General features: G+C 35.9%; 52 protein-coding genes and 5 tRNA genes (1 of these 57 running past the window's edge). 26 read left to right on the top strand and 31 right to left on the bottom strand.

Annotated features, from left to right (window positions below):
- The 6 genes from H7U22_RS12730 to H7U22_RS12705 form a co-directional block, all read right to left on the bottom strand.
- Positions 1-775 carry the beginning of a CehA/McbA family metallohydrolase domain-containing protein gene (locus tag H7U22_RS12730; RefSeq protein WP_187071733.1) on the bottom strand. Its footprint begins 1,304 nt before the window's first position, so only the first 775 of its 2,079 coding nucleotides appear in the window; the start codon lies at positions 773-775; its stop codon lies beyond the left edge, outside the window.
- A 132-nt stretch (positions 776-907) separates the two neighbouring features.
- Entirely contained in the window at positions 908-1,549 is a 642-nt protein-coding gene (locus H7U22_RS12725) for a hypothetical protein (protein ID WP_187071732.1), read from the bottom strand.
- A gap of 136 nt (positions 1,550-1,685) precedes the next feature.
- A complete protein-coding gene (locus H7U22_RS12720; RefSeq protein WP_187071731.1) occupies positions 1,686-1,982 on the bottom strand; it encodes a GNAT family N-acetyltransferase in 297 nt (98 codons plus the stop codon).
- A 33-nt stretch (positions 1,983-2,015) separates the two neighbouring features.
- Positions 2,016-2,279, bottom strand: a complete 264-nt coding sequence (locus H7U22_RS12715) for a hypothetical protein (protein ID WP_187071730.1) — start codon at positions 2,277-2,279, stop codon at positions 2,016-2,018.
- Between the two features lie 96 nt (positions 2,280-2,375).
- Positions 2,376-3,176: a response regulator gene (locus tag H7U22_RS12710; protein ID WP_187071729.1), complete on the bottom strand. Its 801-nt coding sequence runs from the start codon at positions 3,174-3,176 to the stop codon at positions 2,376-2,378.
- A gap of 41 nt (positions 3,177-3,217) precedes the next feature.
- Positions 3,218-3,919 carry a LytR/AlgR family response regulator transcription factor gene (locus H7U22_RS12705; RefSeq protein ID WP_187071728.1) on the bottom strand — a complete coding sequence of 234 codons (702 nt, stop codon included), beginning with the start codon at positions 3,917-3,919 and terminating at the stop codon, positions 3,218-3,220.
- A gap of 239 nt (positions 3,920-4,158) precedes the next feature.
- Between H7U22_RS12705 and H7U22_RS12700 the strand changes: the two genes are divergently transcribed.
- The 6 genes from H7U22_RS12700 to H7U22_RS12675 all read left to right on the top strand — a co-directional run bounded on the left by H7U22_RS12700 (position 4,159) and on the right by H7U22_RS12675 (position 10,298).
- Positions 4,159-4,785: a peptidase M16 family protein gene (locus H7U22_RS12700; RefSeq protein WP_187071727.1), complete on the top strand. Its 627-nt coding sequence runs from the start codon at positions 4,159-4,161 to the stop codon at positions 4,783-4,785.
- A 140-nt stretch (positions 4,786-4,925) separates the two neighbouring features.
- Positions 4,926-6,275, top strand: coding sequence for a M28 family metallopeptidase (locus H7U22_RS12695; RefSeq protein WP_187071726.1), 1,350 nt, complete (start codon positions 4,926-4,928; stop codon positions 6,273-6,275).
- 44 nt (positions 6,276-6,319) lie between these two features.
- Positions 6,320-6,787: a TspO/MBR family protein gene (locus tag H7U22_RS12690; protein WP_187071725.1), complete on the top strand. Its 468-nt coding sequence runs from the start codon at positions 6,320-6,322 to the stop codon at positions 6,785-6,787.
- Positions 6,788-6,835: 48 nt separating this feature from the next.
- Positions 6,836-9,133, top strand: a complete 2,298-nt coding sequence (locus tag H7U22_RS12685) for a patatin-like phospholipase family protein (protein ID WP_222621858.1) — start codon at positions 6,836-6,838, stop codon at positions 9,131-9,133.
- Positions 9,130-9,660 (top strand): hypothetical protein, encoded by a 531-nt coding sequence (locus H7U22_RS12680; protein ID WP_187071724.1) that lies wholly within the window; start codon positions 9,130-9,132, stop codon positions 9,658-9,660. The genes H7U22_RS12685 and H7U22_RS12680 overlap by 4 nt, the downstream gene beginning before the upstream one ends.
- Before the next feature lie 62 nt (positions 9,661-9,722).
- Positions 9,723-10,298: a 2'-5' RNA ligase family protein gene (locus H7U22_RS12675; RefSeq protein WP_187071723.1), complete on the top strand. Its 576-nt coding sequence runs from the start codon at positions 9,723-9,725 to the stop codon at positions 10,296-10,298.
- 7 nt (positions 10,299-10,305) lie between these two features.
- On the opposite strand, the gene tamL is transcribed toward H7U22_RS12675, so the two are convergent.
- Positions 10,306-12,732, bottom strand: coding sequence for a translocation and assembly module lipoprotein TamL (gene tamL / locus H7U22_RS12670; protein ID WP_187071722.1), 2,427 nt, complete (start codon positions 12,730-12,732; stop codon positions 10,306-10,308).
- On the opposite strand from tamL, the gene H7U22_RS12665 reads away from it, so the two are divergent.
- From H7U22_RS12665 to H7U22_RS12645, 5 genes are all read left to right on the top strand, one after another.
- Entirely contained in the window at positions 12,723-13,469 is a 747-nt protein-coding gene (locus H7U22_RS12665) for a TrmH family RNA methyltransferase (RefSeq protein ID WP_187071721.1), read from the top strand. The genes tamL and H7U22_RS12665 overlap by 10 nt on opposite strands.
- Before the next feature lie 69 nt (positions 13,470-13,538).
- A tRNA-Cys gene (locus tag H7U22_RS12660) sits at positions 13,539-13,612 on the top strand.
- Between the two features lie 34 nt (positions 13,613-13,646).
- Positions 13,647-13,817, top strand: coding sequence for a spore protein (locus H7U22_RS12655; RefSeq protein WP_109927167.1), 171 nt, complete (start codon positions 13,647-13,649; stop codon positions 13,815-13,817).
- A 104-nt stretch (positions 13,818-13,921) separates the two neighbouring features.
- Positions 13,922-14,590 (top strand): DNA alkylation repair protein, encoded by a 669-nt coding sequence (locus H7U22_RS12650; RefSeq protein WP_187071720.1) that lies wholly within the window; start codon positions 13,922-13,924, stop codon positions 14,588-14,590.
- A 24-nt stretch (positions 14,591-14,614) separates the two neighbouring features.
- Positions 14,615-15,298: a 2'-5' RNA ligase family protein gene (locus H7U22_RS12645; protein WP_187071719.1), complete on the top strand. Its 684-nt coding sequence runs from the start codon at positions 14,615-14,617 to the stop codon at positions 15,296-15,298.
- 11 nt (positions 15,299-15,309) lie between these two features.
- On the opposite strand, the gene H7U22_RS12640 is transcribed toward H7U22_RS12645, so the two are convergent.
- From H7U22_RS12640 to nudK, 4 genes are all read right to left on the bottom strand, one after another.
- Positions 15,310-16,341 carry a quinone-dependent dihydroorotate dehydrogenase gene (locus H7U22_RS12640; protein ID WP_187071718.1) on the bottom strand — a complete coding sequence of 344 codons (1,032 nt, stop codon included), beginning with the start codon at positions 16,339-16,341 and terminating at the stop codon, positions 15,310-15,312.
- 110 nt (positions 16,342-16,451) lie between these two features.
- Positions 16,452-17,102, bottom strand: a complete 651-nt coding sequence (locus H7U22_RS12635; RefSeq protein WP_187071717.1) for an NAD(P)-dependent oxidoreductase — start codon at positions 17,100-17,102, stop codon at positions 16,452-16,454.
- Between the two features lie 102 nt (positions 17,103-17,204).
- Positions 17,205-17,615, bottom strand: coding sequence for an Rrf2 family transcriptional regulator (locus H7U22_RS12630; RefSeq protein ID WP_187071716.1), 411 nt, complete (start codon positions 17,613-17,615; stop codon positions 17,205-17,207).
- Positions 17,616-17,836: 221 nt separating this feature from the next.
- A complete protein-coding gene (gene nudK, locus H7U22_RS12625; protein WP_187071715.1) occupies positions 17,837-18,421 on the bottom strand; it encodes a GDP-mannose pyrophosphatase NudK in 585 nt (194 codons plus the stop codon).
- Between the two features lie 337 nt (positions 18,422-18,758).
- Between nudK and H7U22_RS12620 the strand changes: the two genes are divergently transcribed.
- From H7U22_RS12620 to H7U22_RS12595, 6 genes are all read left to right on the top strand, one after another.
- Positions 18,759-20,666 (top strand): ABC-F family ATP-binding cassette domain-containing protein, encoded by a 1,908-nt coding sequence (locus H7U22_RS12620; RefSeq protein ID WP_187071714.1) that lies wholly within the window; start codon positions 18,759-18,761, stop codon positions 20,664-20,666.
- Between the two features lie 392 nt (positions 20,667-21,058).
- Positions 21,059-22,336, top strand: a complete 1,278-nt coding sequence (locus H7U22_RS12615; RefSeq protein WP_187071713.1) for a type IX secretion system plug protein — start codon at positions 21,059-21,061, stop codon at positions 22,334-22,336.
- A gap of 146 nt (positions 22,337-22,482) precedes the next feature.
- Positions 22,483-23,442 (top strand): formylglycine-generating enzyme family protein, encoded by a 960-nt coding sequence (locus H7U22_RS12610; protein WP_187071712.1) that lies wholly within the window; start codon positions 22,483-22,485, stop codon positions 23,440-23,442.
- Positions 23,443-23,477: 35 nt separating this feature from the next.
- Complete coding sequence (locus tag H7U22_RS12605; protein ID WP_187071711.1) at positions 23,478-24,797, top strand: Gfo/Idh/MocA family protein; 1,320 nt, start codon at positions 23,478-23,480, stop codon at positions 24,795-24,797.
- A 14-nt stretch (positions 24,798-24,811) separates the two neighbouring features.
- Complete coding sequence (locus H7U22_RS12600) at positions 24,812-25,807, top strand: FAD:protein FMN transferase (protein WP_187071710.1); 996 nt, start codon at positions 24,812-24,814, stop codon at positions 25,805-25,807.
- 28 nt (positions 25,808-25,835) lie between these two features.
- The gene (locus H7U22_RS12595; RefSeq protein WP_187071709.1) at positions 25,836-26,762 is read left to right on the top strand and encodes a hydroxypyruvate isomerase family protein; all 927 of its coding nucleotides are present in this window, start codon (positions 25,836-25,838) and stop codon (positions 26,760-26,762) included.
- A 41-nt stretch (positions 26,763-26,803) separates the two neighbouring features.
- On the opposite strand, the gene H7U22_RS12590 is transcribed toward H7U22_RS12595, so the two are convergent.
- Together H7U22_RS12590 and gyrB are read right to left on the bottom strand one after the other, a co-directional pair.
- Complete coding sequence (locus tag H7U22_RS12590; RefSeq protein ID WP_187071708.1) at positions 26,804-28,294, bottom strand: alpha-amylase; 1,491 nt, start codon at positions 28,292-28,294, stop codon at positions 26,804-26,806.
- A gap of 199 nt (positions 28,295-28,493) precedes the next feature.
- On the bottom strand, positions 28,494-30,452 hold the full coding sequence (gene gyrB / locus H7U22_RS12585) for a DNA topoisomerase (ATP-hydrolyzing) subunit B (RefSeq protein ID WP_187071707.1): 1,959 nt from the start codon (positions 30,450-30,452) through the stop codon (positions 28,494-28,496).
- Positions 30,453-32,008: 1,556 nt separating this feature from the next.
- Here gyrB and H7U22_RS12580 point away from each other — a divergent pair.
- The 3 genes from H7U22_RS12580 (at position 32,009) to H7U22_RS12570 (ending at position 33,984) form a co-directional block, all read left to right on the top strand.
- Positions 32,009-32,605, top strand: a complete 597-nt coding sequence (locus H7U22_RS12580) for an OmpH family outer membrane protein (RefSeq protein ID WP_187071706.1) — start codon at positions 32,009-32,011, stop codon at positions 32,603-32,605.
- Between the two features lie 66 nt (positions 32,606-32,671).
- On the top strand, positions 32,672-33,154 hold the full coding sequence (locus tag H7U22_RS12575; protein ID WP_187071705.1) for a nucleoside deaminase: 483 nt from the start codon (positions 32,672-32,674) through the stop codon (positions 33,152-33,154).
- A gap of 59 nt (positions 33,155-33,213) precedes the next feature.
- Positions 33,214-33,984: an EcsC family protein gene (locus tag H7U22_RS12570; protein WP_187071704.1), complete on the top strand. Its 771-nt coding sequence runs from the start codon at positions 33,214-33,216 to the stop codon at positions 33,982-33,984.
- On the opposite strand, the gene H7U22_RS12565 is transcribed toward H7U22_RS12570, so the two are convergent.
- Positions 33,981-34,385, bottom strand: a complete 405-nt coding sequence (locus tag H7U22_RS12565; RefSeq protein WP_187071703.1) for an RNA-binding S4 domain-containing protein — start codon at positions 34,383-34,385, stop codon at positions 33,981-33,983. The two genes, H7U22_RS12570 and H7U22_RS12565, sit on opposite strands and share 4 nt — an antisense overlap.
- A gap of 193 nt (positions 34,386-34,578) precedes the next feature.
- Here H7U22_RS12565 and H7U22_RS12560 point away from each other — a divergent pair, with 193 nt between their 5' ends.
- Positions 34,579-35,397, top strand: a complete 819-nt coding sequence (locus H7U22_RS12560) for a 2,3,4,5-tetrahydropyridine-2,6-dicarboxylate N-succinyltransferase (RefSeq protein ID WP_187071702.1) — start codon at positions 34,579-34,581, stop codon at positions 35,395-35,397.
- A gap of 101 nt (positions 35,398-35,498) precedes the next feature.
- Positions 35,499-36,629, top strand: coding sequence for a glycosyltransferase family 4 protein (locus H7U22_RS12555; RefSeq protein WP_187071701.1), 1,131 nt, complete (start codon positions 35,499-35,501; stop codon positions 36,627-36,629).
- Here H7U22_RS12555 and H7U22_RS12550 read toward each other — a convergent pair.
- Positions 36,622-37,179: a DUF4136 domain-containing protein gene (locus H7U22_RS12550; protein WP_187071700.1), complete on the bottom strand. Its 558-nt coding sequence runs from the start codon at positions 37,177-37,179 to the stop codon at positions 36,622-36,624. The two genes, H7U22_RS12555 and H7U22_RS12550, sit on opposite strands and share 8 nt — an antisense overlap.
- Positions 37,180-37,372: 193 nt before the next feature.
- On the opposite strand from H7U22_RS12550, the gene H7U22_RS12545 reads away from it, so the two are divergent.
- From H7U22_RS12545 to miaA, 4 genes are all read left to right on the top strand, one after another.
- A complete protein-coding gene (locus H7U22_RS12545) occupies positions 37,373-37,939 on the top strand; it encodes an L-threonylcarbamoyladenylate synthase (RefSeq protein ID WP_187071699.1) in 567 nt (188 codons plus the stop codon).
- Positions 37,940-38,017: 78 nt separating this feature from the next.
- Positions 38,018-39,472 (top strand): CCA tRNA nucleotidyltransferase, encoded by a 1,455-nt coding sequence (locus tag H7U22_RS12540; RefSeq protein ID WP_187071698.1) that lies wholly within the window; start codon positions 38,018-38,020, stop codon positions 39,470-39,472.
- 107 nt (positions 39,473-39,579) lie between these two features.
- The gene (locus tag H7U22_RS12535) at positions 39,580-40,227 is read left to right on the top strand and encodes an IS1096 element passenger TnpR family protein (RefSeq protein ID WP_187071697.1); all 648 of its coding nucleotides are present in this window, start codon (positions 39,580-39,582) and stop codon (positions 40,225-40,227) included.
- A gap of 68 nt (positions 40,228-40,295) precedes the next feature.
- Complete coding sequence (miaA, locus tag H7U22_RS12530) at positions 40,296-41,222, top strand: tRNA (adenosine(37)-N6)-dimethylallyltransferase MiaA (protein ID WP_187071696.1); 927 nt, start codon at positions 40,296-40,298, stop codon at positions 41,220-41,222.
- A gap of 49 nt (positions 41,223-41,271) precedes the next feature.
- Here miaA and H7U22_RS12525 read toward each other — a convergent pair whose 3' ends face one another.
- The 16 genes from H7U22_RS12525 to H7U22_RS12450 form a co-directional block, all read right to left on the bottom strand.
- Entirely contained in the window at positions 41,272-42,555 is a 1,284-nt protein-coding gene (locus H7U22_RS12525) for an SGNH/GDSL hydrolase family protein (RefSeq protein ID WP_248284741.1), read from the bottom strand.
- Between the two features lie 11 nt (positions 42,556-42,566).
- Complete coding sequence (locus H7U22_RS12520; protein WP_187071694.1) at positions 42,567-43,790, bottom strand: OmpP1/FadL family transporter; 1,224 nt, start codon at positions 43,788-43,790, stop codon at positions 42,567-42,569.
- An 80-nt stretch (positions 43,791-43,870) separates the two neighbouring features.
- Positions 43,871-44,182: a DUF3467 domain-containing protein gene (locus H7U22_RS12515; protein WP_109930372.1), complete on the bottom strand. Its 312-nt coding sequence runs from the start codon at positions 44,180-44,182 to the stop codon at positions 43,871-43,873.
- A gap of 138 nt (positions 44,183-44,320) precedes the next feature.
- Positions 44,321-48,607 (bottom strand): DNA-directed RNA polymerase subunit beta', encoded by a 4,287-nt coding sequence (gene rpoC / locus H7U22_RS12510; RefSeq protein ID WP_187071693.1) that lies wholly within the window; start codon positions 48,605-48,607, stop codon positions 44,321-44,323.
- Positions 48,608-48,697: 90 nt separating this feature from the next.
- A complete protein-coding gene (gene rpoB, locus H7U22_RS12505; protein ID WP_187071692.1) occupies positions 48,698-52,501 on the bottom strand; it encodes a DNA-directed RNA polymerase subunit beta in 3,804 nt (1,267 codons plus the stop codon).
- A 157-nt stretch (positions 52,502-52,658) separates the two neighbouring features.
- A complete protein-coding gene (rplL, locus tag H7U22_RS12500; protein ID WP_109930378.1) occupies positions 52,659-53,036 on the bottom strand; it encodes a 50S ribosomal protein L7/L12 in 378 nt (125 codons plus the stop codon).
- A gap of 64 nt (positions 53,037-53,100) precedes the next feature.
- Positions 53,101-53,622, bottom strand: coding sequence for a 50S ribosomal protein L10 (gene rplJ / locus H7U22_RS12495; RefSeq protein WP_187071691.1), 522 nt, complete (start codon positions 53,620-53,622; stop codon positions 53,101-53,103).
- A 2-nt stretch (positions 53,623-53,624) separates the two neighbouring features.
- A complete protein-coding gene (gene rplA, locus H7U22_RS12490; protein ID WP_187071690.1) occupies positions 53,625-54,323 on the bottom strand; it encodes a 50S ribosomal protein L1 in 699 nt (232 codons plus the stop codon).
- 19 nt (positions 54,324-54,342) lie between these two features.
- Positions 54,343-54,786 carry a 50S ribosomal protein L11 gene (gene rplK, locus H7U22_RS12485; protein ID WP_010601094.1) on the bottom strand — a complete coding sequence of 148 codons (444 nt, stop codon included), beginning with the start codon at positions 54,784-54,786 and terminating at the stop codon, positions 54,343-54,345.
- Positions 54,787-54,933: 147 nt separating this feature from the next.
- A complete protein-coding gene (nusG, locus tag H7U22_RS12480; RefSeq protein ID WP_109927131.1) occupies positions 54,934-55,473 on the bottom strand; it encodes a transcription termination/antitermination protein NusG in 540 nt (179 codons plus the stop codon).
- 9 nt (positions 55,474-55,482) lie between these two features.
- Positions 55,483-55,680, bottom strand: a complete 198-nt coding sequence (gene secE / locus H7U22_RS12475) for a preprotein translocase subunit SecE (RefSeq protein ID WP_025143264.1) — start codon at positions 55,678-55,680, stop codon at positions 55,483-55,485.
- Positions 55,681-55,773: 93 nt separating this feature from the next.
- Positions 55,774-55,847, bottom strand: a tRNA-Trp gene (locus tag H7U22_RS12470).
- Positions 55,848-55,931: 84 nt separating this feature from the next.
- Positions 55,932-57,119 carry an elongation factor Tu gene (gene tuf / locus H7U22_RS12465; RefSeq protein WP_116250009.1) on the bottom strand — a complete coding sequence of 396 codons (1,188 nt, stop codon included), beginning with the start codon at positions 57,117-57,119 and terminating at the stop codon, positions 55,932-55,934.
- Positions 57,120-57,244: 125 nt separating this feature from the next.
- A tRNA-Thr gene (locus tag H7U22_RS12460) sits at positions 57,245-57,316 on the bottom strand.
- 86 nt (positions 57,317-57,402) lie between these two features.
- A tRNA-Gly gene (locus H7U22_RS12455) sits at positions 57,403-57,475 on the bottom strand.
- 82 nt (positions 57,476-57,557) lie between these two features.
- Positions 57,558-57,640 (bottom strand) — tRNA-Tyr (locus H7U22_RS12450).
- Between the last annotated feature and the right edge of the window lie 31 nt (positions 57,641-57,671).

Here is a 57,671-nt window from a genome sequence, read left to right as displayed (position 1 = left end):
CATACCAAGTAAATTTAAGGTTAAAGGCTTCATCTAAAGGATAAAAATATTGATGTGGTGCAGGAAAAAGCGCTAAACTTCCGGCTTTATTTTCGCCAATTACAGTACGGTATTTAACTTCTAAATTTTTGCTTTGATCGGTTAATGCTGGTTTAACAGATTGCATTTGTTTCTTTACATCAGACCATGCAATACTCCCCCAAACATCTGTTTTGCTGGTTAAGCCTGCATCGTACAAAATTGCGGTACTATCAACTTGGGTTGATAAGACCGCAGCAACATTAAACAAAGGACTTCCATTATAAAGCGTAATTTCTAAATCGCCACTAAAAGTGGTCGATTTTAATTGAGAAATTTTGATAATGGTTTGCGAGCCATTGGTTTGAACACTGGCCTTGCGTTTATCAAACTCGACCAAATTAGTGGTATATGGCCTCGTCGGAACTCGATCAAAAAACACATCCCAACCACCACTAGCCGGACTTAGCGTTCTTTTCCCTACTCTAAGAACGAAAGCAGGATCGAGATTTTTAGCAACTTCTTTAAATGTTCCATTTTTGCTTAAGAAAATCCTATTAAAAAGTGGCTTGTTCTGATCCAAATCTAAAACCATTTTTCCAGATGCTGATTTTCCTGTTGGCCAGCTAACCGTTATTACCTTTTTGCTGACGGATACTGTTGAACCATTTCTCTTGAAACGGCTTAAATCGACTGGAATTTGTGCTTTCAAGAAAAATGGAGAAACGAATAGGAACAATAGAACAAGTCTTTTCATTAGGAATGAGATTTGGTTAGATTAAAAATTCTATTGCAAGATAACACCGGTTAAACGTTTTACCTAATTTCATGTAGAAAAACATTTAAAGCGAAAATGCCTCACAGTTAAAATGAAGCATTTAAATTTTCTTTAATATACGCTGATAATTATTCGATCATCAGAACCTTGAACTGATTTTAACTGTCCCATTTTATCTTCAGAATCAAATCGATCATAATAGCTAAAAGTAATGCCGGCTAATGATTTGATGTTACCGATAAGCTCACTTTTGTCAAATCGATCGAAATAATCAGCGCTCATTCCATCTATTGATTTTACTTTGCCAGCTTTTTCATTAGAGACGAATCGATCATAATAACTAATGGAGGTACTGCCAAGCGATTTAATTTTTCCTGAAGCACTCGCATCTCCAAACCGATCGTAATATTCGATACTTAAACCATTAATTGATTTGATTTTACCCTGAATTTCGTTTGAGCTAAATCGATCGTAATAGTCAAAGGTTATATTATCTATAGATTTAAGCTTTCCATTTTTCTCCGCTCCATCAAAGTTTGTGTAGTATTCAAAACTTTTTCCTTCTAGATAAGGATCCAAAATTTCACCATCTAAACTAAGTGAAATGATATTATCATTTACAAAAATATTAACAGAATGGATACCAAGCGTATAGTTGGATCTGCATAGATTAACCGAAGAAAAGGTTTGTGCGCTCGCCATGAGCCCGATGCCCGTAAATAACACGAGCAAAAAATTGCGTTTAAATTTCATATTTAGATTTCATTTGTGTGTAGGATAAATATAATCATTACGAACACAAATTAATTTCTTCACTATATTTTTTACAAAAAAAGAATCCCCAACTTGGTTAAAATCGAGGATTTAAAATATTGTTATTTCAGTAAAACTAATTCTCCTTTTCCCAAAGATCTGCATATAAATCTGGGTGGCGAATAAATTGCGCATGAACATACGGGCACAGTGGAATTACTTTAAGTTTTTGCGCTCTTGCATAGGCAACCATTTCGGCAAGCAATTGGCCTGCATAACCATTGCCAGATTGATCTTCATCTACTTCAGTATGGTAAACTGTTAAATTGCCGTCTTTATTTTCAACAATCATTTCACCAATTTTTACTTCTTCGAGATAAAGATTAAAAGCGCTCGGCTCATTCGGTAAAGTCTCAAATTTAATTTCTGCCATCTTAAGTTTTGCTTTAAAAACTAAATTTAAGATTTAATAATTAATTTCGGTCAACAACAATCCTCTTTCGCCAGTTATAGTTTCTATAGTTTGTAATCCCTTTGCGGATTTGTGTGGTAACTCAATAGATTTAATGATTAAATGCTTGGTAGAAAACCTAAGATTATTCTGTACGCATAAAACATCCTCTTCGTTTACTTTTTGAAAATCATAATCGTAACCACTCTTTTGGAGGTTAATAATGCTATTGGTTAAGGATGGATTAAAAATTCTTAATCCTTTTTTTCTGCCATTCATAATCCATCAAATTTTATAAACTAAATCACCATAATAAATATAATAATAAGAAATTAAAAAACACAAATAACTGTAATTCAAATAATTAAACCTAAATCAACCTGCTGTTGCTAAAAACTGTCTCGCTTCTTCCCTAGCCCTTTTGCAAACCAAACTAATAATTCCAATCCGTGCTTTTAACTGCTCATAGTTTAACGTATTTCGTTCTATTGCATCTAAATGAGATTCTAGTTTTGAACGCAATCCCATTATAAAAATAGTAGAGTGCATTTGGTGTGCAACAAACTTAAGTTCGGCAACATCCTCTTTTATCAAACATTCATCTAGCATATTTAGGTTCTCCGAAATTTTTTCGCAGAACTGTTCTGTCAATCTTTTTTCGAAAACCTTATCGCCCATGCTGATCTGTTTCAGGTAGTCAAAATCAATTGTTTGATAATCTTTCACTTTCTCTATATCCGCTTTTCTTTTAATAGCGTTAGAAAAAATTTCTTGTGGCAGAAACTGTGTAAGCACGCCAACCAACTCTATTTTGCTTATTGGTTTCGAAAAACAGGCATTCATCCCGGTTTCAAAACACTGCTCCTTAACATCATCAATATCATGAGCTGTTATTGCCACAATAGGCGTATCTACATTTAAAACCTCTCTAATCTCTTTAGCTGTATTATATCCGTCCATTTTGGGGAGTTCAATATCCAATAAAATCAGCTTATACTTTTTTTTACGTAGGATATCTATGGCTTCAAAACCGTCATTAACGACATCAAAACTCACCTCATACTCATTAAAATAGTAAGAAAATAGTTTTTGATTGATGGAATTATCTTCTACAAGCAAAACATCAACCGAGTTATTTTGAGCATCGCCTTTTAATTTTTCTATTTCTCTGTCCATAATAACGTGCTTTAGTAGGTATAATTTTTTATAGGTTTTGTTTAAAGTATTTGCATTCTTTTATTTAGTGCGGAACGGTAAGCATCCGAAACGGGGACAAAATTTTTATTAATAATTAATGTGCTTCCCTCAATTGTATCTATCTTACCTAAGTTAACAATGAAAGATCTGTGCACCCTCGAAAAAGTATCTGCCGGCAATTTATCTTCAACCGATTTTAATGAAGAATGAATGGAATGAACTCTATCGCTTAAATAAATTTTAACATAATCTCCTTGCGCTTCTAGGTAACAAATATCATTTAGCTTAACTCTTCTAATGATATTAGAATCTCTAATAAAGATGAATTCATCCTTTTTAGACCCTAAAAAAAAAGCGTTATTTTTATGTTTATAAATGTCTTTTGCTTTAATAACCGACCTCAAAAATCGATCTGGAGCAACTGGTTTCGTAATAAAATCAACAACGTTTAAATCAAATGCTTCTGCAGCATAATCCCTTTTAGAACTGATAAAAATAATTAGTGGTTTGGAATGCCCCAATCCTTTAACCAACTCAATACCCGATATTCCAGGCATTTCTACATCCAAGAAGATCAAGTCTATTTTACTCGCTTCTAAATGTCGGTAAGCTTCATTGGCATCTTTACATTCTGCAACCAAATTCAATGATTCCTCGAACGTAACTAAATGTTTAATTACGATTCTGCAAATTATATCATCATCAACTATGAGGCAATTCATTTAGTACTTTATGGATATCTGATTAAATCTAATACAACCTATTGAAAAACTTTTGAATTAAATGCTAATGAACAAAATGAATAAATTTCGACTTTTTAGAAAACCATAAAATAATTCGACACGTATATTACCGCATTCGTCGAGGAATTTTGCCTTTTTACCTCGTTATCATTGGCTTAACAACTTAGCGGATATAATTTTGCAGAAATAAAAAGAAAACAAAAATTAAATAAAAGCTTATGAATAAGATCAAAACAACTTTATTAACTTCCCTAATCCTCCTCTCCTTCCTAAACAGTAATGCACAAAATGGTCTAAAAGAGCCGGTAACTTTCAAGCTCAAAAATGGTATGACAATCATTGTTTCAGAAAACAGTCGTTCGGAAAAAGCCTTTTCGAGTTTTACTTTGGATGCCAAAGCCTTTCAGAATAAAAAAGATGGTGTAGTAGAATTATTAAATGCGGTGCTTAATGAAGGTGTTCAAAAAAATGATCACATAAGCTTTAAAGATAACAGTGGAAAACTTGCCACAACTGCAGTAGATTTTGATGCTGAGTTAACTGCTTTTGCATCGAATATTGAGAATGCTCAAATTGATCAAAAAACTTTTAATATTGCCAAAGCAAAACTAATTGCAAGCTTAAAACTTCAAGATTATGATTATGATCAAACCGTAACGGAAAATTCTATAAACGCACTTTCTTTAGCTGATGTTCAAGATTTCTACAACGAAATTACCCCAGCTAAAACCTATTTAACCATTGCTGGCGATGTAAATGTTAACGATGCCAAAAATTCGGCAAAGAAAGCATTTGGAAACTGGAACAAAGGCGAAAACAATACCATTGCCTCTCTTTCAAAATAACACATTGTCTTCGCTATATATTATATGCCTCTCGATTAACATCGAGGGGCATTTTTATGTTTAAAATGTTACAGTAAATACCAAATTTCCTATTATACATTAGCCAATGATTCAATACATTAGCTTTCTTATTAAACAACATGAAAAAAATCTACTCCCTAGTATTTTTAATTGCTATAGCATCATCAGTTAAAGCTCAAACGTTAATCAATCGCCATGCAGATTTGGATAAAATGGTTAAGGCCGTTAATCAGGATTCTTTAAAATCATACATCTCTAAAATGGTCACCTTTGGCACAAGAAGTACCATAAGCGATATTAAAAGCAAAACAAAGGGAATTGGCGCAGCCAGAAATTGGGTGGTAAGCAAGTTTAATCAGTTTGCAAAACAAGGCGATGGCCGATTGACAGCTTTTTTAGATACAGTTACTTTACAAGCCGATGGAAAAAGAGTAGACAAAGCGATTCTTTTAGGAAATGCGGTTGCCATTTTGAAGGGAACGGATGCAAATGATAAACGAGTTTATGTTGTGAGTGGCCATTTAGATAGCCGGGTAACAGATGTAATGAACCGAACTAGTGATGCGCCTGGCGCAAACGATGATGGTAGTGGAGTTGCGGGGGTTATCGAGGCCGCAAGAATAATGAGCCAATACAAGTTTTCTGCAACGATAATTTTTGTTGCCGTAAGTGGCGAGGAACAATCTTTATTGGGATCGGGCTTTATGGCCGCAAAAGCCAAAAAAGAAGGCTGGAATATTGATGCCATGCTCAACAACGATATGATTGGGAGCAACAACAGCAGCGAAACCCAAATTATCGACAATACCAAGCTGCGTGTGTTTAGCGAAGGTTTACCCAGCTTCGAAATCGAAAAAAACGCCAAAAACATTCGTCAGTTTGGTTTAGAAAATGATGGAAAAAGCCGACAGTTAGCCCGTTATGTTAAAGAAATTGGCGAGCGTTATGTAGATCAATTAGAGATAAAGCTTATTTATAGAAACGATCGCTTTTTGCGAGGCGGAGATCATACGCCTTTTGTCGAGAACGGATTTACCGCAGTTCGCATTACAGAAATGAACGAAAATTTTGATCACCAGCACCAAGATTTAAGAACGGAAAATGGAATTAAATATGGCGATTTACAGGAATTTATGGATTTCGAATACCTGAGAAAAAACACAGCGGTAAATATTTCTGTTCTTGCAAATTTGGCAAAGGCGCCATCAGAGCCAACCGAAGTTAAAGTTGATGTTAAAAACCTAAGCAACTCTACTTTTTTATATTGGAAAGCGCCAGTAAATGGAGCTGTAAAAGGTTATTATGTTTTAATGCGTGAGACCAGTAGTCCAGTTTGGCAAAAGAAATTTTTTACCAACGCAACAGAACTTAGGTTGCCATATAGTAAAGACAATTATCTTTTTGCCGTTCAAAGTGTTGGAAACGAAGATAATGAGAGTCTACCCGTAGTTCCTGGCATTGGCCGTTAACAAAATATTTAGGTTTTATCGTTGTTTAAACTCAATTTAGCGGCATGAAATTTTTGGCTTTTATTTTAAATATAATTTTAACCCTAAGCGTTGGCGCATTGGCTGCATATGCAACGGCAGAATCTGTAAGAGTTTGGTATCCAACATTAAACAAGCCTTCTTTCAACCCACCAAATTGGCTATTTGCGCCAGTTTGGACAACCTTATATATTCTAATCGGAATTGCAGCCTATCTCGTTTGGATAAAAAGAGATAAGATTGTTCATTTTCCAAGAACGATTGCCATCTATCTAATTCAGCTAATTTTAAATTTAGCTTGGTCATTTATTTTTTTCTACCTCCATGAAATCGGTTTTGCCTTAGCAGAAATTATATTGTTGCTAATTTTCATTGTTATAAATGCACTAACTTTTTACAAGATTGATAAATGGGCAGGTTATTTATTTATTCCATATATACTTTGGGTAAGTTTTGCATCATTTTTAACATACAACATCTTCATATTAAACTAATTTTAAAAGAAAACCCTATTTTTAAGGGTGGTAATTTTTAAAAGATACTTGCTGATCCTCTTCGTTTTGTGCTGTACCCAATTGCGGGCGCAAAAAGTTGGCCTTGTTTTTAGTGGTGGTGGCGCTAAAGGTTTGGCGCATATTGGTACGCTAAAAGCATTAGAAGAAAACCATATCCCCATCGATTACATTACCGGAACATCAATGGGTGGCATAGTTGGCGCTATGTATGCCGCAGGTTATTCTCCGGCTCAGATAGAAAAAATTGCGCTCAGTAATGATTTTCAAAACTGGATTAATGGAAGATATACAAGTGATTACACCTACTATTTTCAAAAGAATGAGCCAAATGCATCTATGCTTACCGCAAAGGTTGCCATAGATACTGGTTTTCATTTCAGCTTCCGCTCTAATTTAATTAATGATATTCCATTAAATTTTGCCTTTTTAGAACTTTTTTCTCAAGCTTCTGCAGCCTCAAAAGATAATTTTGACAACCTCTTTGTTCCCTATCGTTGCATGGTTGCCGATGTACTTTCCCAAAAAAGTATCACCGTAAGTAAAGGAAGTTTAGCAGAGGCCGTTCGTGCAACGATGACGGTGCCCATTATTTACCGACCTATAAAATTGGACGGGAAATATGTTTTTGATGGTGGCCTTTACAACAACTTCCCTGCCGATGTTATGGAAAAGGAATTCAAACCCGATTACGTGATCGGCGCAAATGTTTCTTCAAAAACGTATAACGAGTACCCAAAAAATAACGATGACCGCTTGATGAACCGTTTTTTGGTTTTTATGTTTCTTTCTAAATCAGATTCGACTATGATTGGTAAAAATGGAGTTTACATTCAACCCGATTTAGCCGATTACAGCGTTACAAATTTTAGTCCGGTAGCAGAGCTGATAAAAAAAGGTTACGATGCAACAATCGCAGATATGCCTAGAATTAAGGCTTTAATTAGTAAAAGAATTAGCGACGAAGAACTAGCCAAGCGAAGAGAAAAATTTAACAAACAAAAACCCGATCTCGTTTTTAGCAACATCACCGTCAGTGGCGTAAATAATCAACAGAAAAAATATATCGAGCGCCTTTTTAAAAGTGATAAAGAAACTTTTAATCTACAGGATATTAAGCGTGGGTATTATAAATTAGTCGCCGATCAAACTTTCGAAACCGTTTATCCGAAAATATCCTATCAGGCGGCGACAGATAGTTATACTTTTGAAGTGGTGGCACAGCCCAAAAAAAGCTTCAAATTAGATTTGGGTGGCAATATTTCGACCAGACCAATAAGCAATGTATTTCTTGGCGCAGAATATAATTACCTAAATAGAAAGGCTTATACCTTTGGAACAAGCTTCTATTCTGGTCGTTTTTACGAATCTGTACAACTAAATGGCCGAGTAGATTACCCAACAAAGCTCCCGCTTTTTTTAGCTGCAGAACTTACTTACAACCATTGGAATTACTATAATACGAGCCAGATTTTTATTGAAAATCCGCATCCGATTTACATAGAGCAATCAGACCGGAAAATAGATTTGATGATTGGAATGCCGTTAAATTACAATACTAAAATTGTACTTCACTCTACATTTATAAACAATAGTGATCGGTATAGCCCAAACAATACCTTTGCAGTGGGCGATTTATTGGACGAAACAAATTTTAATGGATTTAGAGGCTCGTTAAAACTCCAGAAGAATTCACTTAACAGAAAACAATACGCCACCAACGGACAAAGTTTTTCGTTAAGCTTCAGTTACACAACAGGGCGAGAAAATTACGATCCTGGGAATATTTTCCGCAATACGCCAGGCTTTACCAAACTTCCAGAATCTAGTCATTTACACCATTGGGGCAGCATAAAACTCTCACAAGAAAACTACTTTTTTCACCTTAAAAAATATACTTTTGGATACTTAATAGAAGGTGTAATTTCAAACCAGCCCTTATTTAGCAATTATTATTCTACCCTTTTGGTTGCACCGGCATTTTATCCATTGCAAGATAGCCGTTCGCTATTTCTTGATCGATTTAGAGCCACAACTTATATAGCAGGTGGAATAAAAAACATTTATAATTTCAGAAAAAATTTAGATTTTAGATTAGAAGGTTATTTATTTTTACCTCATAAGGAGTTCGAATTAAATAATTTTCAAGATGTAGATTATGCAAAAGCGATAACTAAACTGCGTTATGCTGCCACCGCCGGACTTGTTTACCACACGCCATTAGGCCCTGTAAGCTTAAGTTATAATTTATATAATGATGCAGTTAAAAGAAATGGTGTATTATTGCATATTGGCTACTTAATTTATAACAAACGTTCTATCGAATGAAACGAGTATTTATATTATCCATCCTCTGTTTAATTGGCTTTTATTGTTCGGCACAAACCGCAGCCATTAACAATTTTCTGGTAAAAGAAAACCTGCTAAAAAACAGCAAACTGGCAATAATTGCTGCAGATTCTTTAAACAACCCGAACGAAAAAATTAATGGAATTTATACTTTTAGCGTAAGTGGATTTACTCAAAGTCTTAAATTTAATGATGGGATTGCCGTTTTACAACTGCCAATTGATAAATCTACTTTCATCTATATCAAACATCAAAACGATGCTGGCACGCACAGCAAGTTGGTTTATGTTTACAAAAAAGACACCGATTTAACACCTTATGCAATTAATAGTCTTTGGCTCTTTATCATTCCAATCATCTTAGTAATTATTGCCTTTGCCTTTAGGAAACTAATCATCTTCGTTGTAATTGCATTTTTAGTTTTCGTTTATTTTAATCACAGTAGTGGATTAAACTTGGCAACCTTCTTCGAAAGCATCTTTGATGGCTTAAAAAATCTCTTCTGATAAAGTAAAATAAATATTTTATTGCTTTTCATTTTTGCTAAAAATATTAGTAAATTTGAGTTATGGAAAATTTATTTTTAGTTTGTTTAGTTCCGCCTCTTTCAGTTGTGGAAGACATTGATGTGATTAGAAATGAAATTGCTGCTCAATTTAATGTGCATGAATCTTTAAAACGGCCTGCGCATATTACATTGTATAATCCTGTTAAATTATCATCAAAAGAGCAGGAAGAAGGATTTTTCAAGAAACTTGATGAAGCTGTGTTTGCTCCACCCTTTACCCAGGTATTAAAAAATTTCAATTCATTTCCGCCACATACTATTTTTATCGATGTAGATCATAACGAAGGAATTATGAATCTTCAAGCTGAGATAAAAAAGGCGCTGAAACCTATGGCTTTGTTGGAAAAGGCAGATCAACCTAAATTTAATCCGCACCTTACTATAGCATTTAAAGATGTAAAGCCAGCCGTTTATCCCCTAATTATGGATAAGTATAAGGAAAGGAAATTTCAGCGGACATTTGAAGTTAATGGGTTTTCTGTTTATAAACATATTGATAAAATATGGCAACCTTTTAAGGAATATACCTTCAAAAATCCACAAGAAAAACCTAGGCCCTTAAGCCTTTTCGGCTAAAAAAATTTTAGAAAGGCATTCCAATTCCAAAGTTATATTGAACAAATCGGTAAGTATCGGGACCGTGTGTTGCATTATAACTATCTTTAAAGTCACGAGACCCAGAAAAATACTTCCCAATTACCCATTGATCTGATCCTGAAAACTGAGGATCTTTCAATTTCAAACCAATATCAAACCTGAAAACAAAGTACTGAACATCATATCTTAATCCAAAACCAGTACCAATTGCAACTTGCTGAGCCAGTTTGCTTAGTTTAAACAGAGTAGCCTCATTTGTTGTTGTTGTACCATCGGTTGCGGTTGATGTTGTTTTATTTACATTCCAAACATTACCAGCATCGATAAAAGTAGCGCCCTTTAATGTAGCTCCAAAGAATTTTTTAGCAAGGGTAAATCGGTATTCAAAATTACTTTCTATTTTGAACTCACCAAGCTGATCTAATCCGAATAACGATTTCCTTAACAAATCATTCGGGAGCGTTTCTCTGTTGTAATTTCCAGGACCTATTGTTCTTGCTTGCCATGCCCGAATACCGCTAGATCCACCGGCAAAAAATAGCTTTTCGAATGGAATACCCGTAAGGATAGAATTTCCATAAGCATAAGCAATACCGGTGTTTAGACGAGCGATAAATTGTTTTTCGCCACCTAGAGATTTATACCACCTTAAATCAACCTCTGGACGAACATATTGATTAAAAGGTAATCCGAAAATTTTGGCAGGATCATTATTTGATGGATCACTTTTAGAACCTGTAAGTTTTGAAATACCTTGAAGCAGATTTCCAGCAATATCCATTCCAGCCCTTAAATAAACAAAGGTTCTAAATTGGCTCAACTTATCTGCATTCAAAGAATAGTTATACTTCATGCCAAGTGTTAAATCTTTTCTTCCCAAAAGGGTTGCGTAATACAAATTATTGAGCACAGTGGCCGCATCTACACCATCATACAAATTTCCAAATCGATATTCGAAATTTAATGGGGTAAAAGAGTGAAGTTTAGACTTGGTTTCAAACCAATCGTAAGTTACTGAATTAATAAAAATACGTCTTACTGAGACATCCTTTTGTAGTGCATAAATATAACTGGATGAAAATGTAGTATGAGGCATTCCATTTCCACCTAGGGTTGGTTTGTAAAACGGAATTAATAATCGAGGTACTGTAATACTTGCACTGATTGAAAAATCTCTTTGATAAATATCTTTAAATGGTGAAGTTCCATTTCCAATTCTAGATTGCAAACCTCCCTTTAACTGAAGCTCAAATCGCTCTGCGCCCCTGAATAAATTATTATTGGTGTAAGTATTACTTAAGTTAAAACCAACCGTACCACCATTAAAAGGAACTTCTCCCTCAATCCTATTACTCATTACCTTTTGAGGAATTAACTGAATTACAGGGTTTATTTTGTTGGATGTACTGTCTCTATTAAAATAATCAATCTTAACGTTTTTAAAAACATTTAGTTCGTATAATCGATCATATGTTAAGTTCTCATTTCGGATATCGTAAAGATCTCCTTGTTTCAAAAAGTCATAACGGGTTATAGGATTCCGTCTATAGCGCTTGGATAAATCGGTGAAAGATAAGCCATGAGTTGTATCTCTACTTACATAATTTCTCAGCGAATCTGGGAAACCATCAGGGCTTGGAGCTATAATAAGGTAGGTTGTACCAATATTGTATTGCTTGTGAGGACCTTTCTCTGGATTGGTTACATTTAATCTTAAATCAACTTTGTTCGTTTTTGAAGTTACTTCTGCGCCCACAACATCGAAATTAACATACGGACGCAGGAAATAGAAATAGCCATTTTCTTTCATCACATGATAAATCTGCTCACGCTCATAGCTTAACGAATCTTCATCATACTGCATTCCAGTATGCAGGTGTGTTAAACCTGGTTTATTAGATTCGTAAAGTTGCTTAATTTTCGAATTAGAGATAGAATCGGATAGTTTATCTACAAAATATGCTGGCCCTGGCTTTGCACTAAATTTCAATTCAGCTTTCTTATCCTTAACCTTAATATCCGAAGTTACCTGAGCCTGAAAATAACCTTTGCTTTTTAGAAATTTTTGAATCTGTGTACGCGATATTTCCACCAAAGTGCTATCTAAAATAGCGGGGGGCGTACCAAATGGTTTTATATTATTGGTTTTATAACGGCCATCTTTCGTGTTGAATAAATTGTAAAGTGGAACGTTGATACTAAATGCAGATGCAGGACGAATATCCTTTTGAACATAATTGTATGCTTGTTCCTCAAATTTTTTATCAACACTATCAATGGTAACTTTTTTTACGATAGATTGGTAGTCAGCGATGTATTTTGTTGATGAACAGGCCTGTATTAACACAATAATAAATAGTAATATTGCAGGGCTTTTCAGTTTATAATTTATTAAGTATTTGTATGCTTTCAAAATCTCAGATTAGTTTTGTAAAATCGTTACATCAAAAAAAATACCGTAAAGAGCATGGTTTATTTCTTGTTGAAGGTATAAAATCCTTTAAAGAATTTATAAAATCCAACTATAAAATTCATAGCCTATTCTATACAAGTGAACAATACAATTTGTTACCCAAATTGCCCGCAAATATAAACTTATTTGAAGTAAACAACGTTGAATTGAGCAAGATTAGTACTTTACAAACTCCACAAGGCCTAATTGCTTTAATTTATATTCCTCATAATCAAAAAATAAATCCCACAGATTTAAAAAATCAGTTTACTTTGGTGCTCGATGGCGTACAAGATCCAGGGAACATGGGTACAATTATTAGAACCGCAGATTGGTTTGGCTTTAAAAATATTATCTGTTCAGATGATTGCGTAGAAGCCTATAACCCTAAAACTGTGCAGGCCACCATGGGCTCATTGGCTCGTGTAAATGTACATTACGAAGATTTAAACTTGTTACTCGAAAGCAATCAAATACCGGTTTTTGGCGCACTTTTAAATGGCCAATCAATTTATAAAGCGAATTGGGGTACTGAGGGTTTAATTATTTTAGGGAATGAAGGAAAAGGGATTACGGATCAGGTAATTAAAAAGATTAATCAACCCATTACCATTCCAAGAATTGGCGAAGCAGAATCTTTAAATGTAGCCGTAAGCGCTGCCATTTTTTGCTCGGAAATTGTAAGAGTTAAAAATTAAAAAGATTTATTGTTCGTTTATATTTGCTAAGTAACTATTAATTGCTATTTTTGCAACCTTGAATTTCAAGGTCGAGTGGCCGAGTGGCTAGGCAGAGGTCTGCAAAACCTTCTACAGCGGTTCGAATCCGCTCTCGACCTCCATTTGTACAAATAAAAATAATAAAAGGTTATTACCATGGCAGTTACCAGATTAAAAAGAAAAGACAGAAGAAATAAAAACTTTGCTCAACAAGATGTAGATTTTTTAAAGAGAGCAACTAACATTGAGTTAGGAAGTCGCTCTGCACAACCTAAAAATGACCAATTAGCTAAAAACAACGCTGTTTTAGCTGCTTTGGCAAAATAGTTTTTAGAAACTTCTTTAAAGATTTAAAGCATCCTATTGATCACAGGATGCTTTTTTTATGCCCAAAATTTAAATAAATTTGGAATTATAAAACCAACTGAACCATGAATCTTCAAGATACCCTTTCTACCCTTGAATCACTCGCAGATGAAAAAGTTCGTAAGCAACATTTAAAAAGTGGAGCTCGCGAAAATCTTTTTGGCGCTAAAATGGGAGACATTAGAACGGTGGCAAAGAAGATTAAATCCGATCATCCATTGGCACTTGAACTTTGGAAAACCGAAAATATTGATGCTCGGATGCTGGCCATTTTAATTCTCAATCCAAAAGAGTTATCTCCAGAAGAAATTGAAAAGATGGTATCTTCAGAAACCTTTGCTTGGGCTGCAGATTGGTTTTACAATTATATAGTTAAAGAATATCCCACTAAAGAGCAATTCAGAGAAAAGTGGATAAATTCAAATGACAAAATGCTGGCTCGTGCTGGCTGGAGCTTAACCAGTGGTCGTATTGCTAGAGAACCTGAAGGAATAAACATTCCAGAAATACTTAATAGAATCGAATCTGAAATGCAAAATTTGCCAACAGAAATTCAATGGACGATGAATTCTGCCTTGGTACAGGTTGGCATTCATCATCCAAATTATAGAGAAAGGGCGTTAGCTATTGGAGAAAAACTTGGCATTTATCGTGATTATCCGGTTTCGAAAGGCTGTACTTCTCCCTTTGCGCCGATCTGGATAAATGCAATGGTGAGCAGACAGAAACAATAATTAATCATTGCATTTAATATTGAGATGAACTTAAAAGAACATTATTCAAATCTCTATCAAGAATCATTTAAAAAAATAGCAGATGGAAATTATGAAATTGACCCTCTTTTGGATTCACAAGACGATTATAGATATGGAATAACCTTAGTTGCACGACCAAGCCTTGTAGTTAAAAATAAGATTCAAAGTTTTCTTACCGAATTAAAAACGATTGATGGAGAGCAATACTACTATCAAAACTCTGATCTTCACATCACCGTAATGTCACTCATTTCTTGTTACACAGGCTTCAACTTAAATCAAATTTCTGTTCCAGAATATATCGAAACCGTTGAGAAAAGTTTAGCAGGCATAAAAAGTTTCAATGTTCATTTTAAAGGCCTTACACTTTCTCCTTCCTGTGTAATTGTTCAGGGATTTTTTGATGACGATACTTTAAAAGAAATAAGAAATAAATTACGAAGAGACTTCAGAAATTCTGGTTTAGAACAAAGTATAGACAAACGATATTCCATTCAAACCGCACATTCTACCATAGTTCGATTTAGAAAAGAATTAAAAGACAAAAATGGCTTTTTAGCCCTAATCGAAAAACATAAAAATTACGATTTCGGCACTTTTACAGTAGCTAATTTAGAACTTGTTTATAATGATTGGCATCAAAGACAAGGGCTAGTTAAGCATTTACATAACTTTAAACTTATTTAAAGCGTTGTTTATCACTTTACTAAGCTTTTGCAGATTTGCTTGATCAATCCAGGGCCTTCATAAATAAACCCAGTGTAAAGCTGAACTAAACATGCACCAGCATCTAATTTCTCTTGTGCATCTATCGCAGAATGGATTCCACCTACACCGATAATCGGAAAGGCTTTATTTGATTTTTCTGAAAGATATTTGATCACTTCTGTCGATCGTTCCTTAACTGGCTTACCACTCAAACCGCCCGTTTCTCCAGCCAATACTTTTGCAGTCGCTAAATTTTCTCTACTAATGGTTGTATTGGTTGCAATAATGCCTGCAATGCCTGTCTCAGCAACAATTTCAATAATATCATCTAGTTGCGCATCCGTTAAATCCGGGGCAATTTTCAGTAAAATCGGCCGAGAAATATCGTTCTTACGATTTCTTTGTTGAAGCGTATTTAAGATTTTTTTGAGCGGTTCTTTTTCTTGTAATTCACGCAATCCAGGTGTATTTGGGGAACTTACGTTAACCACAAAATAATCAACCACGTCAAACAGCCTATCGAAACATTTAATGTAATCGCTTACGGCATCTTCGTTTGATGTAGCTTTATTTTTGCCGATATTTCCGCCAACAACAATTTCTGGATGTTTATCTTTTAGCAAACGCAGACGCTCTGCCATTACATCAACGCCTTTGTTATTAAAACCCATCCGGTTAATTAGCGCTTCATCATTCGGTAAGCGAAACATTCGAGGCTTGTCATTTCCCGGCTGAGGCATTGGCGTAACCGTCCCTACTTCTATAAAACCAAAACCCAAATTACTAAGTGCTTCTACGTATTCGCCATTTTTATCGAAGCCCGCCGCCAAACCTACCGGATTTTTAAATTTTATTCCAAAAACCTCTCGTTCTAAGCCTTTAATGTGGACATCGAAACTGCTCCTGATAATGGTTTTACCCAAAGGGAATTTATCATTAAACCATTTTAACCGTTTGACAACGAAATAATGTACGTTTTCAGGGTCAAATTTGAAGAATATTGGTTTAATAAGGCGATACATGCAACGAAGATAAATAAAATATGGAAAATGTAAAGATGGAAAATAGATAAAGGTATTTCCTGCATCTACTTCCTTACATTTTCCATATTACATCATCACATCTTACATGCTTAGTATGCTGCCGTAAATTGCTCTTGATGATGTGCATTGTTTTCTAACTCATCGGCCAGAACGATTGATAAATCTTCTACCGATAAAATTGATCGACCTTCTTCGTTAAAAACAGGGCTGGTTTTACCTAAGCGATATTTACCCGTACGGCCTATTGTGATTCCTGGATGCATTTCAATTGCCGGACTAAAAAACAACCAATCCAATTCTTTTTCTTGTTTCAAAGTATTGAAGTAATCCCTAACTGCAGATGCGCCAGGATAAATTTCTTTTGGAAATTGAGGTCCGTCTACCAATTGATTTCCGTCGATTTGTAAAGTACCAGCTCCGCCAATAAAAATGTAGCGCTTAACGCCAGATGCTTTAACCGCTTTATGAATCGCCTCCGCTCCTGCTAATGTATCATTGTAAAGATTTGGATTTGTCCAACCGGCATTAAAGGCACTTATTACTGCATCTGCACCTTTCAATGCTTCTGCCAGTTTTTCGGTATCCAATACGTCAACCGCTACTTTGGTTACTTTTCCATGTGTGCTCTCAATTTTATCCGTATCGCGGGCAATTGCGATTACTTCATTTCCACGACTAATTAATTCGTTTAAAAGGGCTTTGCCTACAAATCCTGAGGCGCCTATTAATGCTACTTTCATGTTATTTTTATTTATGGTTTATACTCTTTCGAGCTTTGATAATTGCTTATTGGTTAATTTACTAATTGTAATATATTTTGTTACAGTTTATGGTAAAAAATTTTATTTAAACTTTAATGCAAAATCTGCTAAGGTTTGAGTCGATAAATTTTGGATCAATGCATTTTCCGCATCCAAGTATAACGTATCTAAATGCTGATTGATTTGCTTTCCAATCGGGCATTTGGGGTTCGGCTCATTTTTACTCTGTCCCAAAATATTATTGCTCTTTACAGCGATGTACACGTCGCCAAGATTAATATCCGAAGCACTTTTCGCCAAAAAAGATCCACCACCCTTTCCTTCTTTACTATCTACGAAACCGTGTTTCCGCAAATTCATAATCTCTTTTCTTACCAAAACAGGGTTGATATTAATGCTTCCAGCCAAATATTCCGAACTTACAAGAGCACCTTTGGAATCATCTAGTAAAGTTAAAATATGTAAGGAAATTGGAAACCTGCTGTTGTTCATTCTGTAATTATTTTTATTACAGTACAAATGTAAGTAGATTTTTGTAGAATCAAAACTTATGTTAATATTTTTTTCTGAAGAGCAATAACAGAAGCCTCTTTTAACGTTAGTCCCGCTATCTCTTCAAGTCCTCAGCCTCGTTCCTCGGCTTCCGGGCTTTACGTTCTATCGGGTCTAATAAATTTAAGCTTAGATAAATATCAATGGTAAAAAAGAGTGCACTAACCAAATAAATTATTTATTAGCGCATACTGCAAAAGCATAATCGTTTTACCGTCTTTAATTTCACCGTTGGCAATCATAGCCACCGCATCTCTAAAAGACATTTCCAAAACTTCGATATTTTCTTGTTCATCATGATGCCCTCCGCCTTCGCTCACTTTCATATCTTTTGAATATTCGGCAACAAAAAAATATAAGATTTCCGTTACCGAACCCGGCGACATATATGCCTCGAAAACCTTTTTAACATCTTTAATCTTGTAACCCGTCTCTTCTTCAGTTTCACGCTTAATAGCAGTTTCGGGATTATCCAAATCCAATAAACCTGCACAGGTTTCGATAAGCATACCGCTCTCATTGCCATTAATATAGGTTGGCAATCGAAACTGACGGGTTAAGATTACAGTTTGATTTTCTTTATTATAAAGCAAAATAGTTGCCCCATTCCCCCTATCATAAGCTTCTCGACTTAAAACCTCTCGAGTTCCATCACTCTTTAATTGCTCAAAGGTTATCTTGTTTAAGGTGTACCAGTTATCTGAAAGGATTTCTTTACTAATGATTTTAATATTTTCGTTGGTCATGTCCGGTTGGTCTTGAAACCAAATGTATTACTATTTTAATACGTTGAATGAATAAATGGTATTTAAGCTATCGTCATTGCTAGGAATGAAGCAATCTTACTACTATGGGTTTTTATTGCCTGCCCTACAAAGCACAAAATTTTGTTTTTAAACCTGATTGCCGAGGAAACCAAAAGCTTTTTCTGCTTTTGTTGGAACAGAAAGCAGGAACAAACATTAAAAAAATCATCTGCCGTTGCTTTCCAAATAATCAAATAAGCGTCAAGAAATCATGGTTCTTTCCAATTTGACTTTCGACATAAAATAAGCCTTAAAATTTCGTACTTTTGCACCCGAAATGATTTCAATAAATAATTTAACATTCCTTATTGGCTCAAGAGCCTTATACGATGAAGCGAATTGGCACATTAAACCAGGCGATAGAGCTGGATTAATCGGAGCCAACGGAACGGGAAAATCTACACTTTTAAAAATAATTGTTGGCGAGTACGCTCCAACTTCAGGTACGGTTTCCATGTCTAAAGACTTGAAAATTGGTTATTTGAATCAGGATTTACTTTCTTACGATTCTCATCATAGCATTTTGCATGTGGCTATGGAAGCTTTTGAGCGCCAAAACCAGTTGCATGATGAAATTGAAGAATTGCTTAAAAAAATCGAGACCGATTATAGCGAAGAAGTTTTATATAAACTGAGCGATAAACAGCAAGAATTTGAAGCTTTGGATGGTTACAACATCGAATACAGAGCAAATGAAATTTTAGCTGGTTTAGGTTTCAGTACTGCAGATCAATTACGTCCATTAAATACCTTTTCAGGAGGTTGGAGAATGCGGGTAATGCTTGCTAAAATTCTTCTTCAAACTCCAGATATTTTATTACTGGATGAGCCTACCAACCACATGGATTTACCATCAATTAAATGGCTTGAAAACTATTTAATGGGCTTTGAAGGCGCAATCGTAATTGTATCTCACGATAGATATTTCTTAGATAAAATTGTTAACCGCACTGTAGAATCTCGTAAAGGGAAATTAAACGTTTACGCGGGTAACTATAGTTTCTATGTTGAAGAAAAAGCCTTACGTGGCGAAATCCAAAAGGGCGAATTTAAAAATCAGCAAGCCAAAATTAAGCAAGAAGAACGCTTAATTGAGCGTTTTAAGGCTAAAGCGAGTAAAGCAAAAATGGCTCAATCGCGAATGAAAGCTTTGGATAAAATGGAACGTGTTGATGATGTGGATGATGATAACCCAACCGTTAACTTTGCATTTAAATTCTCTAAACCATCTGGCCGACACGTTGTTAGAATAGAGCATGCTACCAAGCATTATCCAAACGTTCATATTTTGGAAGATGCGGAAGCTGTAATTGAAAAAGGCGATAAAATTGCACTTATCGGTGCCAATGGTAAAGGTAAATCTACTTTGTTAAGAATGATTGCCGGTGCCGAAAAATTTGATGGTTTCTGTGAGACTGGCCATAACGTTACAACAACCTTCTTTGCACAGCATCAGCTTGAATCTTTGCATTTAAACAATGCTATTTTAGAAGAGCTACAAGCCTTTGCACCAAAACATAGCGATACTGAATTGCGTGGAATATTAGGATGTTTCTTATTTACTGGCGATGATGTTTTCAAAAAAATCAAGGTCCTTTCCGGTGGTGAAAAATCACGGGTTGCTTTGGCAAAATCTTTAACAACAGATTCAAATTTCTTGATTCTGGATGAGCCAACCAATCACTTGGATATTCAATCGGTCAACATTCTGATTCAAGCTTTACAACAGTTTGAGGGTACATTTATAGCAGTTTCTCACGATAGATATTTCTTGGATAACGTGGCCAACAAAATCTGGTTTATCGAAAACGAACAGATTAAACAATACCCAGGCACTTACGCAGAATACGAGGAATGGAATAGCAAACGTGTTATTCCGGCTTCAAAACCTATTCCGGTAAAAATGCCCGAAAAAGTTAAAGAAGAGCCTAAACCTGCCACACCAAATTCGGCCAATCAGTTAAAAAAACTGAATGAAGAATTGAAGAAAATAGAAACTTCAATAGCCGAATTGGAGCAAAATGTTAAAAATATCGAAGCTGAATTAGCAGATGAAAATATTTATGGCAAAGCAGATAAATTAGCAGAAGCAAATAAACGTTATCTAGCAACCAAAAGCGATTTGGATAAAAGCCAAAGCAGATGGGAAGAATTGGCTGGAGAAATAATGGAGCTGGAAGGTTAACTCAAAACCGTCATTGCGAAGCCGATTTTTCATCGGCTGTAGCAATCTTATTAGTAAGGCCACAGAATATCTTCTGTGGCTTTTTTGTTTTAAAACCTCTTCTTATAGAAGTTCGTTGTTACGCAGAATTCAGAGCTCTCCTCCCAATGTCATTAACTTAAGCTTTTTCACAGCAGATTCACACAGATAAAAACAGATTTCATTTACGAATTTTTATCTGTGCCTATCCTGTCCATCTTTGGTTAATTAATCTTTTTTGCCATACCCTTAAAGTTCATGCCATTGACTCTTCTCCTGCTTTAAAGGAGGGATAAAACACGCTCAAATTAAAAACCACAAACTTTCATAGAAAGAGGTTTTGTCAATCTCCAATAAAACTTTACTTTTATCCCATGCAAAAAATATTATTTACAATTTTATTTTTCATCCCCACCCTAATCTTTGCCCAAACAGATAAAATATTTACTTACGAAAACAAGATTTATCTGCCCAATATTAAAACCGTTCTCTGCTACAACAGCAATAAGGAACAAAGCTTGCCTGTTATCCTTTTAAACTCATCAGAAACTTTAACGTTTGCTTTTGATGATCTTTTGGCTGGAACCAAAAACTATTGGTACACCGTTGAACACTGCACAGCAGACTGGCAACCTTCCCGAATTTCGAGTATAGATTATTTGGAAAGTTTTAATGATGATCGAATCATTAATTATCGTTATTCCTCCAACACCACCAGAAAATATACGCACTATGAAGTTAGTCTTCCCAATTATCAGATTAAACCTAAAATTGGCGGCAACTATTTGTTAAAGGTTTATGAAGATGGAGATTTAAAAAAACCTGTTATCTCTCAACGTTTTTATATTGTTGATAGTCAGGTTGCAGTTTCTGCAGAGGTAACCAACTCCATGCAGGTTGCCGATCGAAATTATAAGCAAAAAATAAACTTTACAATTAATCATTCTATTCCAATTTCAAATCCATACCAAGATTTGAAAGCTGTGGTAATGCAGAATTTTAATTCTAATACCGCACAAGTCAATACAAAACCTGCATTTATCAGACCAAACCAATTGGTTTATAATGATTTAAATACTAACGATTTTTGGGGAGATAATGAGTTTAGGAAATTTGATACCAGAAGTTTACGCTATAAAGCTGATAACGTAAAGGATATTTTTAAAGATAACGAATCTGTAAATGTAATGCTCTTTCAAGATGTGCCAAGAAATACAGGAGCTTTTGCAAATCAATACGATGAAAATGGGAATTTCTTTGTTCGAAATACTGATGGGCGTGATGATAGAACAGAATCAGAATATACAGGAGTATTGTTCACTCTAAATTCTCCGGCTCCAAGTGCAAATGGCGATGCTTATGTTGTAGGCAGATTTAATAATTATACGCTAAGTAACGAAAACAAATTACTTTACGATGCCAATAGAAAGCAGTTTTATGGCAACATTTTACTTAAGCAAGGTCTTTATGATTACGAATATGCTTGGCTAGACAAAACCAGCAATACTGTTGAAACAAAACCATTCGAAGGGGCGTTTTTCCAGACTGAAAATAGCTATCAAATTTTTGTTTATTACCGCAGGCCTGGCGCTCGCTGGGAAACTTTGGTTGGGTTTGTAAATTTAAGTAATAAGCCTTCTGATAGAAGATAAATCCTTTTACTAAACGGATTAATTGTCAATTATACCTTTATTGTTACACAAATTTTCTTGATTTAAAATCTGAGTAATTACTTTAGTAATCAGATTATTGAGAAACCATAAATGCTGATTAAAAAGGCATTTTCTAACCAACTATTATGTTCAAAAAATTAATCGCTTCGGCATTAATAATATTTACTTGTTTGCCTGTTTTTGCACAGAGTGATTCAAAATCGTATAACCAAAATATTAATGGAACAAAATTAACTTTTGAAATGCTTGCCATTCCGGCTGGAAAATTTAAAATGGGAAGTAAAGTAGGCAAACCTGATGAGCAACCCATTCACGAGGTTGAACTCGATGCCTTTTGGATTGGAAAATACGAAATAACCTGGGATATTTTTGAGCCATTTCTTTATCGCGATTATGAACAAAAAGCAAGTACCGAAAAAATTTCTGCAGAAGTAGATGCCGTAACTCGACCAACCAAACCTTATCTTGATATGACTTTCGGCATGGGAAAAGAAAATCAGCCCGCCCTAGCCATGACTCAATACAATGCCATTCAGTTTTGTAAATGGTTATATGTTAGAACCGGAATTTTTTATCGCTTACCCACCGAAGCCGAATGGGAATATGCCTGTAAAGCTGGTTCTAATACAACTTATTCTTTCGGAAATGATGCATCTAGTCTTAAAGATTATGCTTGGTACAAAGACAATAGCGGAAATAAAACCCATCCCGTAGGACAAAAGAAACCTAATAATTGGGGGCTTTACGATATGCATGGAAACGTAGCCGAATGGACTTACGATCAGTACGTTCCAGATTTTTACAAGACAGATAAAACTACTAAAAACCCTGTAGCGATTCCTGAAAAACTTTATCCAAATACTGTACGTGGAGGATCTTATGATGAAGTTGCCAAGAATTTAACTTCAACGGTTAGGCTAGCCTCCGATCCTTCATGGAAGCAACTTGACCCACAAATTCCAAAAAGCAATTGGTGGTTTCCAGAAGCTCCTTTTGTTGGAATGAGATTAGTAAGACCAGTTAAAGTTCCATCAAAAGAAATGATTGATGCGTACTACAATAAATCTCCAATAAAAGATTATTAACAGAAACATACAAAAACCAATATAAACCTACAAGAATGAACAAAGAACCACTTACCCAACAAAGAAGAGATTTTTTAAAAGCATCTGCCCTACTCGCAGGCGGTGCAATTATTAGCAGTATCCCACTAGCCGGTGCTTATGCATCAGGAAGTGCCACCATCAAAATTGCTTTAATTGGCTGTGGAGATCGTGGTACAGGCGCAGCGTTTCAAGCGCTAAGCACCAAATTCAACATTAAACTTGTTGCAATGGCCGATGCTTTTCAGGATAGATTAGACAATAGCTATCAAGCCTTAAGTTCTAAATTCGCAACTAAAATGGATGTTCCAAAAGAACGCCAATTTGTTGGATTTGATGCCTATTTAAAAGCAATTCCTTTAGCTGATGTGGTTTTATTGGTAACACCTCCAGGATTCAGACCAATCCATTTTGAAGAAGCCGTAAAACAGGGCAAACAAATTTTTATGGAAAAACCGGTGGCAGTAGATGCGCCTGGAATTAGAAGAGTCTTGGCCGCAGCTGAAGAAGCAAAAAAGAAAAAACTTAATGTTGTAGTTGGTTTGCAAAGACGATATCAAACAAATTATCGCGAAGCGATGAAACGCATTAATGATGGCGCCATTGGCGAGATCGTTTCTGGTCAGGTGTATTGGAATAGCGGAGGCGTTTGGGTTCGTCCGCGTACCGCTGGCCAAACCGAAATGGAATATCAAATGCGCAATTGGTATTACTTCAACTGGTTATGCGGAGATCATATTGTAGAGCAGCATGTTCATAACTTAGATATTGCAAATTGGGTAAAAAATGCTCACCCAGTTTCGGTACAAGGAACTGGAAGCCGAGCTTGGAGAACGGGTAAAGATTATGGAGAAATTTATGATAATCATGCGCTAGAACTTACTTATCCCGACGGTGCCGTAATTTACAGTCAATGTAGACATTTTGAAGGCGCAAGCAATCGCGTTGATGAATCTTTCCAAGGTACAAAAGGAAGAGTTTATTTATCGGGAAGCAATGAAGCCGTGATTTGGGATGCTAAAGGAAAAGAAATTTATCGTCATGATACCAAGGGAAATAAAAATCCTTATCAAACTGAACACGATGAACTTTTTGAAGCCGTATCAAAAGGTGAATATAAATTTGCCAATGCTGATTACGGTGCAACTACCACATTAACTGGAATTATTGGCCGTTATGCGACTTACTCCGGACAAACCATTAAATGGGATGAAGCTTTAGCTGCAAATAACAGTTTGTTGCCCGACCGTTTGGCTTGGGACGCAATGCCTAAAGTACTTCCTGATGCAAATGGTTTATACCCTTACGCAATGCCCGGAAAAACCAAGGTACTTTAGTTTATAGATAATTGATGAATTATAATCAACTGTTCCTGCTTTTATCACTATTAGGTGTACTTTTTTTCAAAAAGGAAATTAATCAATATAAGATAACTGGCTTTGCACAAGGAACAGATTATACGATAACTTATTATGCTACAGATAGTTTAGTATCCAAAGAAAATATAGAGAGTATTTTAAATGAAATTGATTTATCGATGTCCTTATACAAAAAGGGTTCATTGATAAATCAATTCAATTCGGCTGAAAAGGAAATTAAAACAGATCATTTTATAAACGATGTGCTAAAAAGAAGCTTCGAAATTAATTTAGATACCAAGGGGATTTTCGATGTAACAGTTGCGCCATTGGTACAGGCTTGGGGTTTTGGACCGAAAGAAAATAGAATTGACCCGGATAGTTTAATCATTAAAAGCATTTTAAAATGCGTAGGAATGAAAAACCTAATTTTGAAAAATGGTTATTTAACGAAGCGTAAACCCTGTGTTCAAATAGATTTAAATGGAATTGCTCAAGGCTACAGTGTTGATGTTATTGCAAATTACTTAAACCGAAAAGGTATTAAAAGTTATGTGGCCGAACTTGGAGGCGAACTTAGAATTTTAGGACCAAAACCAGATGGAAAACCAATGAAAATTGGAATTGAAGGGCCTGATGCAGATGGAACACCAATTATAAGGCATATTGCTTCATTAAATTTTGGAGCTATAACAACATCTGGCAATTACAGAAAATTTCATCAAAGTGGAAATAAAAAAATTTCTCATTTAATTGATGCTAAAACCGGATACCCGCTGGATAACGAGATGATTAGCGTAACCGTTTTTGCAAATGATGCAATAACCGCAGATGGCTATGATAATGCCCTAATGGGAATGCATTTAAATGAGGCAATGGAATTTGTAGAACAAAGGAAAAACCTCGAAGCTTATTTTGTATACCATAAAAAAGACGGTACAGTTGCCGACACTTTAACAACAGGATTTAAAAAAATGATTACCAAATAAACAGCTTTCACCTAATAAAAACCAACAGATGAAAAGAAGTGAATTTATCAGAAATACCTTACTTACCGCTGGAGCACTAACTACAGGAGCGGGAATTACAAATACTTTTGCAACTGAAAAAGAAACTTCTTTTGCAGATAAAACTTTTAATCTAGATTATGCTCCACATCAGGGTATGTTCGAAAACCATGCAGGAAAAAGTTTTTTAGATCAAATCCAGTTTATGTACGACAAAGGGTTTAGATCAATAGAAGACAATGGATTTTTAAATAGATCTGTAGAGGAACAAGAAAAAATCGGAAATTTACTTTCCAAGCTTGGCATGAGAATGGGTGTTTTTGTGGTAGATGGGGGCGACAATTGGAAAACATCCTTAACCACTGGCAAAAAAGAATTTAAGGATAAATTTATAGAAACCTGCAAAAAATCTGTCGAGGCCGCAAAGCGATGTAATGCCAAATGGCTTACAGTTGTACCGGGTTTCTACGAGCGTAATCTACCTTATGGAAATCAGTTCGCCAATGTTATTGATGCAATGCGTGCCGGTGCAGAAATTTTTGAACCACATGGATTAATTATGGTTTTAGAAACGCTAAGCGATACCCCAGAATTATTTCTTCAAAAAACTAATGAAACATATGCCGTTTGCAAAGCAGTTCAAAGTCCGGCTTGTAAAATTCTTTTTGATATTTACCATATGCAGCGTACAGAGGGCGATTTGATTAAAACGATGGATCGTTGTTGGGATGAAATTGCCTACATTCAAATTGGCGATAATCCGGGGAGAAAAGAACCAACTACAGGTGAAATAAATTATAAAAGCATTTTTAAATTCCTTCACCAAAAAGGCTACAAAGGCGTAATGGGAATGGAACACGGAAATTCAAAAGGAGGAAAAGAGGGCGAATTGGCTGTAATTTCCGCTTATCGAACAGAAGACAATTTTTTAAGTTAGAAAATTAACCACAGATTTAAAATCTGTGGTTAAATAATATTTTAATCAGTTTTCAAAATCCAAACAGAAACACTTCCTGCATTGCAATGAAATTCTGCCCAGCCATTTTCATCAATTACAACTGCTTGTTCCCTATGTCCTAAAGCATCAATAAAAGTTTTTCCAGCAAATTTGCTTCCAATTTCCATCGATTTATAACCTTCTTCTCCAGTGCTCAATAAAACAGCTAAACCACTGTTTTCATGTTCATCATCACCTTCTCTAGTCCAACCAACACAGTTTCCATGATCAAAATGTTCTCTCTGTAATCCATAGGCATGGCTCGCTCTAATTTTGCTCATTGTCTCCAATTCAGGCAAAATAGCCAATTCAAGATGAGCATCTTCACCCTGCTCATTTTTATCATCGTAAATTCCGCCGTATAAATCAGGGAAAAACAAGCATGGAATCCCTTGAATACGTAAAAGAATCATGGCATAAGCCAATGGTCTGAACCAAAATTCTACATAAGATTCTAAAGCCTGCAAAGGTTGAGAATCATGATTATCAACAAAGGTTACGGCAAGCTCCGGATTTACCTGCACCAATGTTTTATCGAAAATGGTCCGCATATCGAATTCATTTTCTTCATGACTTGCCAGATAAAAATTATGGTGCAACAGCGAATCAAAAATCTGTGTTTTGCCTGCAGTTATGTTGATATACTCCAATTGACCTTCAATATCTACCACATTCCAGTCTTCTGCAACCACAAAAAACTCACGATTATATTTTGCATTTAAATGATCAAGCCATTCAATAATAAACTCAGGATTAATATGTTTAACGGCATCTAATCTAAAACCATCAATTTTTGTGTTTTCTACAATCCATTCTCCCCAATATTTTAATTCTTCAATTACAGCACGATTGCGGTAATCAATATCATTAAACATTAAGTAATCATAATTTCCCAATTCTGTAGATGGAACATTCTCGAAACCTTCACCAGAAAAATTTTGGATGGAATAGATCGCGGTTTTCTTTAAATCTTCAGCCCAATCTACACCACTAAAACACTGATGATCCCAAATAAATTCAGAATATTTCCCTTGTCTTGCCGGAAACGTAAATTTGGTCCAAGCTTCTATTTCAAAAACATCACTCGTAAATTCAGTTCTATTATCTTCATTTACTGTTCTAACAGAAATTTTTTCAAGCTCATCTCCCCCAGCCTTATGATTGAAAACAATATCGGCTAAAGCTTGGATTCCCTGCTCATGCAAGGCTTCAATTGCCTTAATATATTCATCCTTCGAGCCATATTTAGTATTCACACTTCCTTTTTGGTCAAATTCACCTAAATCGAAAAGATCATATATATCATAACCGACAGAATAACCACCAGTACTCGCCTTATATGCCGGCGGTAACCATACGGAAGTTATTCCGATCTCTTTTAAATGATTAGCTTCTGAAGCTACTTTAGACCATAAATTTTGTTCTTCGTTATAATACCAATGAAAATATTGGATGATGGTTTGATTTTGCATTAATTCGATTTTTGGTAAGATAACATGATATTTTTGCAATTGTTTTTTCGAAATGTAAAATGGAAGTAAAGAGAGTTTTTAGTAATATAACCTTTTAACTTTCACCTTATAAATTAAAACAAAAAACCCACATCAAGTTTTAACCTGATGTGGGTTTTCAAAGTCCCTTTAGGGGATCCGATAGCTATCGGATTAGGGGTTAAGCATCAATCTTAGCATATTTTGCATTACGCTCAATAAACTCTCTACGTGGAGCAACTTCATCGCCCATTAACATAGAAAAAGTATGATCGCATTCTGCAGCACTTTCAATTGTAGCTTGTAATAACGTACGTGTAGCAGGGTTTAAAGTAGTATCCCAAAGTTGTTCAGCATTCATCTCACCCAAACCTTTATAACGTTGAATGTGTACACTATCTTCCTTACCGTTTCCTTTAATTCGTTGTACAGCCGCATCGCGTTGTACATCGTTCCAGCAGTATTCGAAATCTTTACCTTTTTTAACTTGGTAAAGTGGTGGTGATGCGATATAAACATAACCAGCCTCAATTAATGCCCTCATGTAACGATAGAAGAATGTTAAAATTAAGGTTGTAATGTGACTACCATCAATATCCGCATCCGTCATAATAACGATTTTGTGGTAACGAAGTTTCGTCATGTTTAAAGCCTTATCATCTTCTGGCGTACCAATGCTTACACCAATTGCCGTAAACATATTTTTAATCTCGTCGTTTTCGTAGATTTTGTGCTCCATCGCCTTTTCAACGTTCAGGATCTTACCTTTTAATGGTAAAATTGCTTGAATATTTCTATCACGACCTTGTTTAGCAGTTCCACCTGCCGAATCTCCCTCTACTAAATAAATTTCGCATTTTACAGGATCACTGTCAGAGCAATCGGCTAGTTTTCCTGGCAAACCAGAACCACCCATTACACTCTTACGCTGAACCATTTCACGAGCTTTACGAGCAGCAGCCCTAGCTGTTGCAGCCAAAATAACTTTGTTAACGATCATCTTAGCTTCTTTCGGATTTTCTTCCAAATAAGCACCTAATGCCTCACCAACGGCGATATCAACCGCACCCATTACTTCAGTATTACCCAGTTTGGTTTTCGTTTGTCCTTCAAATTGAGGCTCTTGAACCTTTACCGAAACTACAGCCGTTAAACCCTCTCTAAAGTCATCACCAGTGATTTCCATTTTCAGGTTTTTCAACAAGCCAGATTTATCTGCATAACTTTTTAAGGTACGGGTTAAACCTCTACGGAAACCAGCAATGTGCGTTCCACCTTCATGTGTATTAATGTTGTTTACGTAAGAGTGAACATTTTCCGAGTAACTATCATTGTATTGGAATGCCAATTCAACAGGAACACCATTCTTAATACCATCAATATAAATCGGTTCTGGCAAGAAAGATGCACGCGTTCCATCCAAGAATGTAACAAACTCTTTTAAGCCACCTTCAGATTGGAAAACTTCTGATAGAAATGATCCATCTTCTAATATTTCACGCTCATCCGTTAACGTTAATTTAATTCCCTTATTTAAAAAAGCCAATTCACGTAAACGACCAGCCAACGTATCGTATTTATATTCAGTGGTTTGCGTAAAAATCGTAGCATCCGGACTAAAAGTTACAATTGTACCTCTTTTATCCGTTACACCAGTTTCCTTAACATCATACAGAGGTTTCCCAATGTTGTACTCCTGCATCCAAATCTTACCTTCACGGTGAACTTCAGCCGTTAAATGTGTTGATAATGCGTTTACGCAACTTACCCCAACACCGTGTAAACCACCAGAAACCTTGTAAGTATCTTTATCAAATTTACCACCTGCGTGTAAAACCGTCATTACGATTTCAAGTGCCGATTTGTTCTCTTTTGTATTGATCCCGGTTGGAATACCACGACCGTTATCTTCAACTCTAATTGAGTTTCCTTCTAAAATTCTTACGTCGATTGTATCCGCATGACCGGCCAAAGCCTCATCAATTGAGTTATCTACAACCTCGTAAACCAAATGATGCAAACCTTTCACACCAGTATCACCTATATACATCGAAGGGCGCTTACGCACCGCTTCTAAACCTTCTAAAACCTGTATATTATCTGCCGAATAATTTGACTTTAAATCCTGTTCTTCGCTCATATTTTAATTTGAAACAATAAGTATCAAAAATACGGAAATTTTGGCAATTAAACTAATATGTGGATAAGTTTTGAAGCACTGATAGCTTGCTCATAAAAGGCTTCCTAGCTATTTTAAATAAGGATTTGGACAGCTTCGAGAGAGCGCCTTTGGAACAAGACCTGTGTTTCAATCTGGCGTTACTCTCGCTTTACAATATAAGGCCCAATGAGGAATTGTACGCTTACCATTTTCCCAGATGGATTCCTCTGAAACAATTTGGTTTATCTGGCCAATGGTATGCTATTTTTTAATGGCTTACCCATCAAACGTTCCTAAGGAACGTAACTGCACCAATCTTTGAATTGGCTACCCAGCATACGTCCCGATGGGACGTTGAAAAATTTCAATAAAACTAATCGTTTGATTTATCCCATAAAACCTACTAAATCAAATGGTTTCAATAGATGATGTCCTTAAATTAGCAAATTGATGCGCTACAATTTTGACCCTCATAAGAATGATTAAAATCCGTGTTTACCTGCGTCCATCCGTATTTCAAAAATATCAACTTAATGATATTAACTGATGGGACGTTGGAGAATTCTCGATAAACCTAACGTTTGATTTATCTCAAACAACATATGCCCAAATGAAATAAAGAATTGGACGCTTACCTTTTTCCCATAGGGATTGCTTTGGAACAATTTGGTTTATATGGTTAATGGTACGTTATTTTTAATACCTTGACCTACCAAACGTTCCTAAGGAACGTAACTGCGCCAATCTTTGAATTGGCTACCCAACGTACGTTCCGATGGGACGTTGAAAAATTTAAATAAAACCAATCGCTTGATTTATCCCATAAAACCTACTAGATCAAATAGTTTCAATAGATGATGTCCTTAAATTAGCAAATTGATGCGCTACAATTTCGACCCTCACAAGAATGGGTACAGAGATTAAAATCCGTGTTTATCTGCGTCCATCCGTGGTTCAAAAATATCAACTTAATGATATTAACTGATGGGACGTTGGAGAATTCTCGATAAACCTAACGTTTGATTTATCTCAAACAACATATGCCCAAATGAAATAAAGAATTGGGCGCTTACCTTTTTCTCATAGGGACTTCTTTGGAACAATTGGGTTAAGGTGACCAATGGAACGTTATTATGCCTTAACCCAGCATACGTCCCGATGGGACGTTGAAAAACCCAATTAAAGCCTAGTGCTTGATTTAGCTGATAAAACAATATTGAATAACATTCAATCTGCACGTCCCATCGGGACGTATGATGGGTAGAAAAAAAATATTTTTTTTTAATCGTTCCATAGGAACGTTTGATTTATAAACACCCAGCAACCATAAATTTTATCAAAAAAATAGCCACCTAAACCCGACAAAAGCGAGCACGCAGTAAAGCGATTGGCGGGAATAACATTAAAATGAAATACTGCAATTGCTTTTCATATCATTTTGATTAATAAATATCCACTAAGTGACTGTCTTAATAACTCTTAAATTGCATATAAAAACTAATTTATATAAGTTTGCTAAAATTTATTAAACAAGAATGGAAAGAAGAACCTTAAAAACATTTGGTTTATTTGCAACAGCAGCTATAATTACTACATTTTCTGCATGTCAAAACAAAGACACTAAAACTACTGAAACTAAAAAAACAGATAGCACTGCAGCGGTTTCTGCAAGCGAGAAAATTGTATTTGTAAACTCAGATTCGTTATTAACAAAATACGATTATTACAAAGACCTTAAAGTTAAATTTGAAGGTAAATCAAAAAATGCTCAGTCGGATATGCAGGCAAAAGGACAAGCTTTTCAAAGAGAAGTAGCTCAGTACCAACAAACTGCTGGCACTTTAGCTGCCGATGTTCGTAAAGCGACCGAAGAACGCTTAGCTCGTAAACAACAAGAATTACAAACTTATCAGCAAAATGCTGGTGGTGCTTTACAAAATGAGCAAGCGGCAGAAAACGAAAAATTATACGATAAAGTTGCCACTTACCTTAAAGGTTATGCTAAAGAAAAAGGCTACAAAATGGTATTAACGTACTCTAAAGGAAACAGCGCAATATTATTTGCTGATGAAAGTTTAGATGTAACTTCTGAAGTGATTAAAGGCTTAAACGCAGATTACACCAAAAAATAATTTTTAAAATACATAATGAAAATGCCCCGCAAATCGGGGCATTTTTTTTGCTTTAATATTTACGATATGAAAGATAACGAACAACACGAAGAATTTATGCGAATAGCAATTGCGCTTTCCGTACAAAATGTGAGCGAAAACATTGGCGGTCCTTTTGGTGCTGTTGTGGTGAAAGATGGCAAGGTTGTCGCAAAATCTGCTAACAAAGTAACTTCTACAAACGACCCAACAGCGCATGCAGAAGTTTCTGCAATTAGGTTGGCATGCACCGAATTGGGAACATTCGATTTAAGTGGTTGCGTAATTTACACCAGTTGCGAGCCCTGCCCAATGTGTTTAGGCGCCATTTATTGGTCTAGAATTGAAACCATTTACTATGGAAACACCAAAGCTGATGCTGGTAAAATTGGCTTCGACGATAAGTTTATTTACGATGAATTAGATAAACCGATGGAAAAACGTTCTTTACCAGTTTTGCAGCTGCTTAGAGATGAAGCAAGCCACGCATTTAAACTTTGGGAGACTTCGCCAATGAGAATTGACTACTAGGGTTAATTCTTTTTGAAACAAAACAGTCAGTTCTAAAGTCTAACTATAAATAAAACATAATGACTTACGAACAAAAGATTACAAGCGAGCTGGATTTTTGGAAGTTTAAAACTTTACAAAAACCATCGCTTTTTAATAAAGTTACCGATGGCGTTCAAAAGAAAATTAACAGTTTTATTCCTGATAAGGTTCATAATGCCATAACAACTGCAATTAAGCAAATGGTTAAAGCGGTTCTTTTCGGCTCTACTTTTACAACATCGAAACCTATAACTGATTTATCTTTAATGCATCGCGAAGCATTAATTAAACAGAAAATTGACAACTACAAAAAAACTGGCGCAGCAGAAGGTGGCATTACTGGAGCTGGTGGCTTCCTAATGAGTTTGGCAGATTTCCCTTTATTACTGGGCATTAAAATGAAAATGCTTTTTGATATTGCGGCTATTTACGGTTACGAGGTTAAAGATTACCGCGAACGCTTATTTATCCTCCATATTTTTCAATTGGCGTTTTCGAGCAAAGAAGAAAGTAAAAACATATTTATTAAAATGCAGGATTGGGATAACCAGGCGCATAAGCTTCCAACAAATATTGATGAATTTGATTGGTTAACCTTTCAGCAACAATATCGTGATTATATCGATTTGGCAAAGCTTGCACAAATGTTGCCATTTGTCGGTGCTGCAGTTGGAGCTGTAGCCAATTATAAATTAATAGATAGGCTTGGCAAAACCGCCATGATGAGTTATAGAATGAGGTATTTTAATTTGCAGTATGCCATTAGCAATACGCAAACAACCAAAAATATCGAACTTAACATGGATTAGTCTTCCTTTTCTTCAAATAATCCACCAATTAAGTCATCGGTATCTCGCCTGTCTTTTTTAGTTGGCCTACCTGTTCCTCTATCTCGCTTTAAGTTTGGAGAATGAAACATCGATTTAAAAGCATGCGTCTCTTCTACTGGTGTAATGTCTTTGTATTTGGTTAAAGCCGTTGGAGAATCAGTTCTATTATAAGATAGCTCAACAACTTCGATAATTTTCTTTTCTATCCCTTTAGAAACGGAATAAACCTCGCCAACTTTTACAATGGCAGAAGGCTTCAGATTTTGTCCGTTTAGTTTTATTCTTCCTGCTTTGCAAGCATCTGTAGCTAAACTTCTGGTTTTAAACAGCCTAATTGCCCACAAATATTTATCGATTCTAAGTTTTTCTGTTTCTGCCATAAACATCAAAAATACGGTAAAAATGATGAATTGTTAAATTGATAAATTGTTTATTTCTTCGAATATCAAATCCAAATAGCTAGGTATTGCTCCCCGCAACAATAGAACAAAGTAGCAATTCAGCAATATTTATAGAAGGAAATCCTCAGTTATAGATAAATTTCATTTATTTTGCGTAAAATTTAAAAACATCATGTATTCAGATTTAAAGAAATTAATTGAAGCCGCTTGGGAAGATAGAACCCTTTTAAAATACAGCAATTATTGCGAAGCCATTGAAGCCGTTATTATGGGCTTGGATAAAGGTGAAATTCGTGTTGCTGAACCAGTTTTAAATTCTTGGGGCATTAATGAATGGGTAAAAAAAGCTGTTATTTTATATTTCCCGATTCGCGAGATGAAAGAAATTAAAAGTGGTCCTTTTGTTTACCACGATAAAATGGATTTAAAAACCGATTATAAAGCAACTGGTGTACGCGTTGTGCCTATGGCAAGTGCTCGTTACGGTTCGTTTTTAGCAAAAGGTGTAATCATGATGCCATCTTACGTAAATATCGGCGCTTATGTTGATGAAGGTACAATGGTAGATACTTGGGCAACTGTAGGTTCATGTGCGCAAATTGGCAAACGTGTTCACTTAAGTGGCGGTGTAGGTATTGGCGGTGTTTTAGAGCCTGTTCAAGCTGCTCCCGTTATTATTGAAGATGATTGCTTTTTAGGTTCAAGAGCTATTGTTGTAGAAGGTGTTAAGTTAGAAAGAGAAGTTGTTTTAGGCGCTAATGTTGTTTTAACGGCATCGACTAAAATTATTGATGTTACTGGCCCAACGCCAATCGAATATAAAGGAATTGTTCCTGCTCGTTCAGTAGTTATTCCTGGAAGTTATACCAAAAAATTTCCTGCGGGAGAATATCAAGTTCCTTGTGCTTTAATTATTGGTAAACGTAAAGAAAGTACAGATAAGAAAACCTCGCTTAACGATGCGTTGAGAGAAAATAATGTAGCCGTATAAAAACCCCAAACCCCTAAAGGGGCTTTAGCAAATCGGAAAATGCTTAGTGCCATACTTTTTTTTACGCATACTACTCCCCCTTCAGGGGGTTGGGGGGTTGTATGCGTTTAGGCTTTGATGGCAAACGTGCTGCAAACAATTTAACAGGGTTAGGCAATTACAGCCGATTGTTAATTGATAATTTGGCAACACAATATCCAGAAAATCGATATTTTGTATATACACCAAAAGTAAAGTCTGCAAAGCAGATCGACGCTTTCTTTCAAAATGAAAACATCAAGCTAGAGCTTCCAAAAAATGGAAGCTTTTTATGGCGAAGTGTTAATATTCTAAAAGATTTAACTCGTGATGAAATTCAGATTTATCATGGTTTAAGTCACGAAATTCCATTTGCCATTCAGCATACCAGAATTAAATCTGTTGTAACCATACACGATTTAATTTTTCTTCGCTTCCCTCAATATTATAAGTTTATTGATCGGAAACTTTATAAGTGGAAAAGTAAATCGGCCTGTAAAAACACTGATAAAATTATTGCAATAAGCGAAAAAACCAAAGCCGATATTGTTGAGTTCTATGATATTGAACCAAATAAAATTGAAGTAATTTATCAAAGTTGTGATGATAACTTTAAACAAGCTTTTGACGCTACAACCTTAAATAGAGTCCGATTAACCTATAAACTTCCGGAAAAATATATTTTAAATGTTGGCACAATAGAAGAACGAAAAAATTTAAAATTAATCGTTCAGGCTTTACAAGATGTTAACCAAGATTATAAATTAGTTGTGATTGGGAAACAAACCCCTTATTTTAAATCTGTAGAAAAAGAAATTGAGAAATTAGGGTTAAAAAAAAGAATTGTATTTCTTCAAAATATTCCCTTTGCTGATTTGCCTGGAATTTATCAAATGGCTTCTATTTTTGTTTATCCATCATTTTATGAAGGTTTTGGAATACCTATTATTGAGGCATTGTATTCTGGCGTACCAACAATTGCAGCAACAGGCTCATGTTTGGAAGAAGCTGGCGGCCCAAATTCATTATACATATCTCCTTTGGATTCTAAATCACTTTCAGCATCTATAAATCAAATTATTGATTCTCCACAACTTCAAAAAGAAATGAAAGAAAAAGGGCTGGAATTTGTTCAAAAATTCAACAGCCCTTTAGTAACTAAGCAATTAATGAATTGCTATTTAAATATTTTGGATAGCGAGGCGATTACTTAGCCGCAATTGCATTTGGCGGGTACTGTGCTAAAATCTCCTTAACACCAGTATTTAATCTTTCTTCCCTTTTAGTAAAGCTATCTAAGTTAAAACCACTTCCCTGTCCATGCCAGAACAGAATTTTTTTATTTGGATCTAAGAAATCGATAATTATAGTTCCTTCAATATATTGGTTAACGTAGGTACCACCTCCGCCCCAATAAGGAGAACGCCAGCCCCAGCCACCGCCCCAACCCCATCCGCCGTAATAACCTGGGCCATAAACATCTGTTTTTTCCCTGGCCACTACAAAAAGATTTACAAGCAAATCTGGTTTATCAGATTTTGTAAACCCCTTAGCATTCATTTGAGTTTCCACAGCAGCAATCAATCTGCGTTTATCAAGATTGTTCAACTTAATTCTTGCCATGCCTTTATCGTAAAAATTATAGGTTTTGTAACCATTCAAATCTACGTTTTTGTCGTAATCTGATGCTGTTCGGAGTGAAGAGCATCCCGCTAATGCAATTACCACAGTAAAAAGCATTAATAAATTTTTGATCGTTTTCATGTGTATGTTGTTTTAGAAATAACCTGTATTAAAAATAACGATTTTAATTCTGACATGAGAAAATTTCATATAATTTTTACAATCAGATTGTTAACCTAAAAACGTTCATGAATACACTAATGTTTCACTCTAATTGTTAAATTATTAAGGTTTTACATTATTTAACATATCGTTTTTAAATTAACTTTGCATTATGCTTAGAGATGAAATTAATAAGGCTTTAGAAGTGCTAAAATCAGGCGGTGTAATTCTATATCCAACGGATACCATTTGGGGATTAGGGTGCGATGCAACCAATGCTGATGCAGTTGAGAAGATCTTAAAAATAAAAAATCGCCCTGCTGAAAAAAGTTTAATTGTTCTTTTGGATGTTGATAGCAAACTGCAAAGTTATGTAAACGAAGTTCCAGAAATTGCTTACGATTTAATTGAATACGCAGAAAACCCTTTAACAATAATTTTTTCAGGCGCTAAAAACCTAGCTCCTAATGTTATTAATGCCGATGGAAGTGTAGGCATTCGCATTGTTAAACATGATTTTTGTACTCAACTTATTCAGCGTTTTCGTAAACCTATTGTATCCACATCAGCAAATTTAAGTGGTGAGGCTTCCCCAAAATATTTTGACGATATTAACCCGGAAATTTTAGGTGCCGTTGATTTGGTAATCGATTTTGAGCAAGAAAGTAGGTCCGTTAAAAAGCCTTCAACCATAATGAAACTTTCTCCAGGCGGCCAATTTGAATTTATTCGGAAGTAAACGGCTGAAGCTTTAAAAGGTTAAAAGGCTTTCAGCACCGAATGTTTTTCTTAATTTTGCCAGATTAAGTGCCCTTATATGCAATCTAATTTAAGCGATGAAAATGAAAAGTCTTCTTTAGGGGACTTAGGGATTCATCTACAAAATCCAATATTTAAAACGTTATCTGCCGTAGCAGATCAAAATAATACCGAGGCGTATGTTATTGGTGGCTTCGTACGTGATATATTTTTAAATCGACCATCAAAAGATATAGACGTTGTAGTTGTTGGAAAAGGGATTGAATATGCTGAGGCTGTAGGTAAAAAGTTGCACACCAAAGTAGCAGTTTTTAAAAACTTCGGAACAGCAAATATTAAATTTAAAGATTTAGAGGTAGAATTTGTTGGCGCAAGAAAGGAATCCTATCGTTCTGATTCCCGCAAACCGATTGTTGAAGATGGGACTTTAGAAGATGATCAAATTAGAAGAGATTTTACCATAAATGCTTTAGCGATTAACCTAAATGCAGATCGCTTTGGAGAACTGTTAGATCCATTTGATGGAATTAACGATTTAGAAAACAAACTCATTCGTACTCCTCTTGATCCTGAAATTACATTTTCAGATGATCCATTGCGCATGATGAGGGCGATTCGTTTCGCTGCCCAGCTGAATTTCAACATAGATCCCGTTGCACTAAGCGCAATTAAAGCCCAAAAACAACGCATTAGCATTGTATCAAAAGAACGCATTACCGATGAAATGAATAAAATTATTTTATCAAAAAAACCTTCCATCGGTTTTAAGCATCTTTTTGATACGGGTTTATTACACATCATTTTTCCTCAAATGGCTCAGCTTTTTGGTGTCGAAATTATCAAAGGAAAAGGGCATAAAGACAATTTCTACCATACCTTAGAAGTTTTGGATAATATTTGTAATACTACAGATGATTTATGGCTCCGTTGGGCAGCTATTTTGCACGACATTGCCAAACCGGCTACTAAACGTTTTGAGGAAGGACACGGCTGGACCTTTCATGGCCATGAAGATAAAGGAGCGAGAATGGTTCCGAAAATTTTTGCACAGCTTAAATTGCCTCTTAACGAGAAAATGAAATATGTTCAAAAACTGGTACAACTACATTTACGCCCAATTGTTTTAGCGCAAGAAACTGTTACAGATTCGGCAGTGAGAAGATTACTTTTTGATGCCGGTGAGGAAATTGAAAGCTTGATGTTGCTTTGCAATGCAGATGTTACCACTAAAAACGAATATAAGAAAACTAAATATCGCAACAATTTTGAGCTGGTTAAAAAGAAGTTAAAAGATGTTGAAGAGCGAGATAAAATTCGAAATTGGCAACCGCCCATCACTGGAACTGACATTATGGAAACTTTCGGATTGGAAGCAGGCAAAGAAGTTGGCCTTATTAAAAATGCAATTCGCGAAGCAATCCTCGAGGGCGAGATAACAAATGATTATACTGAAGCGTTTAACTTTATGCTTAATCAGGCAAAACAAATGGGATTAAATCCTGTTGTTAAATAATTTACTTAAAATAATTGCGAAAACAGACAGTTAGACACCTTTTTGTGACTTTCACTGTTTTGTGGTAAGGCAAATTAACTTTATTTTTACGGTTCCAAAATACAATAATGGCTATTTATAAATTTAGAATTACTTTCGAAGATTTTGATGATGTGGTGAGAGAGATCGACATTAAATCAAACCAAACATTTGAAGACCTGCACAAGGCTATTCATAGGTCTACTGGTTACAATGCCGAAAAACCATCTTCGTTTTATGTAAGTACTGATAACTGGTTAAAAGGTGATGAGATAGCTTATTTGCCTAACGAGCGCAAAAAGGATCGTGTTGTTTTAATGGAAAATTCTAAGCTGAGTGGTTTTATTGAAGATCCACATCAGAAATTTTATTACATCTACAATTTTGATCGGCCATACGATTTTCACGTAGAATTGGTTAAAATTGTTTTAGACCCTGATCCTAATATTGAATATCCATTCTTGGCTCGAAGCAGTGGAGAAGCACCAAAAATAATGGAGCAAAACAGTCCGCAAGCAGTTGATCCACGAGGCGCAGCAGTTTCTAGTGAGTTCGATTTCTTAAATGAAATGAACTTTGTACCAGAAGATACGGACGAGCTAGAAGCAATGGGGGAAATGGGAATTAACGCAGAAGAAAGAGACGAAGAAGACGAAACAGAAGAAAGTGACGAATTTGGAGATGAATTTTCTGATAGCGAAGGCTACGAAGATGAAAGCCATAAAGACGACTATTAATCATTAAAATATCAAAACAAATACAAACGGTCAGATGAAATCATCTGACTTTTTGTTTAAAAAGAAATATGTCGGCAGATTATTTAAAGCTAAAAAAAGCTAAAACACTCATCTCTGTTGTTGGTCCCACTGCAATTGGAAAAACTGCCTTAGCGATTGAACTTGCCCAACACTTTAAAACCGAAATTATCTCTGCCGATTCCAGACAATTCTTCAAGGAGATGGAAATTGGCACTGCAAAGCCAGATAAAGAGGAACTTGCTTCTGCTAAACATCATTTCATTAATTCTCACTCTGTAGAAAAACTATTTAGTACAGGAGATTTTGAATTAGAGGCACTAAAAACATTAGAAGAGATTTTTGAAAACCATGATATTGCCATTATGGTTGGCGGTTCTGGCCTGTATATAAATGCAGTAATTAACGGCTTAGATGAGATGCCGGAAATCGATTTATCAATCCGTGATCAACTAAATGCACAATTTGAAACCGAAGGCATTGAGATTATACAAAAACAACTTGAAGAAATTGATCCAGAATACTTCGCGAAAGTTGATCAAAACAATCCGCAACGTATGATTAGAGGATTGGAAGTGTTTTTATCAACGGGTAAAAAGCTTTCCTCGATGCTTTCTTCAACTAAAAAAGATCGACCATTTAACATCATTAAAATCGGATTAAATACAGAAAGAGCAGTACTTTACAATCGGATTAATCTTCGCGTTGATAAGATGATGGAAAGAGGGTTATTGGGGGAAGTTCAATCTCTCCTACCCTTTAGAAAATACAATGCACTCCATACAGTTGGTTACAGCGAGCTATTCGATTATATAGAGGAGAAAGTTTCTTTAGATGATGCGGTTTCTTCTATAAAACAGAATACACGTCGTTTTGCAAAACGCCAGTTGACTTGGTTTAGAAAAGATCAGGAAGTAAATTGGTTTGAACCAGATGAAAAGGATAAAGTCATTCAGTTTATAGAAGAATTGCTTTAAAGCAAAAAGGCCTGCAAATTTGCAAGCCTTTTAAATGTTTTATTTTATACTAATTTGGAAATTTCACGCCTCTATATTGCGTAACATCCACAATTGGAATGGTAGAACCATATTTAGCATTTATTGCATTGATAAATACATTTGCAATTACAGCATTACCTCGAGGCGTTAAGTGAACCCCATCAAGAGAAAATGCACCACCAGTAATGAAAGCTGAATTAATTCCAATTCCATTAATAACAATTCCTGTTTTAACTTGATTTAAATAAGTGTAAGTATCGGCAATTGCCAATCCTTTGCTATCTGCAAGAGATTTAATTGTATTATTATAACTAAGTACAAAATCTTTAACCTTCGCCACTTCATCTTTATCTAAAACCCAATTGTTTGCAATAGGATTTAAAGGATGCAAGCCGTAAGGATATGGTGATGATGCTGTAGATCCAAATAAACCTGCAGACTGAAATGGCAAACGAATTAAATCTTCGCTAGTTGCCGCTCTAACAGCTCCTGTTCCAGTTTGAATATATATGGCTGCCGCAGCAGGATTTATAGCTTTTGCTGCTGTTAATAATGCTGCAACCGTTACCGTATTAAAATAAGGAATCGAAGTAACATCAGGGATGGTACCAACAATACCTTTTTGTCCACCTGCAGTAAGCGAATTAACCAAGTTAGAATACAATAATGCAAATGTAGATTTATCGGTTAAAACATTGGTTGCATCTGTAGTAACGCCACCATTTGTTGCATAACCTAATGCATCATTGTTGCCCAACCATAAAGAGAAAAATGTGTGATTTCTGCCTTGAATAAATTGGAAATAAGTTGTTACACCAACTTGAGCATCGGGAAGTAAGCGCTCCAGATAAGGATTGGCTGCACTAAATGGTCCAGCAAAAGCTAAATCAACACGCATACCAGGTATTCCTAAATTTTGAACTTCACCTGTATATTTCGCTAAATGAGTTGCATCACGATAGGCTAAATTGTTTGTTACAGGAGTTAAAGTTGGAACACCATTAACTAAAGCCGTTAAGGATAAATATCCTGATCCGTTTGCTTGAGCATCTGTAAAAAATGGAGAAGTAAAACTTCCTCCACCAACAGTTGCCATTTTCTCAGCGATTAAATTCGGATATGCTACTTTTTGTCCTTCTAAATATAATCCACCATCTGCAAATCCAGAAGTTAATGAGTTACCAACCGCAATGTATTTACCAAAATTTGCAGTGCCGGCAGTAGTACCAGCCGGACTTTCAATTTCTGGTTTACAAGAAGCTACAAAAAGTACAGCAGCAACCAAAAGACTATTTAATATATATTTTTTCATTATAATTTCTCCTACCATTTATAAGTTAACGAAATACCTGGTGCATAAACTAGGGTTTTGAACGTACCGTTTAAACCTGTTTCGATGTTTTTCTGTGTGCGTGATTTAACATCCTCGAAAAAGAATGAAGCATTAACTTCAAACTTAGAAGTGAATGAATAGCCAGCGCCAGCACTTAAAATATATCGATCTGCATCGGGTGCCTCAGGAGTTACATATCCATCTTGAACTGGACTGAAAGCATAACCAACACCAGCTCTTAAAGCTAATTTTTCAGTTGCCTGATGATTGATCCCTAATTTAAATGAAGAACCATCACGATAATTACGTGCAGATTTTGTATCAGCTAAAGCAGAGGTATTAGTAGCATAATCAAAAGATAAATCTTGATAAATATGCCATTGAACCCAACTTGCATCAAATGCCAATTTAGTTGATTTAGAAAGTGGGATACCAATTCCTAATGTGGTGGTTGCTGGTAAAGGAAGCTCAGCAGTAAATGTATTGCCTGCAGGGAAAGAAGTTCTTAAAGAATTTGGAACGTCAAATTCAGCAGTACCTCCATCTAATTTGGTAATCACTTTAGATTTATGTGTAATGGCAAAAGTAATGTTGCTTAATGTATTTATGTAAATCCCAGCATTCCATCCGTAACCTTTCCCTGTTCCATCCAAAGTCACTTTTCCTGAATGACCATCAGGGAAATTAACTGGGATTGCTCTTTGAAGATTTACATCACCATGGTTATAGACAAAACCAGCACCAATACCAATTCTATCCGTAATTTTAACACTTAAAGTTGGCTGTATATAAATTGCTTTAAGGTTTAATGAAGTTAATGCATACTTGCCAGACCAGTTATCGCCCCAATCTACCAAGCCTCCAAACGGCGTGTAAACACCTAAGCCTAATTTCCATTTGTTTGATTTTGGTCCCCAAACGGCATAAAATTCAAAAGGAGGAGCAATTTTATTTTTAACATTTTCGGTAATATTTGAACCTGCTTGTTGAAAAGCTGATTTAAATAATAATGGGTTAACACCTGCTGAAACTGAGTTTTTCTCTAAGAAAGTAACTGCACCAGGATTAAAAAATACAGAAGCCTCATCTAAAGCCAATGCAGAACCTGCACCTGCCATACCAATTTGTTTTTGTCCTTGTAAATTAACCTGGAAACCCTGTGCCATAACCCAAAATGGAACAGATAGTAATACGCTCAATAAAATTTTTTTCATTCTTATATATGGTTATAGCACAAATGTATGCTATGCTAACATAGCAAACAAACATTTGTTCAAAAGATTTAAAAAAGAAATTAGGCCTGTGCTGTTGGCCCGCCGAAACCCATAGGAAATGGTGGTTCTTCTTGAGTTTTAATTCGTCCGTTAACAGCTTCAAACTTCTGAATATTATCCTCTAAAGCAGATAATAAGCGCTTCGCATGTTCTGGAGTTAAAATAATCCTTGATTTAACTTTAGCCTTAGGTAAGCCCGGCATCACTCGGATAAAGTCGAGTACAAATTCTGTGTTGGAATGTGTAATAATTGCAAGATTTGAAAAAATTCCTTCTGCAATTTCTTCTGATAGCTCTATATTTAATTGGTTTTCGTTTTGTTGTTCTTCCATGATCGAGTAATATTGATATATGTTCTTAAATAAGAGCATTTAAAGTTAATATTTAACTATCAGTTGCTAAAATTTATTTAAACAAAAAGGGCTGTTTCAAATAAATGAAACAGCCCTTTTAAATAATATGATTTGCTATTATGCTTCTACTTCTTCTTGTTTAGAAGCTAATAATTTATCGTACTCTTCTTGAGAACCTACGATGATTCTTTCGTAACCACGTACACCAGTTCCTGAAGGAATTAAGTGACCAACGATCACATTTTCTTTCAAGCCTAACATATTATCGCGTTTACCTGCAATAGCTGCCTCATTTAATACTTTCGTTGTTTCCTGGAACGAAGCCGCAGAAATGAACGATTTAGTACCTAATGATGCACGAGTAATACCTTGTAAGATAGAACTTGCTGTAGCTGGTCTTGCATCTCTAACCGTAATCTGTTTTAAATCTTTACGTTTCAATTGAGAATTCTCATCTCTTAATCTACGTAATGAAACAATCTGACCTGGTTTGAAATCGTTCGAATCACCTGCATCTTCAACAACTTTCTTGTCGTACATTGCATCGTTCTCGTCAGCAAAATCCCAACGATCAACAGCATTGTTTTCTAAGAAAATAGTATCACCTGGATCTTCGATGTGAACTTTCTGCATCATCTGGTGTACAATTACCTCGAAATGCTTATCGTTAATTTTTACACCTTGTAAACGGTAAACTTCTTGAATACCATTTACTAAGTATTCTTGAACCGCTGCAGGGCCTTTAATTGATAAGATATCCGCAGGAGAAATTGAACCATCTGATAAAGGCATACCCGCTTTCACAAAGTCATTATCCTGAACAAGGATGTGTTTAGACAATGGAACTAGGTATTTTTTAACTTCGCCATCTTTAGATTCGATTGTAATCTCACGATTACCACGTTTAACACCACCTAAAGTTACCACACCATCAATCTCAGTTACTACAGCTGGGTTAGATGGATTACGTGCTTCGAATAATTCCGTTACACGTGGTAAACCACCTGTAATATCTCGGGTTTTACCAGTTGCACGTGGTATTTTAGCAATAATTTGACCAGTTTGAATAGCTTCACCTTCATCAACTGAAACGTGGGCACCTACTGGAATGTTATATCCTTTTATAAATTCGCCTTTTTTATCAACGATTTGTACCGATGGATTTTTAGTTTTATCACGTGTATCGATAATAACTTTTTCACGGTGACCAGTTTGCTCATCTGATTCTTCACGGAAGGTTACACCCTCAATAATTGCATCAAACTGCGCTTTACCGGCAAATTCTGAAAGAATAACCGCGTTGTACGGATCCCATGAACAGATTTTATCACCTTTAGATAATTTATCACCTTCTTTAACGAATAAGAATGCACCGTAAGGAATGTTGTTGGTTACAATGATACGTCCAGTTCCTGGCTCAACAATTTTGAACTCACCTGAACGACCTAATACCACCTGAACTGTTCCTTCTTCTGTTTGTGTATCAACAGTACGAATATTTTCGAACTCGATAACACCATCAAACTTAGCTACGATGTTTGATTCTGCAGCAATGTTTGATGCAGTACCACCCACGTGGAAAGTACGAAGTGTTAACTGTGTACCCGGCTCACCGATTGATTGTGCTGCAATTACACCAACTGCCTCACCTCTTTGAACACGTTTACCAGATGCTAAGTTACGACCATAACATAATGCACAAACTCCTCGTTTGTTCTCACAAGTCAATACCGAACGAATTTCGATACCTTCTAATGGAGACTCTTCAATTAATTTAGCAACATCTTCGTTAATATCTTCGCCAGCACCAATTAATAATGTGTTATCCAAAGGATTATAAACATCATGTAATGAAGTACGTCCTAAAATCCTGTCGTATAATGGCTCAACAATATCTTCTTGATCTTTTAATGCTGTTGTGTACATACCTCTTAAAGTACCACAATCAACAGAATTAACAATCATATCTTGTGCAACATCATGTAAACGACGAGTTAAGTAACCAGCATCAGCTGTTTTTAACGCCGTATCCGCCAAACCTTTACGAGCACCGTGAGTAGAGATAAAGTACTCTAATACCGATAAGCCTTCTTTAAAGTTTGATAGGATTGGATTCTCAATAATGTCACCACCTGAACCAGATTTTTGAGGTTTCGCCATCAATCCACGCATTCCGCAAAGCTGACGAATCTGCTCTTTCGAACCACGTGCACCAGAATCAAGCATCATGTAAACTGAGTTAAAACCTTGGTTATCCGAAGATAACTGAGTCATTACGAAAGTAGTTAACCTGTTGTTGATACGAGTCCAGATATCGATAATCTGGTTGTAACGTTCGTTGTTGGTAATGAAACCCATGTTATAGTTGTTTCTTACCTCTTCAACCTCAGCAGCTGCTTGTTCTAATAAAGTATGTTTCTCAACTGGAATGTTTACGTCTTGTAAATTGAACGATAAACCTCCTTGGAATGCCATACGGAAACCTAATTCTTTAATATCATCCAAGAACTGAGAAGCACGAGCCATACCAGTCATTTTTACTACTTCACCAATAATATCTCTTAAAGATTTCTTAGTTAATAGCTCATTGATATAACCAACTTCCTCAGGAACCATTTGGTTGAATAATACTCTACCAACTGTAGTTTCTGTTAATTTATTAACGATAGAACCGTCTGCTTGTTTAACATTAACTCTTACTTTAATGAAAGCATGTAGATCTAATTCTTTCTCGTTATAAGCGATAATCACTTCTTCTGGAGAATAGAAATTTGAATCTTGCCCTTTTACAACACGAGTTTCATCTGTTCTACGGCCTTTAGTAATGTAATAAAGACCCAAAACCATATCCTGAGATGGTACTGTAATTGGTGTACCGTTTGCAGGGTTTAAGATGTTATGTGCTGCCAACATCAATACTTGGGCTTCCAAAATTGCTGCGTTACCTAACGGTAAGTGGACAGCCATCTGGTCACCATCAAAATCGGCGTTGAATGCAGTACAAACTAATGGGTGTAATTGGATTGCTTTTCCTTCAATTAATTTTGGCTGGAAAGCCTGAATACCTAATCTGTGTAAGGTTGGTGCACGGTTTAATAATACCGGGTGACCTTTCAATACATTTTCTAAGATATCCCAAACTAATGGATCTTTTCTATCAACGATTTTCTTAGCAGATTTAACTGTTTTTACAACACCACGTTCAATCATCTTACGAATAATGAATGGTTTGTAAAGCTCAGCAGCCATATCTTTAGGAATACCGCACTCGTGTAATTTAAGGCTAGGCCCTACAACAATTACCGAACGAGCTGAATAATCCACACGTTTACCTAATAAATTCTGACGGAAACGACCTTGTTTACCTTTCAAGATATCTGAAAGTGATTTCAAGGCACGGTTACCTTCAGTTTTAACCGCATTAACTTTACGTGAGTTATCGAATAACGAATCTACAGCTTCCTGTAACATACGTTTCTCGTTACGTAAAATTACCTCTGGTGCTTTAATCTCGATCAAACGTTTTAAACGGTTGTTACGGATAATTACACGACGGTATAAATCATTTAAATCTGAAGTAGCGAAACGACCACCTTCTAATGGAACTAAAGGACGTAATTCTGGTGGAATAACCGGAACGATTTTAACAATCATCCACTCTGGGCGATTCTCAATACGCGTATTAGCACCACGGAAAGCTTCCACAACTTGAAGACGTTTTAAAGCCTCATTTTTACGTTGTTGAGATGTTTCGTTAGCAGCTTGGTGACGTAAATCGTAAGATAAAGTATCTAAGTTAATACGTTTCAAAAGATCTTCTAATGCTTCAGCGCCCATTTTGGCGATGAATTTATTAGGATCTTTATCATCTAAATATTGATTTTCTTTAGGTAATTTATCTAAGATATCTAAGTATTCTTCTTCCGTTAAGAAGTCCATATACTTAATGCCATCCTCTTCCATTAAGCCGGATTGGATAACTACGTAACGCTCGTAATAGATAATTAAATCTAATTTTTTAGTAGGTAAGCCTAATAAATAACCGATTTTATTTGGTAAAGAACGGAAATACCAGATATGCGCAACAGGAACCACCAAAGCGATGTGTCCCATACGCTCACGACGTACTTTCTTTTCAGTTACTTCAACACCACAACGATCACAAACAATACCTTTATAACGGATACGTTTATATTTACCGCAATGACATTCGTAATCTTTTACCGGACCAAAAATACGCTCACAGAACAAACCATCACGTTCAGGTTTGTAAGTACGGTAGTTAATGGTTTCCGGTTTCAACACCTCACCGCTTGAACGTTCCAAAATAATTTCTGGAGACGATAAGCTAATCGTGATTGATGTGAAATTGCTTTTTAATTTATTATCCTTTTTGTAAGACATATCTCTCTTTTAAGGTTAAAATGTAAGATGTGAGATGGAAGATGGAAGATGGAACCTAATCCATCTTCCATAATACATTTTACATCATTCTTAGTCTAACGTAATATCTAAACCTAAACCGCGTAACTCATGTACCAATACGTTAAACGATTCTGGTACACCTGGAGTTGGTAGGTTTTCACCTTTAACAATGGCTTCATAAGTTTTGGCTCTACCAATAACATCATCCGATTTAACGGTTAAGATCTCTTGAAGAATATTAGCTGCACCGAATGCTTCTAATGCCCAAACCTCCATCTCACCAAAACGCTGACCACCAAATTGAGCTTTACCACCCAATGGTTGTTGTGTAATTAATGAGTATGGTCCGATTGAACGGGCGTGCATTTTATCATCAACCATGTGACCTAATTTCAACATGTAGATAATACCTACTGTTGTAGTCTGATCGAAACGCTCACCTGTTAAACCATTGTATAAGTAGGTTTTTCCTGAAGCAGGAACTCCCGCTTTAGCAATCCACTCTTCTACTTCAGTATGTGTAGCACCATCAAAAATAGGAGTTGCAAATTTAACACCTAACTCTTGACCAGCCCATGCCAAAATAGTTTCATAAATCTGACCAAGGTTCATACGTGAAGGTACACCCAACGGGTTCAACACGATATCAACTGGAGTACCATCGGCTAAGAAAGGCATATCTTCATCACGTACAATACGTGCAACAATACCTTTATTACCGTGGCGACCCGCCATTTTATCACCTACTTTTAATTTACGTTTTTTAGCAACATAAACTTTTGCCATTTGTACAATTCCCGATGGAAGCTCATCACCTACACTAATCGCAAATTTATCACGTTTGTAAGCTCCAAGTTCTTCGTTAACACGGATACCGTAGTTGTGAAGCAATAATTTAATCATCTCATTTTTATCATCATCAGTAGTCCATTTGTTAGGGCTAATGTGAGCAAATTCAAGATCTGCTAAAATTTTCTGAGTAAATTTAGCGCCTTTAGCAACCAATAATTCTTTGTAAATGTTGAATACACCTTGAGATGTTTTTCCGTTTACAATCGTGAATAATTTATCTACTAATTCTGCTTTTAATTTCTCAGTGATATTTGTATATCCTTTGTCTAATTTCTCAATTGCTGATTTTTCCTCAGCTTTTGTAGTTTTCTTAGCACGGCTGAATAATTTAGTATCAATTACTACACCTTGGATTGAAGGAGGAGTTTTTAAAGACGCATCTTTAACATCACCTGCTTTATCACCAAAAATTGCACGTAGTAATTTCTCTTCAGGTGAAGGATCAGATTCTCCTTTAGGAGTAATCTTACCAATTAAAATATCACCTTCTTTTACGTCAGCACCTACACGGATAATACCGTTTTCATCTAAATCTTTAGTCGCTTCTTCAGAAACGTTAGGGATATCTGGTGTTAATTCCTCTTCTCCACGTTTAGTATCACGTACTTCTAATTCAAATTCTTCAATGTGTAATGAAGTGAAAATGTCGTCACGAACAATACGCTCGTTAATTACAATCGCATCCTCAAAGTTGAAACCTTGCCAAGGCATGAAAGCCACTTTCAAGTTTCTACCTAATGCTAATTCACCGTTTTGAGTTGCATAACCTTCACAAAGTACTTGTCCTTTAGTAACTTTCTGACCTTTCTTAACGATTGGTTTTAAGTTGATACAAGTATTCTGATTCGTTTTCTTAAACTTAATTAAACGGTAAGTTTTGCTATCACCTTCAAATGAAACCAAACGATCATCTTCGTTACGGTCATATTTAATAGTGATTTCATTAGCATCTACATATTCTACAACACCGTTACCTTCAGCATTGATCAAAGTTCTTGAGTCACGAGCAACGCGACCTTCTAAACCTGTACCAACAATTGGCGCTTCAGGACGTAACAATGGTACCGCCTGACGTTGCATGTTCGATCCCATCAACGCTCTATTCGCATCATCATGTTCTAAGAACGGAATTAACGAAGCAGCAATTGAAGTAATCTGATTTGGTGCAACATCCATTAAGTCTAATTTCTCAGGCTCAATAATTGGGAAGTCACCCTCATAACGTGCTTTAACGCGTGGAGTTGTAAATACACCTTTATCATCATATTCTGCATTAGCTTGAGCAATGGTTTTACCATCTTCATCTTCTGCAGATAAATAAATAACGTCTGAATCAACAACTACTTTACCATCTTCAACACGTTTGTATGGTGTTTCAATAAAACCTAAACTATTGATTTTTGCATGCACACAAAGTGATGAAATTAAACCAATGTTTGGTCCCTCTGGAGTTTCAATGGTACATAAACGACCATAGTGAGTATAATGCACATCACGAACCTCGAAACCAGCACGTTCACGTGATAAACCACCTGGGCCTAAGGCTGACAAACGACGTTTGTGCGTAATTTCTGCTAAAGGATTGGTTTGATCCATAAACTGTGAAAGTTGGTTGGTACCAAAGAATGAATTAATTACCGACGATAAAGTACGGGCATTAATTAAATCTGTTGGCGTGAAAACCTCATTATCACGAATATTCATACGCTCACGGATTGTTCTAGCCATACGAGCCAAACCAACACCAAATTGTGCGTACAATTGCTCGCCTACCGTACGTACACGACGGTTAGACAAGTGATCGATATCATCTACTTCTTCTTTTGAGTTGATCAATTTGATCAAGTATTTAACAATTGCAATAATATCTGCTTTTGTTAAAACCTTTACCTCATCAGGGGTATTCATTTTCAATTTACGGTTAATGCGGTAACGACCAACATCACCTAAATCGTAACGTTTATCCGAGAAGAATAAACGATCAATGATACCACGAGCTGTTTCCTCATCAGGTGGTTCTGCGTTACGCAAAGCACGATAGATGTTTTCTACAGCCTCTTTTTCTGAGTTTGATGTATCTTTTTGTAATGTATTATATATAATGGTATAATCAGCCTGACTTGCGCCATCTTCTTTCGAAAGAATGATGCTTTTTACGCCAGCCTCAATAACCATATCAATGTGTTCGTCTTCTAAAACGGTTTCTCTTTCAAGAATCACTTCATTACGGTCGATAGAAACTACCTCACCTGTATCTTCATCTACAAAATCTTCAACCCATTTCTTCAATACTCTTGCCGCTAGTTTACGACCGATATATTTCTTCAAACCTGATTTACTAACTTTTACTTCGTCAGCAAGATCAAAAAGTTCTAAGATATCTTTATCAGAATCGTAACCGATAGCACGTAATAAAGTGGTAACCGGGAATTTTTTCTTACGATCGATGTAAGCATACATTACGTTATTAACGTCTGTAGCAAACTCGATCCATGAACCTTTGAAAGGAATAACACGTGCAGAATACAATTTGGTTCCGTTAGTGTGACGGCTTTGGCCGAAGAACACTCCAGGAGAACGGTGTAATTGCGAAACGATAACACGTTCTGCGCCGTTGATAACAAATGTACCTTTTGGTGTCATATACGGGATAGTACCTAAATACACATCCTGAATAATGGTTTCAAAATCTTCATGTTCAACATCGTTACAAGAAAGCTTAAGCTTTGCTTTTAATGGAACATTGTAGGTTAATCCACGCTCAATACACTCGTGTATATCGTAACGTGGCGGATCAACAAAATAATCAAGAAACTCCAATACGAAGATATTTCTTGAATCTGTTATTGGAAAGTTTTCAGCAAACACTTTAAACAAACCTTCGCTAGAGCGATCGTCTGATGTGGTATCTATCTGGAAAAATTCTCTGAATGATTGCAATTGCACATCCAGAAAATCCGGATAGTCTATAATGTGCTTACTAGTTGCAAAATTTACTCTTTGTTCGACTGTCTTTGCCAATGGACTAAAAGATTTTAGTTTAAGAATAAACTATTTGTTTGGTTCGGGTTTGAAACATTCTCATCAACCAAGCAAAATGAGATGTTTATAAACAGGTAAAGACACCGACATTTTCAGTCGGTGTCTAATACATTTTTAGCTTAGCTAAATTAAGTGATTACTTAATTTCAACTACTGCTCCAGCTTCTTCTAATTGTTTTTTAAGAGCTTCTGCTTCGTCTTTAGCAACACCAGTTTTTAATTCTTTTGGTGCTCCATCAACTAAGTCTTTTGCTTCTTTCAAACCAAGGCCAGTTAAGTCTTTAACAAGTTTTACAACTGCTAATTTAGCGCCACCAGCTTCTTTTAAGATAACATCAAATGATGTTTTTTCTGCAGCAGCAGCAGGTGCATCACCACCAGCAGCAGGACCAGCAACTACAGCAGCAGCTGCAGGCTCGATACCATACTCGTCTTTTAAGATTTGAGCTAATTCGTTAACTTCTTTAACGGTTAAGTTTACTAATTGCTCAGCAAACGATTTTAAATCTGCCATTTTATTAAGATTTTAAATTTTTACGTAAAAATAATTTTGTTTTATTGCGAACTTAAGGTGTTCGTTAACCTTCTCTTTCTTGTAGAGTTTTAACAATTCCTGCAATTTTGCCTCCGCTTGATTTAAGCGCAGATATAACATTCTTAGCTGGTGATTGTAATAATCCAATGATATCGCCAACAAGCTCTTCTCTCGATTTTAAGCTTACTAGGTTATTCAATTGGTCATCGCCAACATATACTGATGAATCTATAAATGCTGCTTTAAGCAATGGTTTATCAGATGTTCTTCTCAAAGCTTTAATCAACTTAGCCGGAGCGTTTGCTGTTTTTGAGAATAATAATGATGATGAACCTTTAAGGGCTTCGTAGATCTCAGAAGCATCGCCATCCAAACCTTCAATCGCTTTGCGAATTAAAGAGTTTTTAGCAACCTTCATAATGATATCTCCTTCAAAACATTTGCGTCGGATGTTATTAATCTGCTCAACAGAAAGGCTAGAGGTATCAGCAATATAAAAATTGCCATACTCTTGCATTTGTCCTTGTAGTTCTAAAACTACTTCGTTTTTTTCTTCTCTGTTCATGATTAAATCCCCGCTACTGATTTGGTTTCAATTGCAATCCCAGGACTCATTGTAGAAGACACGTGAATGCTCTTAAAATAAGTTCCCTTTGCAGCAGATGGTTTTAATTTAGATATTACAGAGATAATCTCCATAGCATTTTCATAAATTTTATCTGCTGGGAATGATACTTTCCCTATTGAAGCGTGTATAATACCGCTTTTGTCTACCTTAAAATCAATCTTACCAGCTTTAACCTCTGTTACAGCTTTACCAACATCGTTGGTTACCGTTCCAGATTTTGGATTTGGCATTAAGTTCCTTGGACCTAAAACACGGCCTAATTTACCCACTTTTGCCATACAAGCTGGTGTTGTGATAATAATGTCTACGTCGGTCCAACCACCTTCAATTTTAGCCACATATTCGTCTAAACCTACGAAGTCTGCGCCAGCTGCTCTTGCTTCTTCTTCCTTATCAGGAGTTACTAAAGCTAAAACACGTACAGTTTTACCTGTTCCGTGTGGTAAAGTAGCAATACCACGAACCATTTGATTGGCTTTACGTGGATCTACACCTAATGAAACATCAATATCAACTGATGCATCGAACTTAGTAGTAGTGATTTCTTTTACCAAAGCAGCAGCAGCCTGTAAAGTATAAGCTTTACCAGCTTCTATTTTAGCATGTGCCTTTTTTTGATTTTTAGTTAATTTCGCCACTGTTGTAAACTGTTTTTAATTAATTATTCCAGGGTGCGTCACCAGAAACGGTGATTCCCATACTGCGTGCTGTACCGGCAACCATACTCATTGCAGATTCGATTGTAAATGCATTTAAATCAGGCATTTTATCTTCAGCAATAACTTTAATCTGGTCCCAGGTCACCGATCCAACTTTTTTACGGTTAGGCTCAGCAGAACCACTCTGTAATTTAGTAGCATCTTTTAACTGGATAGCTACAGGAGGGGTTTTGATGATGAAATCGAATGACTTATCAGCATAAACAGTAATTACAACTGGCAATACTTTACCTGCTTTATCTTGGGTACGAGCGTTGTACTGTTTGCAAAACTCCATGATGTTAACACCTTTAGCACCTAATGCAGGCCCTACTGGTGGCGATGGATTTGCAGCTCCGCCTTTGATCTGTAATTTGATCATTGCACTGACTTCTTTTGCCATTTTGTGTTTTTTGTTTATTTAAAACTCAATGTTAAATATTGGAAGCATGTAACATTTAATTCCCTAGACGGTTTTATACAAAACCAAAAGGACTGCAAAGATATGGATAATCTTGCAGTCCTACAATATATTTTGAAAATAAATTTCTTACTCTTTTTCTACTTGCATGTAGTTAAGTTCTAGCGGAGTTTTACGTCCGAAAATCTTAACCATTACTTTCAATTTTTTCTTTTCTTCGTTTACTTCTTCAATCACTCCAGAGAAACCATTGAAAGGTCCATCCATAACTTTAATGCCTTCGCCAACATAATAAGGAACATTCATAGTTTCACCTTGTTCGCTCATCTCATCAACAACACCTAAAATACGGTTAACTTCTGCTTGGCGCATTGGAATTGGATTACCAGCTTTATCACCTAAGAAACCAATAACGCTATTTATTCCTTTAATAATGTGTTCCAATTCACCATCAAGTGTGGTTTCAACCAAAACATATCCAGGATAAAAGTTACGTTCTTTGGCAATTTTTTTACCATCTTTCATTTGGTAATATTTTTCCATTGGTATTAATACCTGTGGCACCAAATGAGAGTAACCTAAACGGCTGATCTCAGCATCAATATACTGTTTTACTTTCTTCTCTTTACCGCTTACAGCTCTTACAACATACCATTTTAGATCGCTCATCAGGAAATATTAATTAGAAAGTGATTTATAAAAAGTATCTAAAACAAAAGTAGAACCTTTATCCATTGCAAAAATAACCAATGCAATAATTAAAGAAGCCACTAAAACAAGAATCGCAGAACTTTGCAGTTCGCCCCAAGTAGGCCATGTAACCTTATTGGTCATTTCATCGTATGATTCTTTTATAAACTCAACTACTTTAGCCATATTTATTTTAATGATTAAATGATTGAGTTAGTGATTGAGAGAATGTAAACTACATTCAATCTTTAAAATATTCACTAATTTAATCATTATTTTTGGCACGGGAACAAGGATTCGAACCCTGATCAAAGGTTTTGGAGACCTCTATTCTACCGTTGAACTATTCCCGTAATTAGAAAGCAAAGTACTTAAGTTATTTCTCAAGCACCTTGCTTTCATTATTTTCCTTTAAGCCCCTTTAGGGGTTTAGGGTTTTATTTTACAATTTCAGTTACCTGACCAGCACCTACTGTTCTACCACCCTCACGGATTGCGAAACGTAGACCTTTTTCCATTGCGATTGCGTTGATCAATTTCACAGAAATTGTAACGTTATCACCTGGCATTACCATTTCAGTTCCTTCAGCTAGTGAAATTTCACCAGTTACATCTGTAGTACGGAAATAGAATTGTGGACGGTATTTGTTGAAGAATGGAGTATGACGACCACCTTCTGCTTTTGATAATACATAGATTTCAGCTTTGAAATCTGTGTGAGGAGTTACTGAACCTGGTTTACAGATTACCATACCACGACGGATATCAGTTTTCTCAATACCACGTAACAATAAACCTACGTTATCACCAGCTTCACCATAATCTAAGATCTTACGGAACATCTCAACACCAGTAACTGTAGATTTTAAGTTCTCAGCACCCATACCTAAGATTTCAACTGGATCTCCAGAGTTGATTACACCACGCTCAATACGACCAGTTGCAACAGTACCACGACCAGTGATCGAGAATACATCTTCAACAGGCATTAAGAATGGAAGCTCAGTTAAACGTGGAGGAATTGGAATGTAGCTATCTACAGCATCCATTAACTCCATAATTTTTCCAACCCATTTTGGATCGCCATTCAAACCACCTAAAGCAGAACCTTGAATAACAGGAATATCATCACCAGGGAAATCGTAGAACGATAATAATTCACGAACTTCCATTTCTACTAATTCTAATAATTCAGGATCATCAACCATATCCACTTTGTTCATGAATACAACCAATGAAGGTACACCAACCTGACGAGCCAACAAGATGTGCTCACGAGTTTGTGGCATTGGACCATCAGTAGCAGCAACAACGATAATAGCACCATCCATTTGAGCCGCACCTGTAACCATGTTTTTAACATAATCCGCGTGACCTGGACAATCTACGTGTGCGTAGTGACGGTTTGCAGTTGAATACTCAACGTGCGCAGTATTAATAGTAATACCTCTTTCTTTTTCCTCAGGAGCTGAGTCAATTGAATCGAATGAACGTGCCTCAGATAAACCTGCATCAGCTAAAACTTTTGTAATAGCTGCTGTTAAAGTTGTTTTACCGTGATCGACGTGACCGATTGTACCGATGTTTAAGTGCGGTTTACTACGGTCAAATTTTTCTTTTGCCATTTTATTTATAACTAATTAGTAGGTTAACTTTTTATTATTTTTATTTATTGTTTTATTGCAATGCAACACAAAAAACCTTGTCTACTCTGTTTATTAAACAGATTTAACAAAGCTTTATTATCCTGAGCCAACTATGGGAATTGAACCCATGACCTCTTCCTTACCAAGGAAGTGCTCTACCGCTGAGCTAAGTCGGCTTTTTTTAAGCTCAATAGTTCATTTATTAATTAGCTCATTTGTGTTCTATGAACTAATGAACCAGTTTCCTAATTGAACTTCCAAGAGCGGAAGACGAGGTTCGAACTCGCGACCTATAGCTTGGAAGGCTATCGCTCTACCAACTGAGCTACTTCCGCTTGTTAATTTAAGATTTTGGATAAACGAGTTACGATTGAACATCAATCTAAAATCGTAAATCTCCAATCCGAAATCAAATTGTGGGGGGAGAAGGATTCGAACCTTCGAAATCTTGCGATAACAGAGTTACAGTCTGTCCCATTTGGCCGCTCTGGAATCCCCCCTACTTTATTTCAAAATGTAACACTTTAAAAC

The organism is Pedobacter fastidiosus (genome assembly GCF_014306625.1).
GTDB lineage: Bacteria > Bacteroidota > Bacteroidia > Sphingobacteriales > Sphingobacteriaceae > Pedobacter > Pedobacter fastidiosus.
The sequence above is the reverse complement of the archived record's forward strand: the minus strand, read 5'-3'. Positions and strand labels throughout refer to the sequence as shown.

What these genes read in the sequence shown, in the direction of transcription:
- H7U22_RS12725 (WP_187071732.1), bottom strand. Translation starts at nt 1,549, where the DNA reads ATGAAATTTAAACGCAATTTTTTGCTCGTGTTATTTACGGGCATCGGG.
- H7U22_RS12720 (WP_187071731.1), bottom strand. Translation starts at nt 1,982, where the DNA reads ATGGCAGAAATTAAATTTGAGACTTTACCGAATGAGCCGAGCGCTTTT.
- H7U22_RS12715 (WP_187071730.1), bottom strand. Translation starts at nt 2,279, where the DNA reads ATGAATGGCAGAAAAAAAGGATTAAGAATTTTTAATCCATCCTTAACC.
- H7U22_RS12710 (WP_187071729.1), bottom strand. Translation starts at nt 3,176, where the DNA reads ATGGACAGAGAAATAGAAAAATTAAAAGGCGATGCTCAAAATAACTCG.
- H7U22_RS12705 (WP_187071728.1), bottom strand. Translation starts at nt 3,919, where the DNA reads ATGAATTGCCTCATAGTTGATGATGATATAATTTGCAGAATCGTAATT.
- H7U22_RS12700 (WP_187071727.1), top strand. Translation starts at nt 4,159, where the DNA reads ATGAATAAGATCAAAACAACTTTATTAACTTCCCTAATCCTCCTCTCC.
- H7U22_RS12695 (WP_187071726.1), top strand. Translation starts at nt 4,926, where the DNA reads ATGAAAAAAATCTACTCCCTAGTATTTTTAATTGCTATAGCATCATCA.
- H7U22_RS12690 (WP_187071725.1), top strand. Translation starts at nt 6,320, where the DNA reads ATGAAATTTTTGGCTTTTATTTTAAATATAATTTTAACCCTAAGCGTT.
- H7U22_RS12680 (WP_187071724.1), top strand. Translation starts at nt 9,130, where the DNA reads ATGAAACGAGTATTTATATTATCCATCCTCTGTTTAATTGGCTTTTAT.
- H7U22_RS12675 (WP_187071723.1), top strand. Translation starts at nt 9,723, where the DNA reads ATGGAAAATTTATTTTTAGTTTGTTTAGTTCCGCCTCTTTCAGTTGTG.
- H7U22_RS12665 (WP_187071721.1), top strand. Translation starts at nt 12,723, where the DNA reads ATGCTTTCAAAATCTCAGATTAGTTTTGTAAAATCGTTACATCAAAAA.
- H7U22_RS12655 (WP_109927167.1), top strand. Translation starts at nt 13,647, where the DNA reads ATGGCAGTTACCAGATTAAAAAGAAAAGACAGAAGAAATAAAAACTTT.
- H7U22_RS12650 (WP_187071720.1), top strand. Translation starts at nt 13,922, where the DNA reads ATGAATCTTCAAGATACCCTTTCTACCCTTGAATCACTCGCAGATGAA.
- H7U22_RS12645 (WP_187071719.1), top strand. Translation starts at nt 14,615, where the DNA reads ATGAACTTAAAAGAACATTATTCAAATCTCTATCAAGAATCATTTAAA.
- H7U22_RS12640 (WP_187071718.1), bottom strand. Translation starts at nt 16,341, where the DNA reads ATGTATCGCCTTATTAAACCAATATTCTTCAAATTTGACCCTGAAAAC.
- H7U22_RS12635 (WP_187071717.1), bottom strand. Translation starts at nt 17,102, where the DNA reads ATGAAAGTAGCATTAATAGGCGCCTCAGGATTTGTAGGCAAAGCCCTT.
- H7U22_RS12630 (WP_187071716.1), bottom strand. Translation starts at nt 17,615, where the DNA reads ATGAACAACAGCAGGTTTCCAATTTCCTTACATATTTTAACTTTACTA.
- nudK (WP_187071715.1), bottom strand. Translation starts at nt 18,421, where the DNA reads ATGACCAACGAAAATATTAAAATCATTAGTAAAGAAATCCTTTCAGAT.
- H7U22_RS12620 (WP_187071714.1), top strand. Translation starts at nt 18,759, where the DNA reads ATGATTTCAATAAATAATTTAACATTCCTTATTGGCTCAAGAGCCTTA.
- H7U22_RS12615 (WP_187071713.1), top strand. Translation starts at nt 21,059, where the DNA reads ATGCAAAAAATATTATTTACAATTTTATTTTTCATCCCCACCCTAATC.
- H7U22_RS12610 (WP_187071712.1), top strand. Translation starts at nt 22,483, where the DNA reads ATGTTCAAAAAATTAATCGCTTCGGCATTAATAATATTTACTTGTTTG.
- H7U22_RS12605 (WP_187071711.1), top strand. Translation starts at nt 23,478, where the DNA reads ATGAACAAAGAACCACTTACCCAACAAAGAAGAGATTTTTTAAAAGCA.
- H7U22_RS12600 (WP_187071710.1), top strand. Translation starts at nt 24,812, where the DNA reads ATGAATTATAATCAACTGTTCCTGCTTTTATCACTATTAGGTGTACTT.
- H7U22_RS12595 (WP_187071709.1), top strand. Translation starts at nt 25,836, where the DNA reads ATGAAAAGAAGTGAATTTATCAGAAATACCTTACTTACCGCTGGAGCA.
- H7U22_RS12590 (WP_187071708.1), bottom strand. Translation starts at nt 28,294, where the DNA reads ATGCAAAATCAAACCATCATCCAATATTTTCATTGGTATTATAACGAA.
- gyrB (WP_187071707.1), bottom strand. Translation starts at nt 30,452, where the DNA reads ATGAGCGAAGAACAGGATTTAAAGTCAAATTATTCGGCAGATAATATA.
- H7U22_RS12580 (WP_187071706.1), top strand. Translation starts at nt 32,009, where the DNA reads ATGGAAAGAAGAACCTTAAAAACATTTGGTTTATTTGCAACAGCAGCT.
- H7U22_RS12575 (WP_187071705.1), top strand. Translation starts at nt 32,672, where the DNA reads ATGAAAGATAACGAACAACACGAAGAATTTATGCGAATAGCAATTGCG.
- H7U22_RS12570 (WP_187071704.1), top strand. Translation starts at nt 33,214, where the DNA reads ATGACTTACGAACAAAAGATTACAAGCGAGCTGGATTTTTGGAAGTTT.
- H7U22_RS12565 (WP_187071703.1), bottom strand. Translation starts at nt 34,385, where the DNA reads ATGGCAGAAACAGAAAAACTTAGAATCGATAAATATTTGTGGGCAATT.
- H7U22_RS12560 (WP_187071702.1), top strand. Translation starts at nt 34,579, where the DNA reads ATGTATTCAGATTTAAAGAAATTAATTGAAGCCGCTTGGGAAGATAGA.
- H7U22_RS12555 (WP_187071701.1), top strand. Translation starts at nt 35,499, where the DNA reads ATGCGTTTAGGCTTTGATGGCAAACGTGCTGCAAACAATTTAACAGGG.
- H7U22_RS12550 (WP_187071700.1), bottom strand. Translation starts at nt 37,179, where the DNA reads ATGAAAACGATCAAAAATTTATTAATGCTTTTTACTGTGGTAATTGCA.
- H7U22_RS12545 (WP_187071699.1), top strand. Translation starts at nt 37,373, where the DNA reads ATGCTTAGAGATGAAATTAATAAGGCTTTAGAAGTGCTAAAATCAGGC.
- H7U22_RS12540 (WP_187071698.1), top strand. Translation starts at nt 38,018, where the DNA reads ATGCAATCTAATTTAAGCGATGAAAATGAAAAGTCTTCTTTAGGGGAC.
- H7U22_RS12535 (WP_187071697.1), top strand. Translation starts at nt 39,580, where the DNA reads ATGGCTATTTATAAATTTAGAATTACTTTCGAAGATTTTGATGATGTG.
- miaA (WP_187071696.1), top strand. Translation starts at nt 40,296, where the DNA reads ATGTCGGCAGATTATTTAAAGCTAAAAAAAGCTAAAACACTCATCTCT.
- H7U22_RS12525 (WP_248284741.1), bottom strand. Translation starts at nt 42,555, where the DNA reads ATGAAAAAATATATATTAAATAGTCTTTTGGTTGCTGCTGTACTTTTT.
- H7U22_RS12520 (WP_187071694.1), bottom strand. Translation starts at nt 43,790, where the DNA reads ATGAAAAAAATTTTATTGAGCGTATTACTATCTGTTCCATTTTGGGTT.
- H7U22_RS12515 (WP_109930372.1), bottom strand. Translation starts at nt 44,182, where the DNA reads ATGGAAGAACAACAAAACGAAAACCAATTAAATATAGAGCTATCAGAA.
- rpoC (WP_187071693.1), bottom strand. Translation starts at nt 48,607, where the DNA reads ATGTCTTACAAAAAGGATAATAAATTAAAAAGCAATTTCACATCAATC.
- rplL (WP_109930378.1), bottom strand. Translation starts at nt 53,036, where the DNA reads ATGGCAGATTTAAAATCGTTTGCTGAGCAATTAGTAAACTTAACCGTT.
- rplJ (WP_187071691.1), bottom strand. Translation starts at nt 53,622, where the DNA reads ATGAACAGAGAAGAAAAAAACGAAGTAGTTTTAGAACTACAAGGACAA.
- rplK (WP_010601094.1), bottom strand. Translation starts at nt 54,786, where the DNA reads ATGGCAAAAGAAGTCAGTGCAATGATCAAATTACAGATCAAAGGCGGA.
- nusG (WP_109927131.1), bottom strand. Translation starts at nt 55,473, where the DNA reads ATGAGCGATCTAAAATGGTATGTTGTAAGAGCTGTAAGCGGTAAAGAG.
- secE (WP_025143264.1), bottom strand. Translation starts at nt 55,680, where the DNA reads ATGGCTAAAGTAGTTGAGTTTATAAAAGAATCATACGATGAAATGACC.
- tuf (WP_116250009.1), bottom strand. Translation starts at nt 57,119, where the DNA reads ATGGCAAAAGAAAAATTTGACCGTAGTAAACCGCACTTAAACATCGGT.